The following is a 57,671-nucleotide window of genomic DNA, read 5'->3' on the forward strand; positions in this document are numbered from 1 at the left end:
ACGACGCTCTACCGCCGGTGGGGCGGGGTGGAGGGGCTGGTCGCCGACGCCCTGGACCTGGCCGGCGAGGACACCTGGACACCGCCCGACACCGGCTCGCTGGAGGGTGATCTGCGCGCGCTCGCCCACGAGGTCCTGGAGTCCTTCACCGACCCGGCCGTCGCCGCGTCCGCCTCCGCCGTCATCGCCGCCGCGTTCCGTTCGCAACAGGCCGCCGACGCGCTGCGCGCCTATTACGGCGAGCGCTTCACGCGCTGCGAGGCCATCGTCGGGCGCGCCGTGGAGCGCGGCGAACTGGCCCCGGGCCCGCACGAGCGCATCGACGCCGGCGCGCTCGTACGAGCCGTCTCGGCACCGCTGCTCTTCCGCCTGATCATCACCCGCGAACCCGTCGACGGCAGGAGCGCCGACCAGGCCGCCGCGGCAGCCCTCGCCGCCGCTCGCGCCGGGGTGTTCACCGCGGCGGCAAGCGGGTCGGAGCCGGTCCCGGGAACGGCCCCCTCCGGCGCCGCCTCACCGACAGCCTCGGCCTGAACCGTCGGCGGCGTACGGCGCGGAGCGCGAGGACGCGCCTGTCACGCCGGTCACGCACCCCGACGCGCCCCTCACGGCACAGACCGCCCGCACCACACCCCGCCGCAACCGGCAGCGCCCGGGCGGGCGGCGCGTGTGTCACCAGGCGCCGCCCATAAGGGAGTTCAGGCCTGGGCAACAGATGGCAGGCAGTGATGCCGGGCACGTCTGAGCCGTACGATGGCGCGGTGCTGGTCAAGTGGATTAGTTGCACAGTCGTGGACCGTCGGGGTTTCGAACGGGGGCAGCGGAAATGGGCGGGGCTTCTGGGGGAGCCGGGGTTCCGCGGGCAGGGCGGCGGCTGGAGCAGGTCCCGGCCCGGTGTCGCGCACCTCGTCGCCTTCTGGGAGAGCAGGGCGTTCTACGACTCCTTCATGGCCCGCTCCCACGACCGGCTGGCGGCGGCACAAACAGGTACGTACAAGGACATCCGAGTCCGCCTTTTCGAGCATGAACTCGATGTGAAGGTGGGGTTCCGGCCCGTCTTCACGGACGCCGATGTGCTGCGGATCGCGCACTGCCAGGTACGGGGCAATCGCGTGGACCACTTCATGCTGATGCAGGAGAAGGTCTGGAACCCGGCGATGGCGGGATCGCCGGGCATGCTGCGCGGGCTGCTGGGGCGCGCTCCGGGAGAGGAGTTCCTGATTCTTTCGATGTGGGAGTCGGCGGCCGAGCGGGGGAAGTACCGGCCGGAGCGGGTGGAACGGCTGGCGCTGCGCGCGCAGACGGAGGCGGACGTACGGGTCGTGACGGGGGACGTGGCCGACCTCGAACCGTCGTGGACGGTGGTGTGAAGCGGGGTTCCGGAGAGGGGGCCCGGAAGAGGGAACCCTGGGGCGCAGCCTCCGAAGCGCGAACGCCGAAGTGAGAGCCTCGAAACGCGAGCCTCGAAGCGTGAGTTTTGAAGCGTGAGCCTTGGAGCGTGAGTTTTGAAGCGTGAACGCCGAACTCGGCGTCGCCGTCGCCGCATTGCCGCGCCCAGATCCGCCCCGCCCTCCGGCCACGCGGAAGAGCTAAGCTGAAGATCATGGACGCCTTGTATCCGCGCCTTCTGGTGGAGGATTTCGAAACCTCGGTCACCTTCTGGCAAGCCGCGCTCCGCGATCTCCTGGACATCGAGCCCGTGAAGGTCATACCCCAGGCCGGCTACGCCAACTGGGACCTGGACGGCCAGGCCGTGCTCGTCCTCTTCTCGCGTGCGGCCCTCGCCAAGGCCGTCGGTACCGACAACCTGCCGGTCCGCTCCACGGCCCAGGACTCCGCCATGCTGGTGTTGCGCGTCCCGGACGTGGACGACGCCGCCGGCCGCCTCGCCGCGCACGGCGCCGCCCCCGTCACCGAGCCGCAGGACCGCCCGGACTGGGGGCCGAATCTGCGGACGGCCCATCTGCGGGCCCCTGACGGTACGTTGGTGGAACTCCAGTCCTACTGAGCAGCCCGTACGGTCAACGCGCCTCCATAGAAGGGACGTCCGGTGAGCAGTCTCAGCAAGGGGATCAGGAAGGCCGAGGTAGCGCTCAAGTGGGATTCGAGCCCCCTCGGCACCCCGGCCCACGATCTCGATCTCGTCGCCGCGACCTACACGTCGGACGCCCCGTACGGCCCCTTCGCCTACCTCGTCTATTTCGACCAGCGGTCACCGGACGGCACCATCGCCCTCAACAGGGACAGCCGGACGGGCCTGGGCCTGGGCACCGACGAGGTCATGACCCTGGAGCTGGACCGGCTGGCGCCCGACTACGTCCGCGTGGTGGTGGGGGTGACCGTCCAGCAGCGCGACGGGCGCCGGACGTTCGGCGATGTGGCACGTACGGGCGTACGCGTCCTTGAGGGGCCCGAGGTGCTGGCGGAGGACGACCTCGCCGACGTCGCGGACGCCACCGCCGCGACCGTCGCGGAGTTCACCCGGAACGACGCCGGGGTGTGGCGGTTCCGCAAGCTGCTGCGGGGCTTCGACACCGACCCGGCGGGCTTCGCCGACCTGATGGGCTCCCCGGAACCCTGACGGTTTCGATGACGGCGCGTAACAGCACTCACCGAGCCCCGGCCGGCTCCACGCATACACGTACAGCTCGTATGCACGTACGTCTCGGATGACACGTACACCTCGTATGACACGTACGGCACATACGTGTCATACGAACCGTGGCACACCTACGGCGCCTACAAAACGCACGACACATACGACGGACGGCCGACGACCGCCGCGGCGTCGGACACCAGGCGGGCCACGGTACGCGGATCGGCCAGGCAGGTCAGGTGCCCCTGCCCGGGCCAGACGACGAGCCGGCCGTCGCGGCAGGCCCGTACGAACGCGTGCGCGTCATGACGGAATGGGTCCTTCGTCCCGTACGCCAGCCAGACCGGGCCCGGATAGGCGGCGAGCGCGGCCGGCGGGTCGAAGCCGATGACGGCGCCGACGACGGCCGGCACCACCTCGCTGGTCAGGCCGCCACCGATCAGCGCCTGGGCCGCGGGCCGCGGGAGCTGCCGCCGGAAACCCCACGCGCTGACGCGGTTTCCCGTGGGCGGGTGGAGCGCCGCGGCGCGGGCCACCCCGCGGAACGCGGCGGCGAACAGCCCGCGAGGCAGCGCCGTACACCCGATGGCCACCAGCCCGGCGACCTTGTCGGGGTGACGCTTTGCGGTGGCGATCGCCACATAACCGCCCAAAGAGAGCCCGACGACCAGAGCCCGTCCGCCGAGCCGGTCGATGGCCTCGGCCACCGCGTCCACGGCCGCGGGCAGGGTGAACGATTCGCCGCGGCGCCGGCCGTGCCCGGGCAGATCGGGCGCCTCTACGGGGTGACGGGCTTCCACGGCCTCCATCACCGGTCCCCACATCGTCCCGCTCACCCGCATGCCGTGCACGAACACCACAGGCAGTCCACGCGCAGCCAGTTCCCTTGCAGCCGGCTCGCTCACAACCAATTCCCCCTCGGACAGTGCGCTCTCTCGGCTTCTCGCGGCTTCCATGACCGCTACGCTAGCGCAAAACGCAACGCTACGTTGCGTTGTTTTTCGACTAGAGTAGATCGCATGAGCGACGACAACGCACAACGCCGGGCACCGGCCGCACCCCGGAACGGCGGTGGCCCGCGCAAGAAGCAGGAGATCTTCGACGCGACGCTCGACCTGCTCAGGGAGAAGGGCTACGCCGGGCTGACCATCGAGGGCGTCGCCGAGCGGTCCGGGGTCAACAAGACGACCATCTACCGCTGGTGGCCGTCCAAGGGAGCGCTGCTGGGCGCAGCCCTCATAGGCGCACGGCAACTCGGCCTCACTCCCCCGGACACCGGCACCCTTCAAGGCGATCTGGAAGCGCTGCTGCGGACGATGCTCAAGCTGCTCACCGACGCGCCGGCCGCCGACATCGTGGTCTCCGCCCTGGGGGCGGCCACCCAGAGTCCCGAGATGGCGGAGCACGCCCGTGGCTTCTTCGCCGACCGGCTCGCGCGCGAGCGGCCGATCTTCGAACGCGCAGTCGCCCGCGGTGAGCTCCCGCCGGACACCGACCCGATGCTGCTGGTGGATCTGCTGGCCGGCGCCGCCTGGCTCCGGATCGTCTTCCGCCGCGAGCCGGCCGGCGAAGACTTCGTGACGCATGCCGTACGTACGGTCCTGAGCGGCGCGGCCGTCCCCACCCTGCCGTCGGACCCCTCACCGAAGCCCTGACCCGGCCCCGCCCGCAGGCGGCCCCCGCCCGCACCCGCACCCGCGCACACGTACACGCTCGACGAGAGGGACCGGCGTGCTGCCGGTCCCCCATGAGCGTCAAAGTCAGCTACGCGCGCGCCACCGGAGCGTGCCGTCCCTCATCGGGTGGCGCCGGGGCACCGAACGCCCGCAGACCCAGGTCGGACGCCGTCCCGGCAAGCCGGGCGAACCGCTGGTCGCCGGCTGCCAGAGCCTTCCTCGCCGTCCCGCACCAGTCCTCCCGGTCGAGAAGTGCCAGGTAGCCGTCCCGATAGGTCCGCCAACGGCCGACGGGGCCGATCGAGCCCGGGTCGCCGTGCTCCCCCAGGTTCCTCGCGAGCAGTGCGGCGATGTGGTACCGGCCGGGGGAAGGCCCCAGCCGGTCGAGGTGACGCAGGTGGGCGGCCAGTACATCCTCGGCGTGCGGATAGCTCCCAAGGGTCGTGCCCATGCCGTCGCACCAGGTGAGTACGTACAGGAGCAGGCCGGCGTGTTTCACGGTCCCGGCATCCGCGGTCGGTCCGCCGAGGGCCTGGTGCAGGGCCGCGGCCCGGGCGACCTTGCCGGCGAAGTATCCGTTGAGCACGTCCCCGTCAACGGCTTCGCGAAGCAGCCAGTCCCGGACGTCCGAACGGCCGTCGGCCAGCCGGCAGAGCACCTCGACCACGTAGACCCGCCCCCAGCCGGTTACCCGGTCCGCCAGCCGGAGGAGTGGCTCCGCACCGTCCGGCAGCCGCTCCAGCGCATGCGCCGCGAGCGGACCGAAGGTGCGGGAGAGGAGCCCGATGGTCTGGATGTACGGAACGTCCTCGACCGTGCCCACCGCGGCGAGCAGGGCCAGACCCACGACGACGTCGTCCGTTTCGGTTCCCTGCCCGACGAGCCGGCGCCCGGCCTCCCTGGCCCGCGGGCCCGCGCGCAAGGCGGCCTCGGTGATGCGTCTGTTGGGATGGATGGGTACGTGGATGCCGTGGAAACGACCGGCCAGTTGACCGGGTACGGAGCGCGGGTCGGCGAAGTGCTCATCGAGGACGGCCGCGATCTCGGCCCCGGCCTGATCACGGTCACGTGAACGGTCCGATTTCCGCCTGCTGCGGCGACGCTCCTCATCGGGGTACGGCTCGCCGTCCTGTGGCAGTGGAGCGTCGGGGGTCAGCTCGTGCAGCCGGAGAGCGTGCTCGAACAGTGTGGTCCTGGATCCGGGAAGCTCGGCCCCGGGCGCCTTGTTCATCGGCGGACGGAGGACTCGATTCTCTTGATCATGACCCAAGCTTAGCCAGTACGGCACTCATGGCGGCAAGCCCCGTCCGCAGGAACGTCACCACGCCACCACGCCGCCAGCACGACGAGAAGGAAGACGACGAAGACGAAGGGGACCGACACGATGCCGGTCCCCTTCGTGAGCCGTGGGTCAGCTACGGGCGCGGACCACGCCGGACGCCATGTCCCACGCGGTTCCGCCCGATATCAGCTACAACCGCTGGTCGAGCCGCAGCCCTCGCACAGGTAGCAGCTTCCGGCGCGCTGCATCTTCGTGCCGCAGGAGAAGCACAGCGGCGCGTCGGCGTTGATGCCGAGCTGCATCTCCACCAGTTCGGCGTTGGTGTGCGCCTGCTTGGGAGCCGGGGCGGCGGTCTCCTCGACGATCTTGATCGCCGGGGTGTCCTTCTTGGGCGTCTCGATCTGGCGCGGCGCGGACTGGGCCAGCCCCTCCACGTCGACCTCGTCGTCGGCCGGCTCGTACGAACCGGTCTCCAGGTGGCGCTGGCGCTCCTCGACGGAGTGGATGCCCAGGGCCGAGCGGGTCTCGAAGGGCAGGAAGTCCAGCGCCAGGCGGCGGAAGATGTAGTCGACGATCGACTGCGCCATCCGCACGTCCGGGTCGTCCGTCATGCCGGCCGGTTCGAAGCGCATGTTGGTGAACTTCGAGACGTACGTCTCCAGCGGCACGCCGTACTGGAGGCCCACCGAGACCGCGATCGAGAAGGCGTCCATCATGCCCGCGAGGGTCGAGCCCTGCTTGGACATCTTCAGGAAGACCTCGCCCAGACCGTCGTCGGGGTAGGAGTTGGCGGTCATGTAGCCCTCGGCGCCGCCGACCGTGAAGGAGGTGGTGATGCCGGGACGACCCTTCGGGAGGCGCTTGCGGACGGGGCGGTACTCCACGACCTTCTCGGCCGTGGCGGGCTCCTCGGCCTTGGCGGCCTCCTCCTTCTTCTTGGCGGAGAGCGGCTGGCCGACCTTGCAGTTGTCGCGGTAGATCGCCAGTGCCTTCAGGCCCAGCTTCCAGCCCTCGAAGTAGACCTCCTCGACCTCCTCGACGGTGGCCGACTCGGGCAGGTTGACGGTCTTGGAGATCGCGCCGGACAGGAACGGCTGGGCCGCCGCCATCATCCGTACGTGGCCCATGGCGGAGATCGACCGCTCGCCCATGGCGCAGTCGAAGACCTCGTAGTGGGCCGGCTTGAGACCGGGGGCGTCGATGACGTTCCCGTGCTCGGCGATGTGCGCGACGATCGCCTCGACCTGCTCGGGCTGGTAGCCGAGCCGCTTCAGGGCCTTGGGGACCGTGTTGTTCACGATCTGCATGGAGCCGCCGCCGACGAGCTTCTTGAACTTGACCAGGGCCAGGTCCGGCTCGACGCCCGTGGTGTCGCAGTCCATCATCAGGCCGATGGTGCCGGTGGGGGCCAGCACCGACGCCTGGGCGTTGCGGAAACCGTCCTTGTCGCCGAGGCGGATGACGTCCTGCCACGCCTCGGTGGCCGCGGCCCAGACGGGGGTGTCCAGGTCGTCCATGCGCTTGGCGGCGGCGTTGGCGTCGGCGTGCTGCTTCATGACGCGCTTGTGGGCGTCGGCGTTGCGGGCGTAGCCCTCGTACGGGCCGACGACCGCGGCCAGCTCCGCGGAGCGCTTGTAGGACGTACCGGTCATCAGCGAGGTGATCGCACCGGCCAGCGCACGGCCGCCGTCGGAGTCGTAGGCGTGACCGGTGGCCATCAGCAGGGCGCCGAGGTTGGCGTAGCCGATGCCGAGCTGGCGGAAGGCGCGGGTGGTCTCGCCGATCTTCTCGGTGGGGAAGTCCGCGAAGCAGATGGAGATGTCCATCGCGGTGATGACCAGCTCGACGACCTTGGCGAAGCGCTCGGCGTCGAAGGACTGGTTGCCCTGGTCGTCGTCCCGCAGGAACTTCATCAGGTTGAGCGAGGCCAGGTTGCACGAGGAGTTGTCCAGGTGCATGTACTCGCTGCACGGGTTGGACGCGGTGATGCGGCCCGACTCCGGCGAGGTGTGCCAGTGGTTGATGGTGTCGTCGTACTGGATGCCCGGGTCGGCGCAGGCCCAGGCGGCCTCGGCCATCTTGCGGAACAGGCCCTTGGCGTCGACCTCCTCGATGACCTCGCCGGTCATCCGGGCGCGCAGCCCGAACTTCGAGCCGGTCTCGACGGCCTTCATGAACTCGTCGTTCACCCGGACGGAGTTGTTGGCGTTCTGGTACTGGACGGAGGTGATGTCCTCGCCGCCCAGGTCCATGTCGAAGCCGGCGTCGCGCAGCGCGCGGACCTTCTCCTCCTCCTTGACCTTGGTCTCGATGAACGCCTCGACGTCCGGGTGGTCCACGTCCAGGACGACCATCTTGGCCGCGCGGCGGGTGGCGCCGCCCGACTTGATCGTTCCGGCGGACGCGTCGGCGCCGCGCATGAAGGAGACCGGGCCGGAGGCGTTGCCGCCGGAGGACAGGAGTTCCTTGGAGGAGCGGATGCGGGAGAGGTTCAGGCCGGCGCCGGAGCCGCCCTTGAAGATCATCCCCTCTTCCTTGTACCAGTCCAGGATCGACTCCATGGAGTCGTCCACGGAGAGGATGAAGCAGGCGCTGACCTGCTGCGGCTGCTTGGTGCCGACGTTGAACCACACCGGCGAGTTGAAGCTGAAGACCTGGTGGAGCAGCGCGTGGGCGAGCTCGTGCTCGAAGATCTCGGCGTCCGCGGGGGACGCGAAGTAGCCGTTGTCCTCGCCGGCCTTGCGGTAGGTCTTCACCACACGGTCGATGAGCTGCTTGAGGCTGGACTCGCGGTCCGGGGACCCGACCGCACCACGGAAGTACTTGCTCGTGACGATGTTGACCGCGTTCACCGACCAGAATTCGGGGAACTCGACGCCACGCTGCTCGAAGTTGATCGAGCCGTCGCGCCAGTTGGTCATGACGACGTCACGGCGCTCCCACGTCACCTCGTCGTACGGGTGCACGCCCGGGGTGGTGTGGATGCGCTCGATACGCAGACCCTTGCTCGCCTTGCTGCCCTTGGCGCGGGAGCCTCGTGCCGGGCCGCTCGTCGTCTCTGTCATTCCGCCTCCCTGTACGGGCAAACGCCCATATGTGCGCACTTCTTCCCGTGGCACGGTGTGTGTCTGTCTGATGCCGGAACGCCTGCTGTGTCCCGGCCAGTCCTGGATGTGCGCCGAACTCAGTCGGCGGCGGTGGCGGGCACGGGGACCGCTGGGTCCCCAGCGCCTCCTTCAGGCCCGCAGGTGCACGCGGGAGATCCCGGCGCGGGCGACCCCGGCGCGCGCTGCTGGCGCAGCTCGGCGACGGCCGCCTCGAAGTCGTCCAGCGAATCGAAGGCGCGGTACACCGACGCGAAGCGCAGGTACGCCACGAGGTCGAGTTCCTGGAGCGGGCCCAGTATGGCGAGCCCGACGTCATGGGTGGACAGCTCGGCACTGCCGGTGGCGCGCACCGCCTCCTCGACCCGCTGGCCGAGCTTGGCGAGGGCGTCCTCGGTGACCGGGCGGCCCTGGCACGCCTTGCGCACTCCGGCGATGACCTTGTTACGGCTGAAGGGCTCGGTGACCCCGCTCCGCTTGATCACCATGAGTGACGCCGTCTCGATGGTCGTGAAGCGACGGGAGCAGTCGGGGCACTGGCGGCGCCGGCGGATCGAGGTGCCGTCGTCGGTCGTGCGGCTGTCGACGACCCGGCTGTCGGGGTGCCTGCAGAAGGGGCAGTGCATGGCTTCACCCTCCTCACCCTCGAATACGGACGCACGCCACCGTTCCCGGCGTACGGCTGATGAGCCCCCAACGGCCTGGTCGGGCCCCTCGGAGCAGCCCCAAGCATAGGCGATCCCCGGAACCCCGAAAGACCAGCCACCACAACTTGTAGGCGGTTGACAGCATCAAACCACTAGATGTGGTGTCAGGTGGTGAGCGTCACCCACAGCGTGTCGCCGCACGGTGAGGGGGGAGGGGGCGTCCTGGAGGCCGTCCACGAGGTTACGGGAAAGGCCCCGGCGGGCGGGACGGCGGGGCGGGGATGACAGAATCGACCGTGTCGCGGCGCTCGCTCACCGGCGTTCGGACGCCTGCGGAGGCGGACAGCCGTGGCCGCACCGGGCCAAAAACCTCGTAGCGAAGAATACCGTAATGACCCGAATTGCGATTCGGCTATACACCTAACTACGTGATCAGGTCAGGTAATCCGGAAATTTTCACTCGAACGTGTGTTTGGCGCAACCTTTCGAAAGCAACTACCGTTGGCTAGCTAGGGAGCACTTTCCGAGAGGGGCCGACGTGACCACCACCGCAGACAGCGCCACCATCACCGCCCAGAGCCACTCCCCTAGCCGATTCGAGCATCCGCAGCAGGCCCAGAAACCGCCGATGGACGAGAACACCATGAATGCCGAGGGGCAGAAGCCCGCGCGCTCGCTGCCGGGCCGGCCACCAGGAATCCGCGCCGACAGCTCGGGGCTCACCGACCGGCAGCGCCGGGTCATCGAGGTCATCCGGGATTCGGTCCAGCGCCGCGGCTACCCGCCGTCCATGCGCGAGATCGGGCAGGCGGTGGGGCTGTCCAGCACCTCGTCCGTCGCCCACCAGCTCATGGCCCTGGAGCGCAAGGGCTTCCTGCGCCGCGATCCGCACCGCCCCCGGGCGTACGAGGTCCGTGGCTCGGACCAGCCCAGCAGCGCCCCGGCCGACACCGCGGGCAAGCCGGCCGCCTCCTACGTTCCGCTGGTCGGCCGGATCGCCGCGGGCGGTCCCATCCTCGCCGAGGAGTCGGTGGAGGACGTCTTTCCGCTGCCCCGGCAGTTGGTCGGGGACGGCGAGCTGTTCGTCCTGAAGGTGGTCGGCGACTCCATGATCGAGGCCGCGATCTGTGACGGCGACTGGGTGACGGTCCGCCGCCAGCCGGTGGCGGAGAACGGTGACATCGTGGCCGCCATGCTGGACGGCGAGGCGACGGTCAAGCGCTTCAAGCGCGAGGACGGCCATGTGTGGCTGCTGCCGCACAACGCGGCGTACCAGCCGATTCCCGGTGACGAGGCGACGATCCTCGGCAAGGTGGTGGCGGTTCTGCGGCGGGTCTGAGGGGTCCGGCCCTCCGCTCACAACCGGGCCCCGGAGCCACTGCGCCGGTTCCGGGGCCCGTGTCCTACCTCGTCCACGGACCGCTACGCGCTGTTACCGTCCCTCCGCCTTCGCCGCCGCGTCGATCGCGGCCAGGGAACGGCGGACCTGGTTACGGTCCGTGGTGTACCAGAACTCCGGCATCGACTTGCGCAGGAAAGATCCGTAGCGGGCCCGCTCCACCCTGGGGTCCAGGACGGCCACCACCCCGCGGTCGCCCGTGGCCCGTACGAGACGGCCCGCGCCCTGGGCCATCAGCAGGGCCGCATGGGTCGCCGCGACCGCCATGAAGCCGTTGCCGCCGGCCTCCTCCACGGCCTTCTGCCGGGCGCTCATCAGCGGGTCGTCCGGACGCGGGAAGGGCACCCGGTCCATGACCACCAACTGACAGCTCGGTCCCGGCACGTCCACGCCCTGCCACAGCGACAGCGTGCCGAACAGACACGTACGGGCATCCGCGGCGAACGTACGGATCAGCTCGCCCAGCGTCTCCTCGCCCTGGAGCAGGACCGGCATGTCCAGGCGCCCGCGCATGGCCTCGGCCGCGGCCTGGGCGCCACGCATGGAGGAGAACAGACCGAGCGTCCGGCCGCCGGCCGCCTCGATCAGCTCCGCCAGCTCATCCAGCATGTCCTCGCGGCTGCCCTCGCGGCCCGGCTGGGCCAGATGCTTGGCGACGTACAGGATGCCCTGCTTGCCGTAGTCGAAGGGTGAGCCGACGTCCAGGCCCTTCCACCGCGGCTCGTCCTCGCCCGCCGTGCCCTCGGGGGCCAGGCCCAGTGAGGCGCCGACGCCGTTGAAGTCCCCGCCCAGCTTGAGGGTGGCCGAGGTCAGGACGACGGAGCGGTCCGCGAAGAGCTTCTCGCGCAGCAGCCCGGACACCGACAGCGGCGCCACCCGCAGCGAGGCGCCGAAGCGGTCGTGGCGCTCGTACCAGACCACGTCGTACTCGGAGCCGTTCGCGATGCGCTCGGCTACCGCGTGCACGTTCTCGACCGAGGCCAGTGCCTGCTTGCGTACGGCGTCCTCGTCCTGGACGGACTTGTCGCGGGTGGAGCCGAGCGCCGAGATGACCGTACGGGCCGCGTCGCGCAGCGCCATCAGGCAGTACCCGAGGTCTTCGGGGATCTCCTCCAGGCGACCGGGCAGGGCCAGCTCCATGAGGCGCTCGAAGGAGTCCGCGGCCGTCTGGAGCTGGTCGGCGGCCTTCTCGTTGACGAGCTTGGCCGCCCGCCGGACCGCGCGGTTGACCTGCCCGGGAGTCAGCTCGCCGGTGGCCACGCCGGTGACCCGGGAGACCAGCTCATGGGCCTCGTCGACGATCAGTACCTCATGCTGCGGCAGGACCGGGGCGCCCTCGATGGCGTCGATCGCCAGGAGGGCGTGATTGGTGACGATCACGTCGGCGAGCTTGGCGCGCTCGCGGGCGGCCTCGGCGAAGCACTCCGCGCCGTACGCGCACTTCGAGGCGCCCAGGCACTCGCGGGAGGTGACCGAGACCTGTCCCCAGGCCCGGTCGGAGACGCCGGGGGTGAGGTTGTCGCGGTCGCCCGTCTCCGTCTCGTCCGCCCAGTCCCGCAGCCGCAGCAGGTCCTTGCCCAGCTTGCTGGTGGGGGTGGCCTGCTCGAAGGGGTCGAAGAGGCCCTCCTCCTCTTCCTTTGGGACACCTTCGTGGAGCCGGTGCAGACACAGGTAGTTGGACCGGCCCTTGAGCATGGCGAACTGCGGACGGCGGCGCAGCAGCGGGTGCAGCGCCTCGACCGTACGCGGAAGATCGCGCTCGACGAGCTGGCGCTGGAGCGCGAGCGTGGCGGTGGCCACCACGACCTTGTCGCCGTGGGCCAGCGCCGGGACCAGATAGCCGAGGGACTTTCCGGTGCCGGTGCCGGCCTGGACGAGCAGATGCGCCTGGTCGTCGACCGCCTCGGCGACGGCTTCGGCCATGGCGACCTGGCCGGGGCGCTCGGTGCCGCCGACGGCGGTGACGGCGGCGTGGAGCAGATCAGGGAGGGAGGGCTTCGTCATAGCGTTGCCACCCTACGCGGGACCACTGACAAACCGCCCGGTCATGGGAGAAGGACCGGATGTTCCCGGACCCGGAAACGGCTGTCACCGGGCCCGGACACCGTTGCCACAGGGCCTGAAACGGATCTCATCGGGCGGCCGGGAGCGGCTGCCGACGGGTACGGACGATGATCACAGGCCGTGGAGCGGATTGGGGACGGTGCCGTGTACGGCCGCGTGCGGACGTGCCGCGCGGTCGCGGTAACCGTCCAGATGGAGCCGGTTGCGGTTCAGGCACAGCCGCTCGATGCGCGGGGTGAGCAGGTCGAAGGTCTCGTGCCGTTCCTTCAGGTGCGGGAAGCGTTCCTGATGGCGCAGGATCTCCGCCCGTACGAGTGACCAGAACTCCCCCTCCGGTACGGACAGTTGCCCCTCGCACAGGGGGGCGAGATAACGGAAGACACCGATGAACAGGCCCGAGTGCAGGAACTGGGTGAGGAAGGCGGGCGGCTCGGTCAGCAGGACGGAGCGGACGTCCTGCGGCATGGTCTCGTGCTCCGGGAGCCGTTCGGCACTGGTGTTGACGTCGTCGACGAAGTCCTTGACGGCCAGGCGGGTGGGGACGTCGTGTTCGTCGAAGACGACGATGGCGTTCTCGCCGTGCGGGGAGAAGACCGTGCCGTACTGGTAGAGGAAGTGCAGCAGGGGCGGCAGCAGGGCGGCGAACAGGCGGCGCAGCCACGCCCGGGGGCCAGGCCGGACCGGTGCACCAGCTCGGCGGTTAAAGCGCGGCCGGACGGGTCGGTCTGGAGCAGCGCGGCCAGGGTCCGGGCGCGCTCGCCGGGATCGAGGTACCGGGTGATCGGCTCGCGCCAGATGCAGCCGAGGAGTTCCTTGTACTGGTACGGGACACCGGGCAGCCGGTCGTACAGGGGGTGTTCGACGGTGACGGACGCGGTCTCGCCCAGCAGGATGACCCGGGTCTCCTCGCGCAGATAGCGGTCGGCGTCCCGCAGGCCGAGCACCCAGGAGGTGACGGCGGGGGCGGCGATGGTGCGCTCGGTCGGCAGACCGCGCCACACAAGGGTGTTGAGGATGGACAGCGGCAGCTTGACCGTACGGGCCTGCGGACGGCTGGCGTTGAGGAAGGTGCGGATGGACTGCTGGGGCAGCCGCAGGTCGTTGTCAGTGGGCAGGGGGATGATGGATCTGTCGGCGAGCTGCGGGGCGAAGAGGGGGGCGATCGTTTCGTCCCACTGCCAGGGGTGGACGGGGAGCCAGAGGTAGTCGTCGGGGTTACGGCCCAGGGAGGAGACGGTGCGGGAGAAGGTGTCACGGGTGCCGGCGGAGAGTTCTTCGCCGTAGAGACGATCGGGGGTGGCCAGGGCGGGGACGCCCCGGTAGGTGGCGAGGTCACGGCGGGCGGCGAGCCACGGGAGGCGCTGGGGAAGGCGCGCTTCGGGGGTCCACTGCTCGGCGTCGGCGGTGGAGAAGCCGAGCCGTCCTTTGTTGGCGACCAGCCAGGGGTGGCCGGTCTGATGCCCTTCGAGGGTCGCGTAGTCCAGGTCGGCGAGTTCGGCCGCGTCGACGGCGGTGGTGTCCAGGCGGAGGTCGGCGGCGAGGGTGGCGGTCAGCTCGCGGATGAGGTGGCCGGTGGTGTCGCCGGTCAGGTTCAGCACGGTGTCGTGGGCGTGGGCGATGAAGTGGAGGGGGTCGCCGCTGGGGGTGATGGAGTCGGGGTCCACGCGCCAGTGCCCGTACGCACCGCGGCGGGCGACGAAGCGGTAGGTGATGTCGCCGGTGAGCCGGAGGCGGTACCGGGCGCAGTTCGCGGGTGCGGCGCCGACCGGCGCGCACCTCCCGGGTGGACAGTCATCAGGTGGGGGGCCGCCGGTTGCGGAGCCGTCGGGTGCGGGGCCGTCGAGCTCGGGGGTGATCACTTCTTCGTACGCGAATTCCGCCAGCATCTTGGCGAGCAGCCGGCGCGCGGCGTGCCGCCAGGCGATGTCCGGAGTGGGGGGTGAAGGGGACAAGGCGGGACTCCTCGGGTGGGACGAGGTGGGACCGGATCGGCACGGACAGGGGGTGGAGGGCCCGTGAGACGAGGGCCGAAGACGGAGGGCCGGAGTACGGAGGGCTCTGGGGTGCGGAGGGCTCTGGACTACGGAGGGAGGGGCGCGGCGAGGAGCCTGGGTGCGGGCCGGGGACCGGGCCCGCGGGTCAGAGCAGGTGCCGCAGGGCGCGGTCGCGGATCATCAGGGCCGCGCGCTTGTTGGGCAGGTCGATCTCGGCGCTGTAGCGGAAGCCGGCGCCGAGGAAGGCCGCGACGGAAGGGGTGTTGCGCAGGTCCGGCTCGGCGACGACCCGGCAGCAGTGCGGGCGGTGGTCCAGTACGAGGTCGGCGACGGCCCGCAGCAGGGTGGTGCCCAGGCCGCGCCCGCGGTCGGCCACGCCCCCGAGGAGCAGGTGCACGCCGGTGTCGTGCGGGCGGGCCGGGTAGTAACGGGCGACGGGGTCCAGATCGGCCCGGTAGATCTCCCAGTAGCTCATGGGGACACCGGCCAGGACGCCGAGGCAGGGCACGCTGCGCCCGTCGCCGTCGAGTTGGGCGCGCAGATGGGCGCCGGTGATCTCCGGGGGCCCCGCCAGCTTCCAGAAGGCGGCCACCGCGGGATCGTTCATCCAGCCGGAGATCAGGCTCAGATCACGGTCGGGACGGACCGGGACGAGCTGGAAGAGGCCGGCCGACGTGTCGGCGGGACCCCAGGCGGCGAGGTTGTCCAGGAGCGGACCGGCGCACGGCTCGTCGTCCTGGACGGGCGGCCGGCCCCCGTCGGTGAAGAGCGCGGCGCCGCATGCGGGGGGAAGTCCCAGGTCTTCGGGTGGAAGTCGCAGGTCGAGGGTGTCGTCGGTGCTGGAGCTCGGGCTCGGATCGGAGGGGGGCACGGCGACGCTCTCCTCTCATGGCCTCATGGGTCATAGGGGGTGGGTAGGAGGAGTACGGGACGGCTGGGGGTCATGGGTGCAGGGGGTTGGGGATCGTGACGTACACGGACTGGGTGTCGACCGGGCCGACGAGTTCGTCCAGGCCCTGGAGGCGGGTCAGGAGATTGGCCTTGCAGCGCAGGGTGGGTGTGGCCAGGAGGTGGCCGGGCAGCGGTGAGCGGTGTGCGGCGGGTGCGCCGGCGGCATCGGCGAGGAACCGCCGCAGGGCGGCGAGCAGCACGTCTTCGCGGGCGAGTCCTTGTGCGCCGAACGCGCCGATGAGCCCGAGGACGTTGTTGATGCCCAGGTAGTAGGCGAAGCGCTCGTCGGTGACGGTGTCGGCGACGAAGGTGTCGCTGGTGGCGCCGATGCCCGGCAGCCGCCGCTCCAGCTCCTCGCGCCGGGACGCGCGGAAGTAGTAGCCCTGGTTGTCGCGGTAGCGCCCGCCGCTCGGCCAGCCGTCGGGGTCCAGCAGGACGAGGGTGTTCTGCTGGTGGGCCTCCAGGGCGATGCCCGCGGTGCCGTCGAGCCATAGGACGGGCCGTACGACCGCTTCCAGGTAGCGCAGGAACCACTCGGCGGCCACGGCGCCCGCGGGCCGGCCGGTACGGGCGGTGAGCGCGCCGATCAGGTCGGCGAGCCGGGAGCGCAGGCCCGGGCGGCCGGGCCAGGGGCGGGGCGAGGTGAGCGCCGCGATGCACACGGCGTCGTCGTGGGCGGCGAAGGGGTTGTGGCGGATGACGGCGTCCAGGCCGCGCACCGGCCGCCCGTCCGCCGTGGTGACGGCCAGCCACGCCGGGTCGCGGACGATGTCGAAGCCCGGGTGAGCCGCCTGCCACTGCTCCGCCAGGCCCGTACGCAGCAGCCGGTGGACCTCGACGCCCCGCTCCAGCTCCTTGCGGAGGTTCTCCCGGCGCGAGTTGGTGATGCGCAGGCCCAGCGAGAGCTTGAGCATGGCGTTGGTGCCGGGCCGGCAGACGGTGCGTACGGAGGAGGTGGGGTGCCAGGGCGCGCCGTGCGGGCCGAGGTCGCGCAGCAGCCCGGCGTCGATGAGCGCGGCGACGTCCGGGCGGTGACGGAGTTCCCGGGCCTGCCAGGGGTGTACGGGCAACAGGGCGTCGCTGTCGGGGAGTTCGAGCGGTGCGCCGGTCAGCCGGGCGGCGAGCCGGTCGGCCGTGACCGTACGGCCGCGTTCGGTCCACGCCGAGTCGGTGGCCAGTACGGAGCGGTTCACGGCCATCCAGTGGAGCGGGAAGGAGCCGCGCAGTTCGGGTGAGTACCGGTGGGTCTCGGCCTCGGAGAGCCCTTCCCGGCTTTTGGGGGTGGGGTGGAGCGGATGGCCGAACAGGAGGGACTGCTCGGCTCCGAGGAAGAGGGACCGGTCGGCGCTTTCGGCGCTTTCGGCGCTTTGGACGTTGGCGATGCGTTCGGCACGGTCGGCCCGCTCGGCATCGGGGCGCTCGGCATCGGGGCGCTCGCCGGCGGCCGTACGGTCGTCGGTGGGGCGGGCGCGGCGGTCGGCGAGGAAGAGGGCGGTGCAGCGTACGGAGTTGGCGACCCGGCCGACCAGGTCACTGCCGTCCGCGTCCGGCACCCCGCCACCGCCGTCGCCGCGCACGGCCTCCCGGCGCAGCAGTGCGGCGACGGTGACGGCGTCCAGCGGGGGGGCGTCGGCCGGGGCGCCTTCCAGCCGGGGGATGCCGAAACGGTGCCAGCCGGTGGGCGACCAGTAGCGGACCGGCAGACGCAGTGCCGTGGCGCTGGCGTCCAGGGGGATGCGCAGGGTGTGGCCGGCGGGACGGGCGATGCCGCTCTCCCGGACCCAGCAGCGCAGCAGGTTCTCCGTACCGGCGGCGTCGGCGGCGGTCACCGGGTCGAAATGATCCAGCGGGTCCGGCTGATGCACCGGGTCCGCTTGCTCGGCCGGGTCCGGCTCGCTCGAAGGGCACGGCTCGTGCCGGGGGGCCGGTTCGTTGAGCACCGCCGACTCGTCCAGCACCACCGGTTCGCTCAGGGGCATGGGGTGGTCGTGCGGCACGTCCGGATCTCCGTACCGTGCGTCGTCCGCCCCGGCCTCCGCTTCCGCGCCAGGCATACCGGGCGCACCGGGTGTACCGGGCGGACCAGGCGGACCAGGCGGACCAGGCACGCTGACGCACAGCTCGTCCGCGCCGGCCACCACCGCGCCGGAGCCTTCGGCACCCGGCACCGCGGCGGCCCGTACCTCCCGGCCGCCGCTCCACTCGCCGCACTCCATGGACTGCTCACGCTCGACGCGCTCCCCGTACTCCAGCGGCCCCGCGAACTCGCCGGGCCTCGGTACGGACACCCCCTCGGGTTCGTCCCGCAGCCGGCCGCCACGGCGCTTCTGTCGCGGTACGGCGGGCTCGATCACCTGGGCCAGGGGTTCGCCGACGGGTGGTCGCTCTTCGGCTGCAGCCCCGTCGGGGCCGGTGTGTTCGTTCATCGGGGTGTGCCTCACATGCTCGGCGTGGTGGTCGGGCGGGGCGAGGCCGTGGGCCCGGTGGACGTGCGGACCGCTGCCGCCATGGCGTCGGCGAGCCGGTCCAGGACCGCCTCCGCCTGTTCGTCGGTGATGGTCAGTGGGGGCAGCAGGCGGACGACGGCGGAGTGCCGTCCGCCCAGTTCGACGATCAGTCCTCGTCGCAGGCACTCCTGTTGGATCGCCGCGGCCAGCTCCGGAGCGGCGGGCAGCGCACCGGCGTCGTCCGCCGTGGCCCGTACGTCGACGATCTCGATGCCGATCATGAGCCCACGGCCGCGCACGTCACCGACGCAGTCGTGTTCCGCGGCGAGCCCGCCGAGCCGCGCGAGCATCCGGGCGCCGAGGTCCGCGGCACGCCGGGCGAGGCCGTTCTCCCGTACGTACGCGAGCGTGGCGGCGCCCGCGGCCATGGCGAGCTGGTTGCCGCGGAAGGTTCCCGCGTGGGCGCCGGGGCGCCAGCAGTCCAGCTCCTCCCGGTAGACGACGACCGCGAGCGGCAGGCTGCCGCCGATGGCCTTGGAGAGAACCAGTACGTCGGGGACGATGCCGCTGTGTTCGATCGCCCAGAAGGCGCCGGTCCGGCCGACGCCGGTCTGCACCTCGTCCACGATGAGCGGGATGTCCCTGGTGGCGGTGATCTGCCGCATACGCCGCAGCCAGCTCTCCGGCGCGGGGATCACCCCGCCCTCCCCCTGGACCGGTTCGAGGATCATTCCGGCCGGGTGGGGCACGCCGGCCTTCTGGTCGTCCAGTAGGTTCTCGGTCCAGCGCGCCGACAGCTCGGCGCCGCGCCCGCCGCCCGTACCGAAGGGGCAGCGGTAGTCGTACGGGTAGGGCAGCCGGGTCACGGTCGTATCCGGCGCGCCTCCTGACGCGGCCAGGGCGCCCGCGGTCATCCCGTGGTAGGCGCCGGTGAACGCCAGCAGGCCGTCCCGGCCGGTCGCGGTCCGTACGAGCTTGAAGGCGGCCTCCACCGCGTCCGTGCCGGCCGGCCCGCAGAACTGGATGCGGGCACGGTCCGCGAACTCCGCGGGGAGGGTGGCGAACAGCTCTGTGGTGAAGGTGTCCTTGACGGGCGTGGCGAGGTCCAGGACGTGCAGCGGGGCGCCGGAATCCAGGACCGCGCGGATGGCTTCCAGTACGACGGGGTGGTTGTGGCCCAGGGCCAGGGAACCGGCCCCGGAGAGACAGTCGAGGTAACGGCGGCCGTCGGCACCCTCGATGGTCAGTCCGCGGGCACGTACCGGGACGATGGGGAGGGAGCGGGCGTACGTGCGGGCAGCGGATTCGCGGAGCGACTGCCGCCGCAGGATGCCCTCGTGAGCCGGGGGCGGCGCCATCGGCAGAGGCTTGGTCAGGGCCACGGCGATTCGGTCCTCCTGCTGCTGAACTGCGTCGGACTGAGGTGCTAGGTGCTAGGTGCTAGGTGCTATTGAGGCGCTACTCAGGTGCTGAGGTCGTGAGGAACTGCTGCGCTGCTGCTGTTGTTGCTGTTCGCGGTGGCGGTGCTGTTGTGGTGCTGCTGTTGCTGTGGTGGTGCCGGTGTTCTGCTGTTGCGGTACCGGCCGGGGGCCGCCGGTCCGCTGGCGCGCGGCCTCGCCGTCCCCCGTACGTACCAACGACGCCGCCGACCCGGGATCACGGTCTGACGAAAGATCGTTGCGGGACGGAACCGGGGACCCGCTCATCACCGTCACCATCAGCACCGGCATAGTGGGGTCTTGCACCTGGACCCTTAAGGTGCATGACAAGCAGCACACAAGACGCCGCGCATTCCGTTGGCACATCGGTCGCGACGTGCACAGCAGACAGAGCAGACACACCAGTCATAGCAACACAAGTCCGTACAGCACAGCTTGAACACACACAGAGCTGGAACACACAGGGGGAACTCACCCATGCGATCCATACGTCGGCCTGTCCTGGCCGCCGCCGCTCTCACCGCCGTGGTGGCGCTGACCGCGACCGGGTGCGGCCCGGAGAGCTCTCAGGCGGATGGCAAAGCCGACCAGTCCGCGGGGCAGAGCAGCTCGGGCGGGGGTGAGATCAAGATCCCCCAGGAGATCCAGGACAAGCTGAAGGAACACGGCATCGACCTGGACAAGTGGAAGAACGGCGAGTGGAAGAACTGGTCCAAGGACAAGTGGCTCCGCGAGGCCGGCGAGTTCATCAACCCGATCATCAAGGACTTCTGGAACCCGGACCGGATCGGTAAGGCCAAGCCGCCGGAGCAGCCCAGCAAGCCCGAGGACATCTCCCAGGACCAGGGCAAGACCGACCCGGAGCCGCGGCCCGTCACGGCCCTGCCGGTCAAGACGCCGCTGACCAAGACCGCGCCCGGCGTCGGCCTGCTGCTGTTCAGCACGCCGCAGGGCAACGCCCAGTGCTCGGCCACGGTGGTCAAGGACCCGGCGCACCCCGGCAAGTCCAACCTGGTGTGGACCGCGGGTCACTGCGTGCACGCCGGCAAGAACGGCGGTTGGTACCGCAACGTCATGTTCGTGCCGTCCTTCAACCGGACCGGCAAGCCCGCGAGCCAGATGAAGACCACGCCGTTCGAGGACCGGGTCCCGGCAGGCAAGTGGTGGGCGGACGACATGGCGACCTCCGACCAGTGGATCAAGGACGGCGGCGCCGTTCCGGGCGTGCCGATGGCTCCGTACGACTTCGCGCTGATGCACGTGAAGTCGGAGGACGGCAGCGGCAAGTCCCTGGAGGAGATGGCCGGCGGGGCGTACAAGGTCGAGTTCAACGCTCCGGCGATCGGCAAGATCTCGAGCCTGACCGCGCAGGGCTACCCGGCCGAGGCGCCGTTCGACGGCGCGATCCAGGAGCAGTGCACCGACAAGCCGGGCCGGCTGTCGATGGACGCCAAGAAGCCGACCATGTACCGGATCGGCTGCACCATGACCGGTGGCTCCTCCGGTGGCCCCTGGTTCATCAAGGGCAAGGACGGCCAGACCGTGCTGGTGTCCAACATGTCGATGGGCCCGCGGCCCGCTCGCTGGTCGGCCGGACCGCACCTCGGTCCCGAGGCCAAGAGCATGTTCGCCGCCATGAGCAAGAAGTGGGCGAGCAAGCAGTGATCCACGGCGGGGCGCGCTGAAGCGGGCGCCCCGCGCGTATGCCACAGGGCCCGCCTCCGGTTTCCCGGGGGCGGGCCCTGTGCTTCTGTGCTGTGTGCTGCTGTCCCTGTCGTACGGCTGACGCGGTGCCCTTACGGGGACACGGAAACGGACACGGACGCGGGAACGCAAACGGACGGCGACGGCGGATTCGACGGCAGCGGCGGCGGCAGCGAGTGCGCCGGGCCGCCGCCGCCCGCCGACCCCGTCAGCTCCTCGCCGCCGGGGTGTACGGCTCCAGCTCGGCGGCCAGTTCCTCGTGGACCCGCGCCTTGAGGACCGTGCCCTCCGCGGTGTGCTCCTCGGAGATCACCTCGCCCTCGGCGTGCGCCCGCGAGATCAGCGCGCCCTGCGTGTACGGCACCAGCGCCTCGATCTCGACCTGCGGTCGCGGCAGCTCCTCGTCGATCAGGGCGAGCAGCTCCGGGATGCCCTGGCCCGTACGGGCCGAGACGACCAGGGCGTGCTTCTCCCGCCGCAGCAGGCGCTGGAGCACCAGCGGGTCCGCGGCGTCGGCCTTGTTGACGACCACGATCTCGGGCACGTCGGTCGCGCCCACGTCACGGATCACCTCGCGTACGGCGGCGAGCTGCTCCTCCGGCGCCGGGTGCGAGCCGTCGACGACGTGCAGGATGAGGTCGGAGTCGCCGACCTCCTCCATCGTGGAGCGGAACGCCTCGACGAGGTGGTGCGGCAGATGGCGGACGAATCCGACCGTGTCCGCGAGGGTGTAGAGCCGTCCGCTGGGCGTCTCGGCACGCCGCACCGTCGGGTCCAGGGTGGCGAACAGCGCGTTCTCCACCAGCACGCCCGCGCCGGTCAGACGGTTGAGCAGCGAGGACTTGCCGGCGTTGGTGTAGCCGGCGATGGCCACCGAGGGGACCTTGTTGCGCCGGCGCTCCTGCCGCTTGACGTCGCGGCCGGTCTTCATCTCCGCGATCTCCCGGCGCAGCTTCGCCATCTTCTCGCGGATCCGCCGCCGGTCCGTCTCGATCTTGGTCTCACCGGGACCGCGCGTGGCCATGCCGCCGCCACTGCTGCTGGAGCCACCGCCGCCCATCTGCCGGGACAGCGACTGGCCCCAGCCGCGCAGCCGGGGAAGCATGTACTGCATCTGCGCCAGGGACACCTGCGCCTTGCCCTCACGGGACTTGGCGTGCTGCGCGAAGATGTCCAGGATCAGGGCGGTACGGTCGACCACCTTGACCTTGACGACGTCTTCCAGGTGGATGAGCTGGCCCGGCGAGAGCTCACCGTCGCACACGACGGTGTCCGCGCCGCTTTCCAGCACGATGTCACGCAGCTCCAGCGCCTTGCCCGAGCCGATGTACGTGGCCGGGTCCGGCTTGTCGCGGCGCTGGATGACACCGTCGAGCACCAGGGCACCCGCGGTCTCCGCCAGCGCGGCCAGCTCGGCGAGCGAGTTCTCCGCGTCCTGCACGGTCCCGGAGGTCCATACGCCGACCAGTACCACGCGCTCCAGGCGCAACTGGCGGTACTCGACCTCGGTGACGTCCTCCAGTTCGGTGGACAGGCCGGCCACGCGGCGCAGCGCCGCGCGCTCCGAGCGGTCGTACTGGTCGCCGTCACGCTCCCCGTCGATCTCGTGGCTCCAGGCGACGTCCTCTTCCATCAGGGCGTCGGCCCGCAGGTTCTCCGAGAGGCGCTGGCGGTCCTGTGGAAGGGAAGAAGAGGAGGTCATTTGATCCTTTGCGTCGTTGGTAGGCCCCGGCGGGACCGGCCGGTCCCGGGGCACTCGATGATGACAACGTACGGACCGCCCGGGAGATTCCCGGCCGCCGCGGCGTCGACGCCTTGATGGTCGCACGGTGCGCGGGGGCCGTCACACAGGTTTTCGTCCGCCTGCCTGCCACGGGCCGGGCCGCGGTTTCCGGCTTCGTCACCCGGCGGGGGCCTGCGGGCCGGTCGGCCGGGGGACCGGCTTCGTCGTCGGCCGGGTGCCGGGGGTGGCTTCCGGGTCCGTGGCGGGCTTCGTACCGTCCGGCTCGGTGTCCGGCTTCGCCGCCGGGTCGGTCTGCGGCGTGGTCTGCTGCGGCGGCCTGGTCTCCTGTGACGGCTTCACCTGCTGTGGCGGCTTGGCCTGCTGCGGTGGCTTGGCCTGCTGCGGTGGCTTGGCCTGCTGTGGCGCCTGGGGATCATCGCTCTTCCAGTCCGCGTGCCCCGGCATGGGAGGCGTCTTCGTGTCGTACAGCCAGCTCCGGAAGAACGCCGAAAGGTCCTGTCCGGAGATGCGGGAGGCGAGTGCGACGAAGTCGGCGGTGCCCGCCACACCGTCGCGGTGCCGCGTCACCCACGAGCGTTCGAGCCGGTCGAAGGCGTCCGCGCCGATCTTCTCGCGCAGTGCGTACAGCACCAGGGCGCTGCCGTCGTAGATGACCGGGCGGAAGATGCTGATCTTCTTGCCGGGGGCGGGGGCCTTGGGCGCGGCGGGCGGTCCGCCGGTGGCCCGCCAGCGGTCCGAGGACCGGTAGGCGTTGCGCATCCGCTCCACCATGGGGGCCTTGAAGTGCTCCTGGAGGAAGAGCTGCTCGTACCAGGTGGCGTGTGCCTCGTTGAGCCAGACGTCCGACCAGACGCGCGGGCTGACGCTGTTGCCGAACCACTGGTGTGCCAGCTCGTGCACCATCACGGACTCGACGTACCAGGTGGGGTAGCGGGGGTCGGAGAAGAGGCGGTGTTCGAACAGCGAGAGGGTCTGGGTCTCCAGCTCGAAACCCGTTTGCGCCTTGGCGATGAGTACCCCGTACGTCTCGAAGGGGTAGCGGCCGACCTTGCCGCGCATCCACTTCAGGTGGCCAGGCGTCTTCGTGAGCCACCGGGCCATCTTCTCGCGGTCGGCGGCCGGGACGACGTCGCGCACCGGCAGGCCGTCGGGCCCGGTGCGGTGCAGCACCGCGGAGCGCCCGATGGAGACCTGGGCCAGTTCGGTGGCCATGGGGTGGGCGCCGCGGTACGTCCAGGTGGTGGCCGGGCCGGGGACGGCACGCCGGGCCGGCAGGCCGTTGGCGACGACCGTCAGGCCGGGCGGCGCGGTGACGTGGAAGGTGAAGAGCGCCTTGTCCGCCGGGTGGTCGTTGCAGGGGAAGACGCGGTGCGCGGCGTCCGCCTGGTTGGCCATCACCAGTCCGTCTTCCGTACGGACCCAGCCGTCGTCCCCGCCGCCGCGCGGGTCGCTGGTGTGCCGCACGACGATGCGCAGCGGCGAGCCGGGCCGCACCGGGCGCCGGGGGGTGAGAACCAGGTCCTCGCCGCGGGTTTCGTACTTGGCGGGCCGGCCGTTGACCTGCACCGAGCGGACGGTGCCGTGGGTGAAGTCGAGGTTGACGCGGTCCAGGTTTCCGGTGGCCCGGGCTTTGATCTTGGTCACGGCCTCCATCGGCCGGTCGTTGTGGCCGGAGTAGTTCAGGTCGATGTCGTAGGAGGTGACGTCGTACCCCGGGTTGCCCAGCGCCGGGAAGAGCGGGTCACCGATGCCCGCGGGGCCCGGCGGTGGCGGCCCGGCCGCCACGAGCGTGGCGACGGCCAGCAGCCCGAGGCCCGCGGTGCGCCGGGAGGCGGGCACCCTGCGGCGTACGGCGGACAGACCGCGTACCACGGACAGACGGCGTGCCACGGACAGACGGCGTACGGCGGCCCGATCGGGTACGGCGGACAGATCACGTACGGCTTGCAGGCGGAGGACGGCGGCCAGCGGGCGGAGGACGGCGCGCGCGACGGGGCGCGCGATGACGGGACGGCGCGAGGAAGGCGTCATGGCTTACCGCTACCAGCGCGGCCCCCTCTCCCACCGGGGATGCGGCGATACGGCACCCGAACGGAGGGCTCCGGATCGCGATCCGCCCCCTGTACGCGCCGGGCACGGCCCGCCCCTCATACGCACCGGGGCGCACTCCCTCCGCTCCCCCGCCAGCCGCGCCCCCAACTTCACAGGGCCTAAGGCTGGCCTAAGGCTGGCCTAAGGCCGGGCCGCCACGGTCGGCCTCGTACGGCCCGCCCGCAGCACGTCGAAGACCCCGGGGACCTGCCGCATCGCGCGCATGAGGGACGGCAGCGCGGCGGCGTCCGGGAGGTGGAGGGTGTAGGTGTGCCGTACCCGCTGCTCGTAGGGCGGCTCGACGGCCGCCGAGACCACGGCGGCCCCTTCGGCCGCGATGACCTCCGTGAGATCGGCGAGGAGCTGGGGCCTGCTGAACGCCTCGGCGAGGAGGGTCACCCGGCAGCCCTGTACGGCGTCCGCCGCGCCCCGCCAGCGCGCCCCGACCGGCTGCCGGCCGGCCGCGGCCATCCGGGCGACGACCGGGCACAGCGCGCGGTGCACGGTGACCGTACCGCCCCGTACGGCGAATCCGGTCACGGAGTCCGGCGGTACGGGGGTGCAGCAGCCCGCGAGCCGTACGGTCGCCGCGGGGACGTCGGTGACGGCCAGGACGGACGCGGGGGCGGCGAGGGGGGCGCCGGACCGGTCGGCGGGAGCGGAGCCGGCGGCGGGCACGGTCTGCCGCTCGGTCTGCCCCTCGTCCGTACGGGGAGCGGGGCCGCCCGGTCCGCCGGCCGCCCGCTGCCCGCTGTCCCCGGGCTCGGCCGGGGCGTGCCCTGGGCGAGGGGGCGCCGCACGGCCCGGCCCGGGTCGGACGCCCTGCCGTCGTGGGACCGTCCCCCGGTCCGCCGGCCCGGGTGGTTCCACCGGCCCGGACGTTTCGGCGGGTCCGGCCGTCCCGGATGATCCGGGCAGAGCGGAAGGTTCGGGTGACCCGGACGGTTCAGGTGACCCGGACGGTTCAGGTGACCCGGACGGCTCCAGCGACCCGGACGGTTCCAGCGGGCCGCGTGGCCCGGACGGGATGGACGGGTCGGACGGGGTGGACGGGGCGGACGGGATGGACGGGTCGGACAGGGTGGACGGCTCGGACGGCCCGGACGGCGGTGTCCGGCGGCCGGCCCCCGGCCCCGGGCGGTCACCTCCCTGGTGCGCCTGGTGAGCCGCCAGCCAGCGGGAGATGGCGAGCCTGGCGGCAGGCGTACGGGCATGGCCCAGCCACTCCGGGGACGGCCCGGCGGCGGAGTCGGTGGCCATCAGCACATGCACGCTGTCGCCGTCGTGCAGCACCGTGGAGAGCGTGGCCAGGCGGCCGTTGACGCGGGCGCCGATGCAGCGGTGGGCCTCGTCGCCGTACCGCACATACGCCGCGTCCACACAGCTCGCCCCGGCGGGCAGCCCGACGGTGTCCGTTCCGGCCGCCCCGCCCGGCCCGTCGTCCACGCTGAAGACCGTGATCTCGCGGTCCTGGGCCAGGTCGGCGCGGAGCGAGGTCCAGAAGGTGTCCGGGTCCGGGGTGGCGCGCTGCCAGTCCAGCAGGCGCGAGAGCCAGCCCGGCCGGGTGGGGTCGGCGCGCTCACCGTCCGGTGCACGCTCACCGTCCGGTGCGCGCTCGCCGTCCGGTGTGTCCGCGCCGTCCGTAGGGGCGTACGGATTGCCCAGCGCGACGACCCCGGCTTCGGCGACCCGGTGCATCTGGTGCGTACGGATCAGCGTCTCGGCGATCTCCCCGTGCTCGCCGGTGACCGCGGTGTGCAGGGACTGGTAGAGGTTGAACTTGGGCGTGGCGATGAAGTCCTTGAACTCCGAGACCACCGGCGTGAAGCAGGTGTGCAGCTCGCCGAGGACCGCGTAGCAGTCGGCGTCCTCCGTGACGAGCACCAGCAGCCGCCCCAGGTCCGCGCCGGTCACCTTGCCGCGCCCCAGGCGCACCCGGTGGACGGAGACCAAGTGCCGCGGCCGGATGAGCACTTCGGCGTCGATGTCGGCCTCGTGCAGGACGGCGCGCACCCGCTCGGCGATGGCGGCGAGCGGGTCGGGGCGCCCGGCGTGCTCCAGTACGAGCAGCCGCGTGGCCTCGTACTCCTGGGGGTGCAGGATCGCGAAGACCAGGTCCTCCAGTTCGGACTTCAGGGCCTGGACGCCCAGCCGCTCCGCCAGCGGGATGAGCACGTCGCGGGTCACCTTGGCGATCCGGGCCTGTTTTTCGGGGCGCATCACGCCGAGGGTGCGCATGTTGTGCAGCCGGTCGGCGAGCTTGATGGACATCACGCGTACGTCATTGCCGGTGGCGACCAGCATTTTGCGGAAGGTCTCCGGTTCCGCGGCGGCACCGTAGTCGACCTTCTCCAGCTTGGTCACGCCGTCGACCAGGTAGCAGACCTCCGCGCCGAACTCCGCGCGCACCTGGTCCAGCGTCACTTCCGTGTCCTCGACGGTGTCGTGGAGCAGGGAGGCGGTCAACGTCGTGGTCTCGGCGCCCAGTTGGGCCAGGATGAGCGTAACGGCCAGCGGGTGGGTGATGTACGGCTCGCCGCTCTTACGGGTCTGGCCGCGGTGGGAGGACTCGGCCAGGGCGTACGCCTTGCTGAGGATGTCCAGGTCGGCGTCGGGGTGGTGGGTGCGGTGGACCTTGGCGACGTGCTCCAGGGCGTCCGGCAGTCCGGTGCGCGGGGCGGGGCCGAGCAGCGCGGCCCGTCCGATGCGGCGCAGCCCGCGCAGCTCCAGACGGGGGCGGGCCCGCTTGCGGCTCGGGGCTCCCGGGCCGGACTCGGGGGGCGCATCGGGGTTATCAGGGTCTGTGGCCTCTGCGCTCATGGGCACCTCCGGCGGCGTCGACCGGCGGCCGGGCGTTCTTCAGTCCGTCGCCCGGGCCGGTGCTTGATGCTACCGAGCCCATCACGCACCGCTGTCCGGCTCTCGCCCAGCGTGAACCGGATCACCCATTCGAGGGAAGCTCAGGGCGCGTCTCACACGTCGTCCGGAGTGGCGGTGAGCGCCCTGGAGTGCCCTGGTGTGGCCCGGAACGGTCAGGAGCCGTCCGGTGGAGTCGTCCGGTGGAGTTCTCCGGCCGGCGTTCCTCTGCGGACGCGCGCGCCGCCACGTACGTACGCGGCCGTGGTCCGTACGTCCGGCGCTGTACGTCCGGCGTCGTACGTGGTGCCGTGCGGCCGTCCCCGCGCCCGGGTCACGCGCGAGGACGGCTGCCCGGCACCGGGTTCAGCCCAGGGCCGTGACCAGCCAGGCGGGGTCGACGGTGCCCTCGGCGACGATGACGGCGGGGCCGGTCATCTCGACGGTCCCGTCGGGCAGCTCGGTGATCGCCAGGCTGCCGCCCAGGACGTCGACGGTGTACGTGACGGGGCTGCCGGTCACCGAAGGGTCCGCGCCGTCGCGGCGGGCGGCGGCCACGGCCACGGCGCAGGCGCCCGTCCCGCAGGACCGGGTCTCCCCGGCTCCGCGCTCGTGCACCCGCATCGCCACGTGGCGCGGGCCGCGGTCGGCCACGAACTCGATGTTCACGCCGTCCGGGTAGACCGGGGCGGGGGCGAAGGCCGGGGCGTCCTTCAGGTCTCCGGCGTGGGCCAGGTCCTCGACGAAGGCCACGGCGTGCGGGTTGCCCATGTTGACGTTACGGGCCGGCCAGTGGCGGCCGTCCACGGTGACCGTGACCGTCTCCTCGGGGAGCACCGCCTTGCCCATGGACACCGTCACCTCGCCGCTCCCGGCGACGCGCACGGTGCGCACGCCGGAGCGGGTGGCGATCGCCACCTCGCCCGGCTCGACCAGCCCGGCGTGCAGGAGGTAGCGCGCGAAGACGCGGACACCGTTGCCGCACATCTCCGCGATCGAGCCGTCGCCGTTGCGGTAGTCCATGAACCACTCGGCCTCGTCGGCCATGGGGCGCGCTTCGGGGTGCGCCGCGGCCCGTACGACGCGCAGCAGGCCGTCGCCGCCGATACCGGCCCGGCGGTCACAGATCCGCGCGACCGCCGCCGCGGGCAGCTCCCGGCGGCCTTCGGGGTCCGGGAGGATGACGAAGTCGTTCTCGGTGCCGTGCCCCTTGGCGAAGGCGACGCTGTGCTCGGTGCTCATCCCCGCATCGTACGGGGGCGCCGCGGCCCTCAGCGCAGCCGGGCCACGCGCCAGATGGCCAGCGCGGCCGGGACCGCCACCACGGCGACGTAGGCCAGCACCACGCGCCATTCCGGGCGGCGGCCGGAGCCGCGGGCGGGCAGGCCGGGCCAGGGGTAGCCGACCCGGCGGGCGGCCATCATGCCCCAGCCGGCGGCGCAGCAGGACAGCAGCAGTCCGAGCATGGCGATCATCGCGCCGCCGTCGCCGCCGAACTCGAAGGCGAGGGGGAAGGCGAACATCAGCGACCCGACGGCGGCCAGCCCCACGATGGGGGCGAGCTGCCACAGGCGCAGCCGGCGGGGCGGGCGCAGTTCACGGAAGGACTCGCCGCCCTTGGGGACGTCCGGGTCCTGGGCGTCGGGGCCGTCCGAGCCGTCCAGGGCGTCCCGGTCACCGGGCTCGCCGAGCCCGTCCGCGCCGTTGACGCCCTCCGTCCCGCCCGTGCCGTCCAGCCCGTCGAGGTCCGCGAGGGCAGCCGGTTCCTCCAGCGTGCCCGGTTCGTCCCGGGGGCCCGGAGGGCCGGGGCTGTCCGGTGCCGTGGGCGGGGCGTCGCCGCGGGCCCCGTCCGGTTTTTGTGGTCTGTTGCGAGGGCCGGCCTCCATCGCCACGCGCCCTCCCCATTCACGACTTCACGCATCGATCGAAGGTCGATGATGACACGCTCCCAGGGGCCCGGATGACGGGCGGGGCGTCCCGATGCCATGACGTGATCAGGCTGTGACCGGTCGTTCGAGCAACGCCAGGGCCAGACCGGTGAGTTCCTCGCGCCGGTCGGCGGCACCGCTGAGCCAGTGGACCCGTGGGTCCCGGCGGAACCAGGAGTCCTGACGGCGCGCGAAGCGCTTGGTGGCGCGTACGGTTTCCTCGCGCGCCTCCTGCTCCGTGCACTCGCCCGCCAACTGCGCCAGCACCTGCTGGTACCCGAGCGCGCGGGAGGCCGTGCGCCCCTCGCGCAGTCCCGCGCCCTCCAGGCGCCGTACCTCCTCGACGAGTCCTTCGTCCCACATCCGGTCCACCCGCGCGGCTATCCGCCCGTCCAGCTCGGGGCGCTCGACGTCGACCCCGATCTGGAGTGTGTCGTAGAACGCCTCGTGACCCGGGAGGTTGGCGGTGAAGGGGCGGCCGGTGATCTCGATGACCTCCAGGGCCCGTACGATGCGGCGGCCGTTGCCGGGCAGGATGGCGCGGGCGGCCTCGGGGTCGGCGGCGGCCAGCCGGGCGTGCAGCGCGCCGCTGCCCAGCTCCGCCAGCTCCTCCTCCAGCCGGGCCCGTACCTCCGGGTCGGTGCCGGGGAAGTCCAGGGCGTCGATGGCGGCGCGTACGTACAGGCCGGAGCCGCCCACCAGGACCGGGGTGCGGCCGGCGGCGAGCAGCCGGTCGATCTCGGCGCGGGCCAGCCGCTGGTACTCGGCGACGCTGGCCGCCTCGGTGACGTCCCAGACGTCCAGCAGGTGGTGCGGCACATTCCGGCGCTCGGCCACCGTCAGCTTGGCGGTACCGATGTCCATGCCCCGGTAGAGCTGCATGGAGTCGGCGTTGACGACCTCGCCGCCCAGGTGCCGGGCGAGCGCGACGCCCAGATCGGACTTTCCGGCCGCGGTGGGGCCGACGACGGCGATGACCCGGGGTACGGGAACTGCGGTGTTCACCTCGTCAGTCTCGCAAACCTCGGGGCTTCATCTCGAATGAGCGACGTAACGGTCGGCCTTCGGGTTCGTTGCCTGTTGCGAGGTTCCGACAGCCGGTTCACGGGCCGGTGCCCGCGGGCGGCGCAATGGGACGCTCCGCGCAGCGCGGGATTTCGCCCACACGAGTAAGGTCTGGAGTAGATATGGGCGTGTTTTCACGGTTTCGCCGCCGTAAGGACGAGGCGTCGACAGAAGAGGCGGCTGCCGCGGCGGTGACGGCGGAGTCTCAGGCCCAGGGGGCCGGCGAAGAGGCCGCGGATTCCACTTCGGGGGACGACGGCGCCGAGGAGGCCGAGGGGGAGGCCACGGGCGCGCGGACGGACGAGGGCGACACCGCGGCGGCCGAGGGCGTCGAGATCCCCAAGCAGCAGTCCGCCGAGGCGGCAGCCGACAGTGAGGCGGGCGAGGGCGCCCGCCAGTGACGGGGTGAGCGGACGGGCGGCGCGGTGGTCACGGCGGCGCGGGCCCCGTCCCGGAATCCGTACGGGAAACGGCCGGGGAGCACACGCTCCGCGGCCGTTTCCGTGTCCACGAACGCCGGCTCGCCGGCCTGACGGTCTGACGGCCCGGTGACTGGGTGGCCGGCGGCCGGACGGCTTGACGGCCGGCGGCTGAACGGCTGGTGAGTCGGTGGCGCGCCGTCCCGGTGGTTCGGAGGGCCGGAGGGCCGGTGGGCCGGAGGCTCTACGACCAGGCCGCGACGAAGTAGCCCACCCCGTACGGCGCTTCCTCGCGCAGCAGTTCACCGCTCAGGCCCGCTCCCCGGGCGGCCCCGGCCAGTACGTGCCAGCAGGCCCGGCCGGACGCCTTGAGCGCGGCGGCCAGCTCCTCGTCCAGTGCGCTCAGCGCCGCCACGTCGGCGGTTCCCAGCGCGCGGGCCGCCTCGGCGTCGAACGCCTCGGCCCGCTCGTCGAAGTAGCCCGGCGCCTTGACCGAACGGCAGGCGCTGCCGTCCCCCATGACCAGCAGCGCCACCCGCCCGGCCGACGCGGCGATCTCCTGCCCGGCCTGGAGGCAGCGGTCCCGCTCCAGGGTCTCTGCGACCCCCAGCCCCTCCACGGGGGCGTCGGCCCAGTCCGTACGGCCCAGCAGCCAGGCGCCGACGGCCAGCGACGGCGGCAGCGACCGGCCGGCGGACGGGTCGGAGGGGGCCGGGGCGGCGGAGGGGACCGACGGGCCCAGCCGGACCTCCAGGTCCACGCCGAAGCCGCGGAAGGATCCGACGGCCCCCTGCGGGTACGGGCCCCGGCCGTCCTGCCCGGCCGGGCCGAGCACGACGAGCCGGTCGGGCCGGGCCGCGGCGAGCACACCGACGGCGTCCAGGCACGCGGCCCGCAGACCGTCCAGTTCGGGCGCGGCACCCGAGGCGACCTCGGGCACCAGAAGGGGCGGGCAGGGGCAGACTGCGGCGGCTACGAGCATGTCTGGCAGCGTAGCCGCCCGCCCCGCGCCCGGCCGCGCCCGACTGCCGGCTCGTACGGACCGGCCCGCCGCCCGTGACGACCGGAACAGCGCACAACGGCCCGGAACAGCGTTACAGAAACGCCCGATGAGACCGCAGAAACGCGGTAACGGCGTTACAGAGGGCAGCAGGGCAGCACGGCAGGTCAGCGCGGCAGGCACCTCCGTAACAGCGTTACGGAGGTGCCTCACCCAGGCGTATCCCTGGAGCCGGAGCCCTTACGCGTCGCAGCCGCAGCCCGGCGCGGCAGCCGCGAGCGGCGCCGGGGCCGGCGCGCCGATCTTCGGCAGGCCCAGCATCACGCCGGCCGGCTTCTGCACCGGGGCGGCGTTGCGCTTCTCCCAGGCGTCGCCCGCCCGCGTACGGCGTACGGCCTTGGCGGGCCCCTCGGCGAGCAGGTGGTGGGGGGGCGTAGGTGACCTCGACGGTCACCACGTCACCCGGCCGGACCGGCTCCTGCGGGCGGGTGAAGTGCACGAGGCGGTTGTCGGGCGCACGCCCGGACAGACGGTGGGTGGCGTCGTCCTTGCGACCCTCGCCTTCGGCGACCAGCACCTCCAGGGTGCGGCCGACCTGCTTCTTGTTCTCCTCCCAGGAGATCTCCTCCTGGAGGGCGACCAGCCGCTCGTAGCGCTCCTGGACGACGGCCTTGGGGATCTGGCCGTCCATCTCGGCGGCCGGGGTCCCGGGCCGCTTGGAGTACTGGAAGGTGAACGCCTGCGCGAAGCGGGACTCCCGGACGACGTGCAGGGTCTGCTCGAAGTCCTCGTCCGTCTCACCGGGGAAGCCGACGATGATGTCGGTGGAGATGGCGGCGTCCGGCATGGCGGCGCGCACCTTCTCGATGATGCCGAGGTAACGCTCCTGCCGGTAGGAGCGGCGCATGGCCTTCAGGACCGTGTCGGAACCGGACTGGAGCGGCATGTGCAACTGCGGCATGACGTTGGGGGTCTCGGCCATCGCCGCGATGACGTCGTCGGTGAAGTCGCGCGGGTGCGGCGAGGTGAAGCGGACCCGCTCCAGGCCCTCGATCTTCCCGCAGGCCCGCAGCAGCTTGCTGAAAGCCTCGCGGTCGCCGATGTCCGAGCCGTAGGCGTTGACGTTCTGGCCGAGCAGGGTGATCTCGCTGACGCCCTCGGCGACCAGGGCCTCCACCTCGGCGAGGATGTCGCCGGGCCGGCGGTCCTTCTCCTTGCCGCGCAGCGCCGGGACGATGCAGAAGGTGCAGGTGTTGTTGCAGCCCACCGAGATGGAGACCCAGGCCGCATACGCGCTCTCGCGGCGGGTGGGCAGCGTCGAGGGGAACGCCTCCAGCGATTCGGCGATCTCGACCTGCGCCTCCTCCTGGATACGGGCCCGCTCCAGAAGCACCGGCAGCTTGCCGATGTTGTGGGTGCCGAAGACCACGTCGACCCAGGGGGCCTTCTTGACGATGGTGTCGCGGTCCTTCTGGGCCAGGCAGCCGCCCACGGCGATCTGCATGCCCGGCCGCTGCGCCTTCTTGGGCGCGAGCTGGCCGAGGTTGCCGTACAGGCGGTTGTCCGCGTTCTCCCGTACCGCGCACGTGTTGAAGACGACGACGTCGGCACCGTCGGCGTCCTTGGGCGCGCGTACGTATCCGGCGTCCTCCAGGAGGCCCGAGAGCCGCTCGGAGTCGTGGACGTTCATCTGGCACCCGTAGGTGCGAATCTCGTAGCTTCTGGTTGCGCCCACTTCGTCCACTGCTCCGGTCCGGTCCCTGCTCGTCATCCCTCCAGGGTAAGGGGGGCCGGGGGAAGCCCGTGCAGGCGCGGTACGGCGCAGCCGGTCCGGTACGCCGCGCCGCAGCCGTCCCGGCCGGGCGGCGGGCACGGCAGCCGGGAGCCGTGCCCGGGTCGTGATGCGGCGGGCCCTCCCCTTCCCGGGGCCGGGCTGGCAGGATCTCCGCCATGCTCACAGCACTCCCCCGCATCGGCAGGCGCCGGGCGCTGCAGGCGGTCGCGGGCCTGGCCGGGCTCGGCCTGCTGCTGTGGTGGCTGCTGCCGCTGGGCGGCCCGCCCTCCCCCAGCGGCCGGGTGACACTGGCCACCGGCGTCCCGACCGGGGTGTACGCCCGGTACGGCGAGCTGCTGCGGCAGGACCTGCGCGAGGACCTGCCGGACCTGGACGTACGGCTGACCCGCAGCGAAGGCTCGGTCGACAACCTGCGGCAGCTCACCTCGGGCCGGGCGCAGTTCGCGATCGCGACGGCCGACGCGGTGGCCGAGTACCGGCGCAAAGGAGAGCGCGGCGCGCAGCGGCTGCGGGCCTGCGCGCGGCTGTACGACGACTACATCCAGCTCGTGGTGCCCGAGGACTCGCCGGTCCACTCGGCCAAGGGCCTGGCGCGGCTGCGGGTGGGGGTGGGCGCGGACGGCTCCGGCGTCCAGCTCATCACCCGGCGGCTGATGGAGGCTGCCGGGCTGGACTTCAAGCGGGACATCACGGCGGTACGGGTCGGGATCGACCGGATGCCGGGGATGCTGGAGCGCAAGGAGCTGGACGCCTTCGTGTGGTCCGGCGGGCTGCCGACCAGCGCGGTACAGCAGCTCGCGCGCCGGACGCCCGTACGGCTCGTCCAGCTCGCGGACCTGATCCAGCCGCTGCACAAACAGGGGGAGCGCAGCCGGTACTTCCGGGCGGCCGTCATGCCGGCCGACGCCTATCCGCAGGTCCAGCACGGTCAGGCGGTCAAGACCATCGCGGTCGCGAACCTTCTGGTGACCATGGATGGGGAGGACGCCGGGCTGACGGAGGGCATCACCCGTACGGTGATCAAGAGCCGGGACTGGATCGGGCGGGAGGTGCACGCGGCGCAGAAGGTGGATCTGCGGACGGCGGTCTTCACCGATCCGCTGCCGTTGCACGAGGGTGCGCGCCGCTATTACCAGTCGGAGAAGCCCTGATCCGGGCCGGTACGGGCCGATGCCGGTACCGGCCCGGGAACAACCGGGTCAGGCCACTCCAGGCCAGGTACTCCCAGACACGGACGCATTGCCCAGAGTCCGGACACAGTCACATATAGACGTCACATACCGACGTACGCACTCAGACGCGCGGCGCCCGCGTCGAGCGGCGGGCGGGCCGCCCGCCCCCGCTGCGTCCGCCGGCGCCCGTACCACGGCCACCGCCGCCGCCCGTACCGCCGCGACCGCCACCGCTCACCGCGCCACGACCGCCGCCGGTGCCGTTGCCGCCGCCCGTGGCGGCGGCGCCCCCACGACCCCGCCGCGACCGGCGACGCCCGCCGCCGGAGGAGGCGGCGGACGAGGACGCCGACGCGCCCTGCCCCTGCGGCGTCGGCGCCGTGAGGACCACCGGCACGCCGGACGGGGCCTGGGCACCGGTGATCCTTATGAGTTCGCCGTCGCCGGGGCGCACCCGCGCCGTCCCCGGCGTGATCTTCGCCCGGGCCATCAGCCGGTTCATGTCCCGGCGCTGCTCGGGGGTGACGAGGGTGACGACCGTGCCGGACTCGCCGGCCCGCGCGGTCCGCCCGCCGCGGTGCAGATAGTCCTTGGCCTCGGTCGGCGGGTCGACGTTCACCACCAGGTCGAGCCCGTCGATGTGGATGCCGCGGGCCGCGACGTTGGTGGCGATCAGCGCGGTCGCGTGGCCCGTACGGAACTGCTCCAGGGTGCGGGTGCGCTGCGGCTGGGACTTGCCGCCGTGCAGCGCCGCGGCCCGTACGCCCTGGGCCAGCAGGTGCTTGGTGAGCCGGTCGGCGCCGCGCTTGGTGTCCACGAACATGATCACGCGGCCGTCGCGGGCGGCGATCTCGGTGGCGGTGGCCCGCTTGTCGGTGGCCTCCACGTACAGGACGTGGTGGTCCATGGTGGTGACGGTCGCGGCCGAGGGGTCCACGGAGTGGGTCACCGGGTCGGTCAGGAAGCGGCGCACCAGCTTGTCGACATTACGGTCCAGCGTCGCGGAGAACAGCATCCGCTGGCCGTTCGGGTCGACCTTCTCCATCAGGCGGGTGACCTGCGGCAGGAAGCCCATGTCGGTCATCTGGTCGGCCTCGTCCAGGACGGTGATCGCGACCTGGTCGAGCGCGCAGGCGCGGCGGTCCAGCAGGTCGGCGAGCCGGCCGGGGGTGGCGACCAGGATCTCGGCGCCCTTGCGCAGCGCCTCGACCTGGCGGGTGATGGAGGTGCCGCCGACGACGGTGGCGGTGCGCAGGTCCAGCGCGCGGGCGTACGGCGTGAGCGCGTCGGTGACCTGGGTGGCCAGTTCGCGGGTGGGGACCAGCACCATCGCCAGCGGGCACTTGCTCTGCGCGCGGCGCCCCGCCGTACGGCTGAGCATCGCCAGCCCGAAGGCCAGTGTCTTGCCGGAGCCGGTCCGGCCGCGGCCCAGCACGTCGCGGCCCGCGAGCGTGGCGGGCAGGGTGGCGGCCTGGATGGGGAACGGCTCGGTGACGCCCTGCTCCCGCAGCGCGGTCAGGAGGGCCGGTGCCAGCGGCAGCTCGTCGAAGGTGGTGGCGGGCCCGGTCCGGGGGGACGGCTGCCGTGCGGACTGCTGTGGGACGGCGCTCGGTCGCGATGCGGTCGCTCGTGTCACTGAAGACCCTTCTGCGGAGGGAGAGGCGGGGTGGTGCCGGGGCGGGGTGCGGTGCGGCGCGCGGGTGCCGCCGGGGCACCGGTGCCGTACGCCGTACGGATCTTCCCGGAGATCCAGGGGTCTTCCTGGAGGCCGTACGGATACGGACGGGGCCCGCACCGGACGGCCGGTGCGGGCCCGCTCCGCGCGAGAGCCTGGTGGACACGCGGTCCAAGGGAACCATGCGGTCCAAGGGAACCATGTGGCCCGAGGGGACCGTGCGGTCCCAGGGAACCACGCGGCCCGGTCGGACCGGACGGCCCGATCAGAGCGCGCGGCTCATCAGAGCGCGAGGTCGGATCAGATCGCGCGGATGTTCTCCGCCTGCGGACCCTTGGGGCCCTGCGTGACGTCGAACTCGACCTTCTGGCCTTCGAGCAGCTCACGGAAGCCCTGGGCCTGGATGTTGGAGTAGTGGGCGAAGACGTCGGAGCCGCCGCCGTCCTGCTCGATGAAGCCGAAGCCCTTTTCCGCGTTGAACCACTTCACGGTGCCGGTAGCCATGTTTTTCTCCTTCATGGGGCAATACGGAGACCGCACCGTGCGGCCTCCACGTCGCCGAGATGATCGCCCCACACCGGAGGTCTGACGTCCGGAAAAACACGGAACGCCCGGGGCTACCAGCCTCCGGGCGCACACAACGTTCATGGGTACCACAACTGCAACTCCTCCAACGTAACACACGACCTCACGGCGCGGTACGGGGGACGGTCACGGTCACCCGCAGCCCGTGGGGGCGGTGCGGCGCGAAGGACAGGCGGGCCCCGCCGGGGGCGAGCAGCGCCCTGGAGATCGACAGGCCCAGGCCCGAGCCGGAGACGTTCTGGTGGCGTCCGCTGCGCCAGAAGCGGTCGCCCACGCGCGTCAGCTCCTCGTCGGTCAGGCCGGGGCCGTGGTCGGTGACGGTGACGGTGACGGTGTCCCCGTCGGCGGCGGCGACGACCGTGACCCGCTCTCCGCGCGGGGTGAACTTCAGGGCGTTGTCTACGACGGCGTCCAGGGCGCTGGAGAGGGCGACCGGGTCGGCCCAGCCGGTGACGGCGCCGTGACCCTCGTACGCCAGGCGCACCCCCTTGTCGTCGGCCAGCGGACGCCAGGCGTCGACGCGCTCGGCGGCCAGCGCCGCGACATCGGTGAGCTCCAGGTCGCCGGCGGCGTGTTCGGCCAGCGCCAGATCCAGGAGGTCGTCCAGGACACGTGCCAGCCGCTTGCCCTCCGTACGGACCGAGGCGACCTCCTCGTTGCCCTCGGGGAGTTCCAGGGCGAGCAGTTCGATACGCAGCAGCAGGGCGGCCAGCGGGTTGCGGAGCTGGTGGGAGGCGTCGGCCACGAAGGCGCGCTGCTGTTCCAGGACGTCCTCGACGTGGTCGGCCATCTCGTTGAAGGAGCGGGCCAGACGGCGCAGTTCGGGCGGCCCGGAGGCGGCGGCGACCCGGGACTTCATGCGGCCGGTGGCGATGTCGTGGCTGGCGGCGTCCAGGACGCGTACGGGACGCAGCACCCATCCGGTGAGGCGGAAGGCGGCGGCGACGGCGACGAGCACGGCGGCGCACTCGCCCGCGCCGATCAGCAGCCAGCCATGGAGGATGCGGGCACGCATCTGTCCGGTGGGTGAGTCGGTGACCACGACGGCGACCACGTCACCGTCCCGGATGACGGGCGAGGCCACCGCGATCCGGCCGTCCTGGGAACCGTCGCCCCAGGGCCACACCTGGCGGGGGTCGTGGCTGCGGCGGCCGGCGAGGGCTTCCTTGAACGCCTGCTCGCCCTCGCCCGCCTTGGGGACGCCCCAGCCCGTGGGGGCCGCGGCCATGGGGGTGCGGTCGCGGAAGAAGACGCCGGCGCGGATGCCGTACAGGTCGTGGTAGCGCCGGAGTTCGGCGCTGAGGGTGGCGTGCCGCTCGTCCTCGTCGGGCGTCTTGTCGTCGGCGTCGGGGCGCGCGGTGACGTACTGCGCCAGGGAGGCGAAGCGCGCCGCGTCGTCGATCCGGTCGACGACGACCCGCTGCTGCTCGACGCCGGCGGTGATCACGGCGAGCGGGATGCCGAGCGCGAGCAGCACGGCGGCCATCAGAGCGAGCAGGAGCGGGAGGAGTCGGGCGCGCACGGGTTTGCGAAAGCCTTCAGGAGGCCGGGGCGGCGGGCGGCGGCCCGCCCGGCGCCACGGACGCCGGTCCGCCCGGCAGGGCGAGCCGGTAGCCGACGCCGCGCACCGTCTCTATGAGAGCGGGCATCCTCAGCTTGGCGCGCAGCGAGGCGACGTGGACCTCCAGTGTGCGTCCCGTACCCTCCCAACTGGTCCGCCACACCTCGCTGATGATCTGTTCCCGGCGGAAGACGACGCCCGGGCGCTGGGCGAGGAGGGCGAGCAGGTCGAACTCCTTGCGGGTGAGGGGGACGGCGGTGCCCTCCACGCAGACCCGGCGGGTGGCCGTCTCGACGGTGACGGCGCCCAGGCGCAGGGTCTCCTCGGTGGTCTCGTCCTCGGTGGTCTCGCCGGGACCGGCCGTCGTACGGCGGCTGACGGCGTGGATGCGGGCGAGCAACTCCCCGGTGTCGTACGGCTTGACGACGTAGTCGTCGGCCCCGAGGTTGAGGCCGTGGATGCGCGAGCGTACGTCCGCGCGGGCGGTGACCATGATGACGGGGGTGGTGCTGATCTTGCGGATGCGTCCGCAGACCTCGAAGCCGTCCTGGTCGGGCAGGCCCAGGTCGAGCAGGACGACACCGAAGGGCGCCGCGTGGTCGGGGAGCAGGGCGGTCAGGGCCTCTTCGCCGTTGCGGGCGTGGGTGACGTCGAAGCCGTGCCGGGCCAGCACCGCGGACAGGGCCGCGGCGACATGGTCGTCGTCCTCCACGAGCAGCAGTCTCATCGGCCCTCCTCCTTGGGTGTGCTGGATGCGCCCGGGTACGTACGGGGGTACGGGCGCCCGGGCGTGCGGTGGCCCGTGCGGCGGCGGCCGTGCGCGCGAGCGGCCACAGGGCATCTACCGCGATCGGGGGCACGCGCGTCAAGAGCCGGCCGGCGGATAGCGGCTTCCGTTATCCAGCCGGTACCCCGGCCGCACCCCCCGCGCCCTGTTCACGCAGAGTGTCCGTTTGCGGCCGGATCGTTATGCTCAAGTTCCCCTCAGATCTGATGACGTTGATCGCAGGGCGTCACTAGGGTCCTCCCAACCGAGGAGGACGGAGCTACCCGCCGATGAGCGAAGTATCGGTGACCAAGAAGGCCGGGGGTCCCGCGCCGGCAGGCGACCCGCTGGTCGTGCTGGACAACGTCAACAAGCACTTCGGCGCGCTGCACGTGCTCCAGGACATCGACCTGACGATCCGGCGCGGCGAGGTCGTCGTGGTGATCGGCCCTTCCGGGTCCGGCAAGTCGACGCTGTGCCGAACGATCAACCGCCTGGAGACCGTGGACTCCGGACGCATCACCATCGACGGCAAGCCCCTGCCACAGGAGGGCCGCGAACTGGCGCGGCTCCGTGCCGACGTCGGCATGGTCTTCCAGTCCTTCAACCTCTTCGCGCACAAGACCGTGCTCGAAAACGTGATGCTGGGGCAGCTCAAGGTCCGTAGGACGGAGCGGCGGGCGGCCGAGGTCAAGGCCCGCAAGCTGCTGGACCGGGTGGGTGTCGGCGCGCAGGCGGGCAAGTACCCCGCGCAGCTCTCCGGCGGCCAGCAGCAGCGCGTGGCGATCGCCCGCGCGCTGGCCATGGGCCCCAAGGTGATGCTCTTCGACGAGCCGACCTCCGCGCTGGACCCCGAGATGATCAACGAGGTGCTGGAGGTCATGCAGCAGCTCGCCCAGGACGGCATGACGATGGTCGTGGTCACCCACGAGATGGGGTTCGCGCGCTCCGCGGCCAACCGCGTCGTCTTCATGGCGGACGGCCGGATCGTCGAGGAGGCCGAGCCGGACCAGTTCTTCAACAACCCGCGCAGCGACCGGGCCAAGGACTTCTTGTCCAAGATCCTCCACCACTGAGCCCGCGGTGGGCCACCATGATTGCCAACACTTGCTGAATCGAGGGAAGTTCGACATGAGGATGCGTAAGACGGCCGCGGCGGGCGCGGTGGCGATCGCGCTGGCGGCGACGGCGACGGCGTGCGGCGGCGAGTCGGGTACGCCGGGCGACAAGTCCGCGGGAGCCAAGGTCTTCACGGGTACGTACCCGGTCGCCAGCGGCGTCAAGCTGGACTCTCCCACGCTCAAGAGGGCGCAGGAGCGCAAGAAGCTGGTCATCGGCGCCAAGGCGGACCAGCCGTTCCTCGGCTTCCAGAACACCGACGGCAAGCGCACCGGCTTCGACATCGAGATCGCGAAGATGATCGCCGCCGACCTGGGCTTCGCGGAGAACCAGATCGAGTTCCAGACGGTCGACTCCAACGTCCGTGAGACCTCGATCTCCAAGGGCCAGGTCGACTTCTTCGTCGGTACGTACACCATCAACGAGGAGCGCAAGAAGCAGGTCGGCTTCGCGGGCCCGTACTACACCGCCGGCGCGGACCTCCTGGTGCGCAAGGACGAGACGACCATCACCGGCCCGACGTCCCTCAAGGGCAAGAAGGTCTGCTCCATCGTCGGCTCCACGCCGCTCCAGGAGATCAAGAAGCCGAAGTACGGCGCGGTCACCACCGAGCTGGCCAAGTACTCGCAGTGCGTCACGCAGTTGATCGACAAGCAGGTGGACGCGGTCACCACCGACGACGCGATCCTCAAGGGGTACGCGGCGGAGCGCCCGAAGAAGCTCAAGGTCCTGGACAAGCCGTTCACCAAGGAGCCCTACGGCGTCGGCCTGAACAAGGACGACAAGGCGCTGCGCCTGGCGATCACCGAGGCGATCGAGAAGCACATCAAGAACGGTGACTACAAGAAGGCGTACGAGGGCACGCTCGGCAAGTCCGGCTCGGCGTACGTCGCGCCGCAGACGCCGCTGCCGCGCGACTGACGGCGCTGTGCGCCCGGGTGCCGTCGTGGCGGTCCGGGCGCCGAGACGGCCCGGTGCCGCGCTTCCGGGGGCGGTGTCCTTAACCGCCGCGCTCCCGGGGACGGTGCCCCTGCCCGCCGCGCTTCCGGGGCGGTGTCCCTGACCGCCGCGCTTCCGGGGCGGTGTCCCTGACTGTCACGCTTCCGGGGGCCGCGCTCCGGAGGCCGTACGCCACGGTGCCACGCTCCCGCCCCGCCCGAACGCCGCCGGCCGCGCGCCGGGGTGCGCCCCGTACGCCCGCCGTGGCGGGAGTGCGGGGCGCACTGCCTGCCGACCGTCCGCCGCTGATCCGCCGCTGACCTGACCGCTACCGCGGAGAACCCATGAACGTACTCCTCGATCATCTCCCCGAGTTCCGCGAAGGGTTCCTGGGAACCCTGTCGATCACCGCGGCCAGCGCGGCACTCGCCCTCGTCCTGGGCGTCCTCATCGCCGGCTTCCGGGTCTCGCCCGTCCCCCCGCTGCGCGCCTTCGGGACGGCCTGGGTGACGCTGCTGCGCAACACGCCGCTGACCCTGCTGTTCCTGGTCGCCTTCTTCGTGGTCCCGCAGATCCTCTTCCCCGGTACGAGCTCGTTCGTGCTGGCCACCCTGGCGCTGGGCCTGTACACGTCCTCCTTCATCTGCGAGACCGTGCGCTCGGGCATCAACACCGTGGCGCTGGGCCAGGCGGAGGCGGCGCGCAGCCTGGGCATGACGTTCTTCCAGACCCTGCGCCTGGTCATCCTGCCGCAGGCCACCCGGAGCGTGATCCCGCCGATGAGCAGCATCTTCATCGCACTCACCAAGAACTCGGCCATTGCGGGCGCGTTCAGCAACGACGAGCTGTTCAAAGTCTCCAAAGGGCTCAGCGACGAGGGCTTCCCGATCGCCTGGATCTTCCTGTGGATCGCCCTCGCCTACTTGATCATCACCTTCGCCATCAGCGGCCTGTTCCGGCTGCTGGAGCGTCGCCTGGAGGTGGCCCGATGACCAGCAGTGTTCTCTACGACGCGCCCGGCCCCAAGGCCCGGACCCGCAACATCATCTACTCCGTCATCGGCGGGCTGGCGCTGATCGCGCTGCTCGTCTTCGTCGTGCTGCGGCTACAGGCCAAGGGTCAGTTCGAGCCGGAGATGTGGAACATCTTCAACTACGCGGGTGTGCAGAACAGCATCCGCGACGGCCTGCTGACCACGCTCCAGGTCTTCGCGGTGGCCGCGGTGCTCTCCCTGGTGCTCGGCGTGCTGCTGGCCGTCGCCCGGCTCTCGGACCACAAGCCGGTGCGCTGGCTGGCCACCGCCTTCATCGAGGTCTTCCGCGCCGTCCCCCTGCTGATCACCATCTACGCCCTGTGGGTGCTCTTCCTGTCCTACAAGACCGAGCTGGGCCTCACCGGCGACGCCACACAGTTCTGGGCGCTGGTGATCGGCCTGACCGTCTACAACGGCTCGGTGCAGGCCGAGGTGCTGCGGGCGGGCATCCTCTCGGTCCCCAAGGGGCAGTCCGAGGCGGCGTACGCGCTGGGCATGCGCAAGACGCAGGTCATGACGACGGTGCTGGTGCCGCAGGCCGTACGGGCCATGCTGCCCACGATCATCAGCCAGTTGGTGGTGACCCTCAAGGACACCTCGCTCGGCTATGTCATCACCTATCAGGAGCTGCTGTACGCGATCCAGCAGATGGCGGCCACCATCGTCGTCAACGACAACAATCCGTACGTGCCGATGATCATCGTCGGCGGTGCGATCTACGTGGCGGTCTGTCTGCTGCTGACCACTCTGGCCAACTGGATCGAGCGGCGCGGGCGGCGGGCCAAGACCGGTATCGCGGTGGCGACCGCCGGGGAGCCGGTCGCGGCGACGGACGCGCTGGACGCGATCGACGGCGCCACCACGGAGGAGCCGGTCCGCACGGCCAAGTGACGGCACGGGGGGCCGGCAGCCGTCGGATGTGACGGCGCAGGAGCCCGGCTGCCGTCGGACGCGGGTAGGGAAGCCGGCTGCCGTCGGACGCGGCAGGGAAGCCGGCTGCTCCTCGGACGCGGTGGCGTGCGGCATCGTGTGCGACGGCGTGAACCGTCGCTTGAGACGGCGTGAACCGTCGGGTGACCGTCGGGTGACCGTCGGGTGGAGGCAGTGGCGCGGGCGCCACTGCCTCTGTCACTTGACGCGGACGCCCGCAGTGGGTTGCATACGCTGTGTGATCGCGCACCGGGCTCCAACTGCCAGTTTCCGCACATCCCGTAAGCAGCACCGGGGTCGGGGAGCCGTGCTGTGGATCCGGTGATCGTGGTCGGGGCCGGGCCGGTCGGCCTCGCGCTGGCCCTCGCGCTCGCCCGGCACGAGGTGCGCTGCGTGGTCCTGGACGAGGCGCCGGCCGGATCCGGTGACGTACGCCCCGCCCGTACGGCCGTACTGAGCCCCGAGACGGCCGGATTCCTGGACCGGCTGGGCTGCCGGGACACCCTGGAGGCGGCCGGGACGCGCTGGGCGGCCTGGCGTACGGTCCACCGCCGCCGGCTCGTGGAGCGGGTGGAGTTCGACGGCGAGCAGCCCTCCCCCCTCCATGTGCCGCAGCACGCCTTGGTCCACGCGCTGCGGGCCGCGCTGGCCCGGGAGTACCTGGTGCGCGTCGTCCCCGGCAGCCGGCTGGACGCCCTGGAGCAGGACGAGCACGGCGTCCGCGCCCATACGCGCGGCGCCGACGCCCGCTGGTGGCAGGGCAGTTACCTGGTCGGCTGCGACGGTCCGCGGTCCACGGTCCGCAAGCTGCTGGAGATCCGCTTCCCGGGCCGTACGGCCGTCGAACGGCATGCCGTCGCCGCGCTGCGCACGGAACTGCCGTGGCCGGGCGAGGCGTTGGCGCACCGGGCGGCGCCGCGGTACGGCGGGGGCGGGGCGGGCCGTATGGACGGCGGTGGTCGTATCGGCGCTGGTCGAATGGGCGGTGCGGGTGGTGAGGTCAGTGCCCGGCCGCTCCCGGACGGGGTGTGGCGGCTGGACTGGCTGCTGCCGCCGGGACGGGACCTGGTCACGCCGGATGCGCTGGTCGCCCGGATCCACGAGACCCTGGGGGGCTGGGCGGCGGAAGCCGGGGCGGGCGGTGCGGCGTGGGCCGTGAGCGACGCGGGAGAAGCGGCGGGCGCGGCGGCGGGACCGGCGCACGCACGGGCCGTACGGGACGGGCGCGACGAACGGAATGAGAGAGGTCAGCGGGGCGTAGGGGACGAGCGAAACGTACGGGACGGTCGGGCCGTACGGGACGGGCGAGGTGAGCCGGAAGGGCGGGGTGAGCCGGACGTCCCGGCGTACGAACTCCTGGACACCGGCGTGCACACCGTCCACCACCGCCTGGCACGGCGCTGGCGGCGCGGCCGGGCGTTCCTGGCCGGGGACGCCGCGCATCTGCTCGGCGCACTGGGCACACAAGGGCTGGAAGAAGGGCTGCGGGACGCCGAGAACCTGGCCTGGAAACTGGGTCTGGCCTGGCACCACGGCGCCTCGGAAGTGCTGCTGGACAGTTACCAGACCGAGCGGCGGAGCGCCGTGGCGACCCGGCTGCGCGCCGCCGACCAGGCGCTCGCTCTGCTGCGCGGCGGCGAGAGGGGGCGCTGGCGGGCCGTACTGCCGGGCGTCGCCCGCGGGCACACGGCCCTGCTGACGGACGGGCATCTGGGGCGCGGCTCACTGGGCGCGCCCCCCACGTACACCCGTACGCCGCTCGCGCCGGACGCCGACGCGCTCCCCGGCGAAATCCCGTTGGAGACCGTACCCGGCGCGCCGGTCCTGGACGTGCCGGTGACGGCGCCGGACGGGACGGTGGTCGGGCTGCGCGAGCGTCTGGGGCGCGGGCTGCTGGTGGTGCTGGTCGCCCCCGGGACGGGCGTGTGGGAGCGACGGCACTGGCTGTCGGCGGGGCTGATGCCGCTGCTGTCCGACGCGGTCAGCGCCCTGCCGATGGCGGCGGAGGTGCTGGTGGCGGAGGAGTACCCGGGCGCCGCGGCACACACGGTCCTGGTCGTACGGCCCGACGGGTACCTGGTGGCGGCACTGGCGGGGGTGCGGCCCGACGAGCTGACCGCGTGCGCCGAGGCGGTACGGGGCGGCTCGGCTGAGCGGACGGTGACCTCAGGGCGGGTGGCGGGTGAAGCGGACGGTGCACGGCGGACGCACGCCCCGGCGGCAGACACCCCGGGGAACAGCCCGCTCTCAAAAGAAGATTCGGACGACAAGCCGACGGACGGCCCGGGAGCTGCGGAAACGGAGATTTCCGAGGACCGGTCCGGCCATCCGGCGGTTGACCCTGCGTGAACCACCGTGCTTGACTCCGCAACGTGACGGTCAACGGCTCGCATCTGTGGCGGAGGGTCCATCTGGACCTGGTCCGCTACGCGGGCTGCGTATGTCCTCCGTCCTGCTGATCCGCTTCTTTCTTCCCTCGCGCGGCCCCGGGCGTCCTCGATCGTTCCCGGCTGCCGCGTCTCTTCGCGATCATTCAGGACGGTTTCCGTGCCCGACGTACGTACTTCGGCGCGCCCACGCGCCACCGGGGCCGACAACGGCCCCAGCTCCTGCGATCTCCTGGACTTCGTCCGCCGTACCGCCGCGGACGCACCGCTGATCGCCGCGCTGCCCCTGGACCCCGAAGGCCGCACCTGGATCCGGCTGGACGGCCCCGGCGGCAGCGAGGCATGGCTGATCGGCTGGCCGCCCGGCACGGGCACCGGCTGGCACGACCACGGCGGCTCGCGCGGCGCGTTCGCGACGGCGGCCGGCGAACTGACCGAACAGTCGCTCGCGGCCCAACTGCCCACCGAGGGCTGGAAAACCCTCGAACTGGCCGACGGCGTGGACCGTGAACGCACACTGCGCGACGGCCGGGGCCGCGCCTTCGGTCCGCACCACGTCCACCAGGTCCTCAACCTCTCCCCCGACACCCACGCCGTTTCTGTACACGCCTACCACCCGCCGCTGCCACTGATGCGGCGCTACAGCCGCAGCGGGCCGGTCCTGCGCCTGGAAGAAGTGGAACTCCCACAGGAATGGCAATGAACGATCACGACCACGATCACGACCACCCGAACACATCGATGCATATCCGCACAGACAGGCCCACGGCCGCCCCCTCCGAGGCCAGCGCCATCGACACGCTGCTGGAGCGCGCTCGCCGCGAGCTGGACCGGGTGGGGCCGCGGGAAGCCGCCGCTCTCCAGGAGAGCGGCGGGCTGCTGGTGGACATCCGGTACGCGGCGCTGCGCGAGCGGGACGGCACCATCCCCGGCGCCCTGATCGTCGAACGCAACGAACTGGAATGGCGCCTGGACCCCACCAGCGAGCACCGTGCCCCCGAGGCCACCGGTCACGATCTGCCGGTCGTGGTGGTATGCGACGAGGGGTACGCCTCCAGTCTGGCAGCCGTCTCACTACGTCGCCTGGGCCTCCACCAGGCCACCGACCTGACCGGCGGCTTCCAGGCATGGCGCGCAGCAGGCCTCCCCACCCACAACTGACCCACCCGACCACCCGCCGACACCAGCGGGATGTCTCACGAAGCGACGTATCGAGCGGCTGCGGTGGGTTGGTTGGTGGGTGGGCGGGTTTGGCGGTGACTTAGTCGTACTCGATCCGCCGCCGGGTAATGCTGGTCCTTATGCCGGAGGCGCAGGTGATGGCTGAGAGGCCGGCGTGGGCCTTCAGACCACAGGCATCGGCGAAGCATCCATGATCGTCCCCAACCTCGGCGAGCACCCGGGCGCCGAGCTGGACGCCGAGGCCAGGGGAACTGAGTACTCCCTCAGCGTCCAGATGCTGAGGGAACGCCTCTTCCACCGCCTGGGCGAGGTCGTCGGCGGCGGCACAGGCCACCTCCGGCTGGATGAGCAGGACGAGTACCTGCCGTCCGATCGCGCCCTCGGCCAGCAGCGGCCGGTGGGCCCACTTCGCGGTGAAGACCTCACGCAACCGGTCGGCCTCGACGGCGATACCGCGCCACCGGTCACACCCCGGCGGAGCCCGCCCGGCACTCACCGCCTGCCGGTCACGGCCTCCCCTGTTACTGCCCGGTTCGGCGCTCGTCACCCGCCGGTCACGGCCTCTCCCGCTGCTGCTGGGCGGGTATGGCGTCTTCTCCGGTGCCGGCCGCGCAGGCTGGCGGTTACTGCTTGGCGGTGGCCACCGTCACGGGCCGGGGTATCAGGGCCATTCGGCCCGATAGGGCTGTCGCCGCCAGGGCCAGTAGTCCGGCCGCGCCGATCACCATGGCGTACACCGGCGGCAGTACGGCGGGAGCCGCTGTGCCCGTCATGCCTGTGCTGAACGCGGTCAGTACGGCCAGGGACATTCCGCTGCCCAGCACCACCGCCAGCAGCACCACGCTCAGCGCCTCCAGCCGCAGCATGCGCAGCACCTGGCGGCGCGTGGCCCCGGTCAGCCGGAGCATCGCGAACTCCCGTGCGCGCTCGGAGGTCGATATCGCCAGGGTGTTGACGGCGGCGATGGCGGTGAAGGCCACGATCAGGCCCATGGCGAGGTAGTTGACCCCGGCCTGTGCGTGCTGCCGGCCGTCCTGCCGTACCTCCGCCTCGCCGGGCGCCAGTAGCCGTACGCCGGGGAAGGCCCGTATCGCGGTCTCCAGCCGGGAGCGGTCGGCGCCGCCCGTGACGAGCACGGTCGAGGCGAGCGGGTTGTCGACATGTTGGGCGAGCAGGTCGTGTGGCAGGGTCAGGTCGCCGAAGCCGAGCCCCTTGGCGTACACGGCCACCACACGGACCGTGGTGGGGGTGCCGTCGCCGAGCGTCAGCTTCAGTTCGCCGCCGGGGCGCAGGCCGAGGCTGTCGGCGGCGGTCCGGCTGACGGCGACGCGGTTGCCGCCGAAGCTCGCGAGCGAGCCCTGGACCACCTGCGGGTCCCACGTGCGGGCCAGACCGCGCTCGGTGACGCCTTGGGCCGTGAGCTTCTCCAGATCGGCCGTCCGTACCGTAGTGCGCACGATCTCGGTGACGGCGGTGACGCCGGGGGTCCGGCGTACGGCCTCGGCCGCGGCGGCGGGGACTCCGGGCCCCTCGGCGGCCAGGACCCAGTCGGCGCGGGTGCCCTCCCGGGCCTGGTCCTGTGCGGCCTCGGCCAGGGTCGGCTGGGCGAACAGCACCGTACAGGCCATGCCGACCAGGAGGGTGAGGGGTGTGACGGCACCGGCCACCCGCCCGGAGTTGCCCCGCAGGTTGGCGATGGCGAGCCGGCCGCCGGGGCGGGCCGGCCGCAGTGGACCGGCCAACAGGGCCGCCGTGGCCCGTACGAGCAGCGGCCCGAGCAGGGCGACCGCGCACGCCAGGACGATGACGGCCAGATAGGTCACCGGCGTCGAGGCCGCCTCGGTGTTCAGCGCGCCGACAACCACGGTCAGGCCGGCGCCGGCGGCCAGGAACAGGATTCCGGCCACGACACGGGCCGGGGCGAGCCGGGGGCGTTCGACCGCGGCTTCGTCCAGTGCCTCGGCGGGGCGGATACGGGAGATCCGGCGGGCGGACACCCGGGCGGCGGCCCAGGCGCCGAGGAGGGTGGCGGCGAGGGCAGCGAGCACCGGGAAGACGCTGACGGCGGGCCGGAGCGTGGCGGGGATGACGCCCATGCCGGCGAAACGGCCGAGCAGCCACGTCCCGAGCGGCAGTCCGGCGAGTGCGCCGAGGGTGCCCGCGACGCCGCCGAGGAGCAGGGCCTCGCGGCTGATGAGCCGGCGGATCTGCCGGGGTGTGGCGGCGATCGCCCGGAGCAGGGCGAGCTCGCGGTGGCGCTGCTGGAGGGAGAGGGCGAAGGTTCCGACGACGACCAGGACGGCGATGGACAGGGCCGTGCCGCCGATGGCGCCGCCCATGCTGACGAGTTGCGTACGGGCCTTGGCGGCGTCGGGGAATTCGGCGGTGCCGCGGTCCTCGCCGGCGTGCACCCTGGCGGTGCTGCCGGTCAGCGCGCGCTCCACCTCCCGTCGCAGCGTTTCCGTGCCGGTGCCCGGCCCGGGGCGGATGCCGATGGCGCTGATCAGGCCGGGGCGGGCGGAGAGCCGCGCGGCCTCGGCGGTGGAGAAGAAGAGGCTGGTCTGGTGGCCGAGGCCGGCGCCGGAGGGCGCGGCGACACCGGTGACGCGGTAGGTGCGCGGGGCCTGGGTGGCCTGGACGGTCACCCGGTCACCGGGCCGGAGCCGGGTGCGGTCCGCCAGTTCACGGTCGATGACGAGGTCACCTGCCGCGGTGGGCGCATGCCCTTGGACGAGGCGGAAAGGCGTGAGCGCGGCCGACCGCCAGGCATGGCCGTACGACGCCCTGCCGCCCTCCTGCCCGTTCCCCGCCGGGCCGCCGGCATCCGGACCGCTGCTCATGATCCGGGCCGGGAAGGTCACCTCCGGCACCGCCTCGGCGACGCCGCGCACCGCCGCGATCTTCTCCACGACGTCCTCGGGCAGCCATGCGCGCTCGGCGAGCGGTTTGGCCTTGTGCTTCACCTTGGCCGTGCCGTCGTCCTTGTAGCGGACCGTGGTCCGGTGGGCGTTCTGGTCGGCGGTGACGATCAACGGCGATGCCGCGTACCGCTCGGTGACGATGGCGCCCCGCAGCCCGGTTTCCAGCAGGACACCGCAGGCGGTGACGAGCGCGGCGGCGCACAGGAGGGCGACGAAGGCGCCGATGAATCCGCCTTTGCGGCCCCGTAGGCTCAGCATCGCGTAACGCAGCATCATGCGTACACCGTGTCGCACATGCCCCATCCGCGGCACTCCGGCCGACCCGCGTCTTCCTGGTGGGGTTAACCCCCGCCCCCACCGCTGCCGCGCCCCACGTTCCACGTCTCCCCCGCTCCCCGACTCCATCGACCCATCGGCGCACCGGTCTCGTGGGTCATATCTCGGGGAAGTGGTGCTCCAGGAGCTCCGGGTCCTCTCCCTCTTCCTCCAGTGCCTGCCGCACCACCCGCAGCGCCAGTCCCGGCGCGTACCCCTTGCGCGCCAGCATCCCGGCGAGCCGGCGCAGCCGCTTCTCCCGGTCCAGCCCTCGCGTCGAACGCATTTTGCGGGCGACCAGCTCGCGGGCGGTGCGTTCCTCCTGTTCGGAGTCGAGCTGCTCGACGGCCGTCTCCACGATCGAGGCGTCCACGCCCTTGGTCCGCAGCTCGCTGGCGAGCGCGCGGCGCGCCAGGCCCCGGCCGTGGTGGCGGGACTCGACCCAGGCGTCGGCGAACGCCGCGTCGTCGATCAGCCCGACCTCCTCGAAGCGGGAGAGCACCTCTTCGGCGGTCTCCTCGGGGATGCCCCGCTTGCGCAGGGCGTCCCCGAGCTGTTTGCGCGTACGCGGTGACCCGGTGAGCAGGCGCAGACAGATCGCCCGCGCCTGCTCCTCGGGCGTACGCGGTGGTTCCGCCTCGGCCCTCGACGAGCCGGAACCACCGCCGTCCGCACGGTCCTGGCGCCGGGCAGGGTGGTGCACGCCGGCCCCGGCGCCACCGCCGGTGCCGGGATCGCTGCCGGGCCACTCCGTTCGCCGCGTCATGACGGATCAGCCCTTGGCCGCGGCGGCCTTGGCGCCCTTCGTCCCCTTGGCCGCCGAAGCCGGGGCCGCCTTGGCGGGCTCGCTCGCCGCCGCGCCCGCCGCGTCCGGGCCGGGCTCGGCCGCCGGGTCCGCCGGGCGCACGCCGATGCCCAGCTTCTCCTTGATCTTCTTCTCGATCTCGTTGCCGAGGTCGGGATTGTCCTTGAGGAAGTTCCGGGCGTTCTCCTTGCCCTGCCCGAGCTGGTCGCCCTCGTACGTGTACCAGGCGCCGGACTTGCGGACGAAGCCGTGCTCCACACCCATGTCGATCAGACCGCCCTCGCGGCTGATGCCCTGGCCGTAGAGGATGTCGAACTCGGCCTGCTTGAAGGGCGGGGCGACCTTGTTCTTGACGATCTTGACACGGGTACGGTTGCCGACCGCTTCCGTGCCGTCCTTGAGGGTCTCGATGCGGCGGATGTCCAGTCGCACCGAGGCGTAGAACTTCAGCGCCCGGCCACCGGTCGTGGTCTCCGGCGAGCCGAACATCACGCCGATCTTCTCGCGGAGCTGGTTGATGAAGATCGCGGTGGTCTTGGACTGGTTGAGCGCGCTGGTGATCTTCCGCAGCGCCTGGCTCATCAGACGGGCCTGGAGACCGACGTGCGAATCGCCCATCTCACCCTCGATCTCGGCCTTCGGCACCAGGGCGGCGACGGAGTCGATGACGATCAGGTCGAGTGCACCGGAGCGGACCAGCATGTCCGTGATCTCCAGGGCCTGCTCACCGTTGTCGGGCTGGGACAGGATCAGTGCGTCCGTGTCCACGCCGAGCTTCTTGGCGTACTCCGGGTCGAGGGCGTGCTCCGCGTCGATGAAGGCGACGGCGCCGCCGGCCTTCTGCGCGTTGGCGACCGCGTGCAGCGTGAGGGTCGTCTTACCGGAGGATTCCGGACCGTAGACCTCCACCACACGGCCACGCGGGAGACCGCCGACGCCGAGCGCGACGTCCAGAGCGGTCGACCCGGTGGGGATGACCTCGATGGGTTCGTCGGGCCGCTCCCCCATGCGCATCACGGCGCCCTTGCCGAATTGCCGTTCGATCTGTGCGAGCGCGGCGTCCAGCGCCTTGTCGCGGTCAGTGCCTGCCATGGGTTCCACCCGATTTGCTTGAGTCGATCGCTTCACGTCCACGACGCTAACGCCTGCCACTGACAATGCGCCCGGACCCGGTCCCGACCTGTGGATAACTCACCGGGCGCCCCCCGCTCCCACCTCGGCCACGGACCGCCCCACGAGCCGTCACACCGGCCAGAACTCCCATAAGAATAGATGTTCGATTTTGCTGTCAAGCGCATCACATACTCCGCCGGCGCCGGTCATCCGGCTCGGAAGCAGGCGCTCGCCGACCTGCCGTCACGGCCGGAGTGGGCGTGTGACGCAGATATCACCGGGTGCGCCGGGGAAGTGATCGCCACGGCGCAAGAAGAGGTGGCCAGGGCAGTGGGGCGGCAGGAAACCGGGCGCCGTCATCATTGCTACGGTCACCGGATGTCGGAATGGCCGACGGGCGGTGTACGCGCTCGGATACGGGAGATGGCGACACGGGACCCGGGGCGGGAGCGTTTCGGGGCGGACACGCACCGGTACGGGCTGGCGCCCGCGCTGCCGGAGGCACAGATCAGGGCGTTCGAGGCCGCGCACGGCATCGTCCTGCCGGCGCAGTACCGTTCCTTCGTCGCGCGGGTGGGCGACGGTCCCGCCGGTCCCGGTCATGGGCTGATGCCGCTGACCGCTCCCCGCCCGGAGGCCGGCGACGAGTGGGCCGTGGATGACGAGTGGAACCAGGACCGGCTGCCGGGACGGCTCGCCGCACCGTTTCCTCTCGCCGCGCCTCTGCCCGGCAGGATCGACGCCCGGACCGACGAGCTGACCCGGGGCACGCTCATGCTGGCCGAAGAGGGGTGCGGCACTTTCATCCGGCTGATCCTGAATGGCCCGCACGCTGGTGAAATCTGGCGGATCGATCCGGTCTGGAGTGGCTTCGTCCCGGCGAGCCCCGGTTTTCGCGCCTGGTACACCGAGTGGCTCCAGCGCCCGTGAATACGCCCCGACACCGGCGCACGCGCCGCGCCTGACCATCGCATCGGTCCACCGCGTCGGACCGCCGGCTCCGGCCGCCGGGCCCGACGGCCGCCCGGGGCGATGCGTTCCTTGGCCCGCCTCGGGTCAGGTCCTGGCCCAGCTCGGCATCTCGGCCCTCGAATCGACCCACGCCAGAACCTGCCCGATGACCGCGTCGAGCTCGTCCTTGGACCTGGGACGGTGATCCGCCGCCCAGACCACCCCGGTCAGGTCGTCGATCCCCATGAGATGACACCTGCCGCTCCTGTAGACGGCCGTGGTCACCCATCGGCTTCCCGCTTCGATGGTCACCCTCGCATCGGCGGTGGGCTTGCGTCCCGGACGATCAGGAGGTCCATCAGCAGGGCGGAGCCGCAGCACCACCCTGATACCGCGCGCCAGGCACCCGGCCTCGTTCTCCGCGAACCACGCCTGAAGCCACTGTGGCAACTCATCCATATCGTCCCCCCTCGCTCGCCACTCGCCACTCGGCAAACAGCACCAGGATGCCCCGGGAAGCGGCGGCCGGGGCCGGACCGGAATCGTCGTGAAGCCGCTGAGGAAAGAAGTAACCCGAACCCATTCGGCGTCCCCGGCTGTTCGACGTCCGCGCACCGGCCGGCCGCCTCCACCGGTCGCCTGTCTCCACCGGCCGTCTCCACCGCCCGTCTCCACCGGCCGCCTCCGCCGGTCCGGCGTTCCCGGCGGGCCCGGTTTCAGTGGACGGAGAATCCGCCGTCGACGAAGATCGACTGGCCGGTGACGTAGGCGGCGGCGCGGCTCGCCAGGAAGACCGCCGCGCCCGCGAAGTCCTCGGTCACACCGTTGCGGCCGGTCAGCGTGCGCGCGGCCAGCGCCGCCACCCTTTCGGGGTCGGCGGACAACCGGGTGTTGAGCGGCGTCATCACGAACCCCGGCACCAGCGTGTTGCAGGTGACGCCGTACGGCGACCACGCCTCGGCCTGGGAGCGGGCCAGCGACTCCAGCGCCCCCTTGGAGACTCCGTAGGCGCCGCTCTGGACGAACGCCCGATGGGCCTGCTGGGAAGTGATGTGGATGATCCGCCCGAAACCGCGTTCCGCCATGCCGGGCCCGAACCGCTGCCCCAGCAGAAAGGGCGCTTCCAGGTTGACCGCCATCGTGGTGTCCCAGACGTCCTCGCCCAGCTCACTCATCGGGGGCCGCAGATTGACCCCGGCGCAGTTGACGAGGATGTCGGGCTCCCCGAACGTGCCGGCCGCCTCCTCCGCCGCCGTACGCACGGCCTCACGCGTTCCCAGGTCGGCGCTCACCCAGGCCGCCCGGCAGCCGTCCGCCGTCAGTTCACCGACCGTCGCCTCCAGTTCGGCCTGCCTGCGCGCGACGATCACCACACTCGCCCCGGCGCGCGCCAGGGCTCCGGCTACGGCCCGGCCTATGCCGGAACTGCCACCGGTCACCACGGCGGTCCGGCCGTCCAGGGAGAACAGCTCGGAGAGGTACGCCTGTGAAGCCGAATTCGTCGGATTCGTCGAGTTCGCGGACACGCTGGAGGTCATGATCGAACTCTAGGCGGCACCGTCGCCCGTGTCACCGGACCGGCTCACCCGCGGCCGTTGCCTCCCTCACCACCGTCTCTTCCCTTACCCCCGTCGCTTCCCTTGCTCCCGTCCCTTCCCTCGCTCCCGTCACCGGCAGCGTCCGTCTCCTCCTGCGTCCGCTCGTCCAGCGGTGCGGAGGGCGAGCGTTCCCCCAGCGAGCGCCGTACGCGCGCGAGCGCCCGGGCCCCGCGCCTGGGCCGGCCGCGCCCATGCACCCGCGGGTCGTCCGTGACCTCGTACCGCTTGACGTACGCGCCCAGGAACGCCTGCAGCGTCGCGGTCGCCGGGATCGCGATCAGCGCGCCGACCGCGCCCATCAGCGCCGTGCCCGCGATGACCGAGCCGAAGGCGACGGCCGGGTGGATGTCCACGGTCTTGGCGGTGATGCGCGGCTGGAGCAGGTAGTTTTCGAACTGCTGATAGATCACCACGAAGCCGAAGACCCACAGCGCGTACCAGGGATTGACGGTGAAGGCGATCAGGATCGGCAGCGCGCCCGCCAGGTACGTACCGATGGTCGGGATGAACTGCGAGACCAGGCCGACCCACATGCCGAGCGCCGGCGCGTACGGGACGCCGAGGATCTCCAGCAGGATGTAGTGCGCGATGCCGGAGATGAGAGCCATCAGACCGCGTGAGTACAGATACCCGCCGGTTTTGGCGACCGCGATCTCCCAGGCGCGCAGCACCTCCGCCTGGCGGGACGGCGGCAGTACGGAGCACAGCGCGCGCCGCAGCCGGGGCCCGTCGGCAGCGAAGTAGAACGAGAACAGCGCCACCGTCAGCAGGTTGAACAGGCTGCCCAGAACGGTTGCCGAGACGGCCAGGACGTTGTTGGCGCTGTCCTGCACGTATTTCTGCAGCCAGTCCGACTTGAGCAGGTTGTTCTGGATCTCGACCCGCGACAGATGGGTGTGGAAGGTGGCGTTCATCCAACTGATCACGGAGTCCAGGTACTGCGGGAACTCCTCGACCATCCTGGCGATCTGTCCGGCCAGCATGGACCCCAGGAGCGCGAAGAAGCCCGCGGTCCCGATCAGGATGCCGAAGAACACCACGCCGGTGGCCAGTCCGCGCCGCATGCCGCGCGCCGCCATCCAGTCGACGGCCGGCTCGACGGCCAGCGCCAGGAAGAACGCGATCAGGATGTTCAGCAGCAGGGAGATGAGCTGGTGGAAGGCCCAGCTCCCCAGTTGGAAGCAGGCCACGAGCGCGAGCGCCAGCACCATGGCGCGGGGCAGCCAGCGCGGCATCCGCGCGGAACGCGGGTCGTCGGGGCGGTTGTCGCCGGAACGGCCGTCATCGGAACGGCTGTCGTCAGGGCTGCTGTCGTCAGGGCGGTTGTCGTCGGGACCGGTGATCTTCGGAGTCGCGGGCACGGGCCAAGTGTCGCGCACAGGTACGACAGTCCCCGCCCTGCCCCGCGCGTCAGCGCTTCTCGTACGGGATGTCCATCGCCGAGCAGACCGCGCGCCACACGTCCTTCGCGCTCCACCCCGCCTCCAGCGCCTGATGGACGGTACGCCCGCCGAGCTCGGACATCACGTGATCACGCGCGAAGGAATCGGCGTAGGCCGCGCCGAAATGATCCGCCATCTTCTCCCAGAAGATCGTCAACCGCATGCGTCCCGCTCCGTATCGGCTCGACCGGCTCCGCCGGCTCCGTCAGCTCCGACCTGTAGGTCTGTCCTGTCAGTCTGACCTGTAAGTTTCCCTTACGCCTGGTCCGCCCGCCGCATCAGGAGCGGCGGACCGCCGAGAACCCGAGTGGGAGGAACGGTTCCGTGCGCACCCATGTCCAGGGCGACGCGCCCCCGGCCGGCACACAGCCCCACGCTCACGCCATACCCACACCGATACCGGTACGGATACCGATGCCGATACCTCTGTGGTAGCCGTGCCGCCGGTCGTGCTGTCAGTCGTGCTGCCGGGCACCGGGCTGCTGGTGCTCCTGGGCCTGTGGGCGGTGCGGACCGTACGCGGGCGGGAGGAGCGGGCCCGGCTCGTCGAGGATCTGCGCCGCAGCCGCGAACAGGTGGCCCGGCTCTCCCATGAGGCCGGCCTCGCCGCGGAGCGGGAACGGCGGGCCAGGGAAGTCCACGCCGCTTTGGCGCAGGGTCTGACCGATGTCATAGGGCTGGTGGAGGCCGCTCGGTCCAGGGCTGACCGCTCCCCGGCCACGGCCCGTACCCATCTGTCGCTGGCCGGGCGGACGGCCGAAGCCTCTCTGGAGAAGGCCCGCGGTCTCGCGCCACCGGATTAGGAGCCGGGACGGAACGCGAAGAACCTCGGCCACGGCCCTGCCCGCCCCGCGGTGTGCACGGGGCGGACAGGGCCGGCCAGGTCACCGCCGGCCCGGTCAGGCCGTCAGTGGACCGTCCGGTCAGCCCATGTTGTTCTCGGCGTCGATGAACTGCTGGATACGGCGCTGGAGCG

47 protein-coding genes and 2 pseudogenes (2 of these 49 cut by a window edge) are annotated in these 57,671 nt (G+C 71.8%); 19 read left to right on the forward strand and 30 right to left on the reverse strand.

Translation table 11 applies throughout. From position 1 onward, the window contains the following. The 4 genes from KGS77_RS08225 to KGS77_RS08240 all read left to right on the forward strand — a co-directional run. Window positions 1–534, forward strand: partial view of a TetR/AcrR family transcriptional regulator gene (locus KGS77_RS08225; protein ID WP_242579893.1) — the 3' portion only. The gene continues 171 nt to the left of window position 1, outside the view; 534 of the gene's 705 nt are visible here — the last part of the coding sequence; its start codon lies off the left edge, out of view; its stop codon occupies window positions 532–534. A 227-nt stretch (window positions 535–761) separates the two neighbouring features. Further along, entirely contained in the window at window positions 762–1,370 is a 609-nt protein-coding gene (locus KGS77_RS08230) for a YdbC family protein (RefSeq protein WP_242579895.1), read from the forward strand. A gap of 233 nt (window positions 1,371–1,603) precedes the next feature. Next, window positions 1,604–2,008, forward strand: a complete 405-nt coding sequence (locus tag KGS77_RS08235) for a VOC family protein (protein ID WP_242579897.1) — start codon at window positions 1,604–1,606, stop codon at window positions 2,006–2,008. Window positions 2,009–2,050: 42 nt separating this feature from the next. Then, on the forward strand, window positions 2,051–2,581 hold the full coding sequence (locus KGS77_RS08240) for a TerD family protein (RefSeq protein WP_242579900.1): 531 nt from the start codon (window positions 2,051–2,053) through the stop codon (window positions 2,579–2,581). Window positions 2,582–2,739: 158 nt separating this feature from the next. Here KGS77_RS08240 and KGS77_RS08245 read toward each other — a convergent pair whose 3' ends face one another. Next, window positions 2,740–3,501 (reverse strand): alpha/beta hydrolase, encoded by a 762-nt coding sequence (locus tag KGS77_RS08245; protein ID WP_242579903.1) that lies wholly within the window; start codon window positions 3,499–3,501, stop codon window positions 2,740–2,742. 114 nt (window positions 3,502–3,615) lie between these two features. Here KGS77_RS08245 and KGS77_RS08250 point away from each other — a divergent pair, with 114 nt between their 5' ends. Next, on the forward strand, window positions 3,616–4,251 hold the full coding sequence (locus KGS77_RS08250) for a TetR/AcrR family transcriptional regulator (RefSeq protein WP_242579905.1): 636 nt from the start codon (window positions 3,616–3,618) through the stop codon (window positions 4,249–4,251). Window positions 4,252–4,360: 109 nt separating this feature from the next. Here the strand turns inward: KGS77_RS08250 and KGS77_RS08255 are convergent, their stop codons facing one another. The 3 genes from KGS77_RS08255 to nrdR form a co-directional block, all read right to left on the reverse strand. Continuing rightward, window positions 4,361–5,503, reverse strand: coding sequence for a hypothetical protein (locus KGS77_RS08255; RefSeq protein WP_242579907.1), 1,143 nt, complete (start codon window positions 5,501–5,503; stop codon window positions 4,361–4,363). Between the two features lie 236 nt (window positions 5,504–5,739). After that, on the reverse strand, window positions 5,740–8,619 hold the full coding sequence (locus KGS77_RS08260) for a vitamin B12-dependent ribonucleotide reductase (protein ID WP_242579909.1): 2,880 nt from the start codon (window positions 8,617–8,619) through the stop codon (window positions 5,740–5,742). A gap of 119 nt (window positions 8,620–8,738) precedes the next feature. After that, the gene (nrdR, locus tag KGS77_RS08265; RefSeq protein ID WP_242579912.1) at window positions 8,739–9,284 is read right to left on the reverse strand and encodes a transcriptional regulator NrdR; all 546 of its coding nucleotides are present in this window, start codon (window positions 9,282–9,284) and stop codon (window positions 8,739–8,741) included. 559 nt (window positions 9,285–9,843) lie between these two features. Between nrdR and lexA the strand changes: the two genes are divergently transcribed. Further along, window positions 9,844–10,644 (forward strand): transcriptional repressor LexA, encoded by an 801-nt coding sequence (lexA, locus tag KGS77_RS08270; protein WP_242579914.1) that lies wholly within the window; start codon window positions 9,844–9,846, stop codon window positions 10,642–10,644. A 93-nt stretch (window positions 10,645–10,737) separates the two neighbouring features. Here the strand turns inward: lexA and KGS77_RS08275 are convergent, their stop codons facing one another. The 5 genes and pseudogenes from KGS77_RS08275 to KGS77_RS08295 form a co-directional block, all read right to left on the reverse strand. Continuing rightward, window positions 10,738–12,708: an ATP-dependent DNA helicase gene (locus KGS77_RS08275; protein ID WP_242579916.1), complete on the reverse strand. Its 1,971-nt coding sequence runs from the start codon at window positions 12,706–12,708 to the stop codon at window positions 10,738–10,740. Between the two features lie 171 nt (window positions 12,709–12,879). Next, window positions 12,880–14,720 (reverse strand): annotated as a pseudogene (locus KGS77_RS08280) (IucA/IucC family protein). Between the two features lie 187 nt (window positions 14,721–14,907). After that, a complete protein-coding gene (locus KGS77_RS08285; RefSeq protein WP_242579918.1) occupies window positions 14,908–15,633 on the reverse strand; it encodes a GNAT family N-acetyltransferase in 726 nt (241 codons plus the stop codon). A gap of 70 nt (window positions 15,634–15,703) precedes the next feature. Beyond that, window positions 15,704–18,139: an IucA/IucC family protein gene (locus KGS77_RS08290; RefSeq protein ID WP_242579925.1), complete on the reverse strand. Its 2,436-nt coding sequence runs from the start codon at window positions 18,137–18,139 to the stop codon at window positions 15,704–15,706. An 11-nt stretch (window positions 18,140–18,150) separates the two neighbouring features. After that, the gene (locus KGS77_RS08295) at window positions 18,151–19,542 is read right to left on the reverse strand and encodes a diaminobutyrate--2-oxoglutarate transaminase family protein (protein ID WP_242579926.1); all 1,392 of its coding nucleotides are present in this window, start codon (window positions 19,540–19,542) and stop codon (window positions 18,151–18,153) included. Between the two features lie 534 nt (window positions 19,543–20,076). Here KGS77_RS08295 and KGS77_RS08300 point away from each other — a divergent pair. Then, window positions 20,077–21,264, forward strand: coding sequence for a hypothetical protein (locus KGS77_RS08300; protein ID WP_242579927.1), 1,188 nt, complete (start codon window positions 20,077–20,079; stop codon window positions 21,262–21,264). Window positions 21,265–21,511: 247 nt separating this feature from the next. Here the strand turns inward: KGS77_RS08300 and hflX are convergent, their stop codons facing one another. The 6 genes from hflX to miaA all read right to left on the reverse strand — a co-directional run bounded on the left by hflX (window position 21,512) and on the right by miaA (window position 30,927). Beyond that, window positions 21,512–23,005 (reverse strand): GTPase HflX, encoded by a 1,494-nt coding sequence (gene hflX / locus KGS77_RS08305; protein WP_242579929.1) that lies wholly within the window; start codon window positions 23,003–23,005, stop codon window positions 21,512–21,514. Between the two features lie 198 nt (window positions 23,006–23,203). Next, complete coding sequence (locus KGS77_RS08310) at window positions 23,204–25,078, reverse strand: M1 family metallopeptidase (RefSeq protein ID WP_242579932.1); 1,875 nt, start codon at window positions 25,076–25,078, stop codon at window positions 23,204–23,206. Between the two features lie 201 nt (window positions 25,079–25,279). After that, complete coding sequence (locus KGS77_RS08315) at window positions 25,280–27,958, reverse strand: HD domain-containing protein (RefSeq protein ID WP_242579934.1); 2,679 nt, start codon at window positions 27,956–27,958, stop codon at window positions 25,280–25,282. A gap of 402 nt (window positions 27,959–28,360) precedes the next feature. Then, window positions 28,361–29,236: a diaminopimelate epimerase gene (gene dapF / locus KGS77_RS08320; RefSeq protein WP_242579935.1), complete on the reverse strand. Its 876-nt coding sequence runs from the start codon at window positions 29,234–29,236 to the stop codon at window positions 28,361–28,363. A gap of 29 nt (window positions 29,237–29,265) precedes the next feature. Further along, window positions 29,266–29,880, reverse strand: coding sequence for a hypothetical protein (locus tag KGS77_RS08325; RefSeq protein ID WP_242579936.1), 615 nt, complete (start codon window positions 29,878–29,880; stop codon window positions 29,266–29,268). A gap of 108 nt (window positions 29,881–29,988) precedes the next feature. Further along, entirely contained in the window at window positions 29,989–30,927 is a 939-nt protein-coding gene (gene miaA, locus KGS77_RS08330; RefSeq protein WP_242579937.1) for a tRNA (adenosine(37)-N6)-dimethylallyltransferase MiaA, read from the reverse strand. Between the two features lie 182 nt (window positions 30,928–31,109). Between miaA and KGS77_RS08335 the strand changes: the two genes are divergently transcribed. Next, a complete protein-coding gene (locus KGS77_RS08335; protein ID WP_242579940.1) occupies window positions 31,110–31,388 on the forward strand; it encodes a hypothetical protein in 279 nt (92 codons plus the stop codon). 262 nt (window positions 31,389–31,650) lie between these two features. On the opposite strand, the gene KGS77_RS08340 is transcribed toward KGS77_RS08335, so the two are convergent. Together KGS77_RS08340 and miaB are read right to left on the reverse strand one after the other, a co-directional pair. Then, window positions 31,651–32,388, reverse strand: a complete 738-nt coding sequence (locus KGS77_RS08340) for a class III extradiol dioxygenase subunit B-like domain-containing protein (protein ID WP_242579943.1) — start codon at window positions 32,386–32,388, stop codon at window positions 31,651–31,653. Between the two features lie 258 nt (window positions 32,389–32,646). Continuing rightward, window positions 32,647–34,177 (reverse strand): annotated as a pseudogene (miaB, locus tag KGS77_RS08345) (tRNA (N6-isopentenyl adenosine(37)-C2)-methylthiotransferase MiaB). Window positions 34,178–34,356: 179 nt separating this feature from the next. On the opposite strand from miaB, the gene KGS77_RS08350 reads away from it, so the two are divergent. Next, the gene (locus tag KGS77_RS08350) at window positions 34,357–35,352 is read left to right on the forward strand and encodes a TAXI family TRAP transporter solute-binding subunit (protein ID WP_242579945.1); all 996 of its coding nucleotides are present in this window, start codon (window positions 34,357–34,359) and stop codon (window positions 35,350–35,352) included. 142 nt (window positions 35,353–35,494) lie between these two features. On the opposite strand, the gene KGS77_RS08355 is transcribed toward KGS77_RS08350, so the two are convergent. The 4 genes from KGS77_RS08355 to KGS77_RS08370 all read right to left on the reverse strand — a co-directional run bounded on the left by KGS77_RS08355 (window position 35,495) and on the right by KGS77_RS08370 (window position 39,921). Then, entirely contained in the window at window positions 35,495–36,913 is a 1,419-nt protein-coding gene (locus KGS77_RS08355) for a DEAD/DEAH box helicase (RefSeq protein ID WP_242587353.1), read from the reverse strand. Window positions 36,914–37,348: 435 nt separating this feature from the next. After that, a complete protein-coding gene (locus KGS77_RS08360) occupies window positions 37,349–37,552 on the reverse strand; it encodes a cold-shock protein (protein WP_242579946.1) in 204 nt (67 codons plus the stop codon). Window positions 37,553–37,736: 184 nt separating this feature from the next. Then, window positions 37,737–39,155, reverse strand: coding sequence for a HAMP domain-containing sensor histidine kinase (locus KGS77_RS08365; protein ID WP_242579947.1), 1,419 nt, complete (start codon window positions 39,153–39,155; stop codon window positions 37,737–37,739). A gap of 16 nt (window positions 39,156–39,171) precedes the next feature. Continuing rightward, complete coding sequence (locus KGS77_RS08370; protein WP_242579949.1) at window positions 39,172–39,921, reverse strand: response regulator transcription factor; 750 nt, start codon at window positions 39,919–39,921, stop codon at window positions 39,172–39,174. A gap of 329 nt (window positions 39,922–40,250) precedes the next feature. Here KGS77_RS08370 and KGS77_RS08375 point away from each other — a divergent pair, with 329 nt between their 5' ends. From KGS77_RS08375 to KGS77_RS08405, 8 genes are all read left to right on the forward strand, one after another. Continuing rightward, a complete protein-coding gene (locus KGS77_RS08375; protein ID WP_277994205.1) occupies window positions 40,251–41,036 on the forward strand; it encodes an amino acid ABC transporter ATP-binding protein in 786 nt (261 codons plus the stop codon). 55 nt (window positions 41,037–41,091) lie between these two features. Then, window positions 41,092–42,000 carry a glutamate ABC transporter substrate-binding protein gene (locus KGS77_RS08380; RefSeq protein WP_242579951.1) on the forward strand — a complete coding sequence of 303 codons (909 nt, stop codon included), beginning with the start codon at window positions 41,092–41,094 and terminating at the stop codon, window positions 41,998–42,000. Between the two features lie 362 nt (window positions 42,001–42,362). Beyond that, entirely contained in the window at window positions 42,363–43,010 is a 648-nt protein-coding gene (locus KGS77_RS08385) for an amino acid ABC transporter permease (protein WP_242579953.1), read from the forward strand. Further along, entirely contained in the window at window positions 43,007–43,942 is a 936-nt protein-coding gene (locus KGS77_RS08390; protein WP_242579955.1) for an amino acid ABC transporter permease, read from the forward strand. The genes KGS77_RS08385 and KGS77_RS08390 overlap by 4 nt, the downstream gene beginning before the upstream one ends. 351 nt (window positions 43,943–44,293) lie before the next feature. Then, window positions 44,294–46,330 (forward strand): FAD-dependent monooxygenase, encoded by a 2,037-nt coding sequence (locus KGS77_RS08395; protein ID WP_242579958.1) that lies wholly within the window; start codon window positions 44,294–44,296, stop codon window positions 46,328–46,330. Between the two features lie 23 nt (window positions 46,331–46,353). After that, on the forward strand, window positions 46,354–46,440 hold the full coding sequence (locus KGS77_RS34925; protein ID WP_347404580.1) for a putative leader peptide: 87 nt from the start codon (window positions 46,354–46,356) through the stop codon (window positions 46,438–46,440). 88 nt (window positions 46,441–46,528) lie between these two features. After that, window positions 46,529–47,071: a cysteine dioxygenase gene (locus KGS77_RS08400; RefSeq protein WP_242579960.1), complete on the forward strand. Its 543-nt coding sequence runs from the start codon at window positions 46,529–46,531 to the stop codon at window positions 47,069–47,071. Window positions 47,072–47,109: 38 nt separating this feature from the next. Then, window positions 47,110–47,529, forward strand: a complete 420-nt coding sequence (locus KGS77_RS08405) for a rhodanese-like domain-containing protein (protein WP_242587355.1) — start codon at window positions 47,110–47,112, stop codon at window positions 47,527–47,529. Between the two features lie 100 nt (window positions 47,530–47,629). Here KGS77_RS08405 and KGS77_RS08410 read toward each other — a convergent pair whose 3' ends face one another. The 4 genes from KGS77_RS08410 to recA form a co-directional block, all read right to left on the reverse strand. Then, window positions 47,630–48,046, reverse strand: coding sequence for a transposase (locus tag KGS77_RS08410; RefSeq protein ID WP_242579962.1), 417 nt, complete (start codon window positions 48,044–48,046; stop codon window positions 47,630–47,632). Between the two features lie 127 nt (window positions 48,047–48,173). Beyond that, window positions 48,174–50,747, reverse strand: a complete 2,574-nt coding sequence (locus tag KGS77_RS08415) for an FtsX-like permease family protein (RefSeq protein ID WP_242579964.1) — start codon at window positions 50,745–50,747, stop codon at window positions 48,174–48,176. A 157-nt stretch (window positions 50,748–50,904) separates the two neighbouring features. After that, window positions 50,905–51,552, reverse strand: a complete 648-nt coding sequence (gene recX / locus KGS77_RS08420) for a recombination regulator RecX (RefSeq protein WP_242579967.1) — start codon at window positions 51,550–51,552, stop codon at window positions 50,905–50,907. Between the two features lie 6 nt (window positions 51,553–51,558). Beyond that, on the reverse strand, window positions 51,559–52,683 hold the full coding sequence (gene recA, locus KGS77_RS08425; RefSeq protein ID WP_242579970.1) for a recombinase RecA: 1,125 nt from the start codon (window positions 52,681–52,683) through the stop codon (window positions 51,559–51,561). Window positions 52,684–53,127: 444 nt separating this feature from the next. On the opposite strand from recA, the gene KGS77_RS08430 reads away from it, so the two are divergent. Continuing rightward, window positions 53,128–53,634, forward strand: coding sequence for an SMI1/KNR4 family protein (locus KGS77_RS08430; protein WP_242579971.1), 507 nt, complete (start codon window positions 53,128–53,130; stop codon window positions 53,632–53,634). A gap of 126 nt (window positions 53,635–53,760) precedes the next feature. On the opposite strand, the gene KGS77_RS08435 is transcribed toward KGS77_RS08430, so the two are convergent. From KGS77_RS08435 to KGS77_RS08450, 4 genes are all read right to left on the reverse strand, one after another. Next, on the reverse strand, window positions 53,761–53,901 hold the full coding sequence (locus KGS77_RS08435; RefSeq protein ID WP_242579972.1) for a hypothetical protein: 141 nt from the start codon (window positions 53,899–53,901) through the stop codon (window positions 53,761–53,763). 470 nt (window positions 53,902–54,371) lie between these two features. Continuing rightward, complete coding sequence (locus KGS77_RS08440) at window positions 54,372–55,193, reverse strand: SDR family oxidoreductase (RefSeq protein ID WP_242579973.1); 822 nt, start codon at window positions 55,191–55,193, stop codon at window positions 54,372–54,374. A 44-nt stretch (window positions 55,194–55,237) separates the two neighbouring features. Further along, the gene (locus KGS77_RS08445) at window positions 55,238–56,614 is read right to left on the reverse strand and encodes an AI-2E family transporter (RefSeq protein ID WP_242579974.1); all 1,377 of its coding nucleotides are present in this window, start codon (window positions 56,612–56,614) and stop codon (window positions 55,238–55,240) included. A 49-nt stretch (window positions 56,615–56,663) separates the two neighbouring features. Continuing rightward, window positions 56,664–56,858 carry a DUF3046 domain-containing protein gene (locus KGS77_RS08450; protein WP_242579975.1) on the reverse strand — a complete coding sequence of 65 codons (195 nt, stop codon included), beginning with the start codon at window positions 56,856–56,858 and terminating at the stop codon, window positions 56,664–56,666. 298 nt (window positions 56,859–57,156) lie between these two features. Between KGS77_RS08450 and KGS77_RS08455 the strand changes: the two genes are divergently transcribed. Then, window positions 57,157–57,498 carry a histidine kinase gene (locus KGS77_RS08455; protein ID WP_242579976.1) on the forward strand — a complete coding sequence of 114 codons (342 nt, stop codon included), beginning with the start codon at window positions 57,157–57,159 and terminating at the stop codon, window positions 57,496–57,498. A 120-nt stretch (window positions 57,499–57,618) separates the two neighbouring features. On the opposite strand, the gene KGS77_RS08460 is transcribed toward KGS77_RS08455, so the two are convergent. Beyond that, window positions 57,619–57,671, reverse strand: partial view of a hypothetical protein gene (locus tag KGS77_RS08460; protein WP_242579978.1) — the final stretch only. Its footprint extends 244 nt past the window's final position; 53 of the gene's 297 nt are visible here — the last part of the coding sequence; its start codon lies off the right edge, out of view — the gene reads right to left on this strand; it ends in the stop codon at window positions 57,619–57,621.

Origin of the sequence: Streptomyces sp. MST-110588 (assembly GCF_022695595.1) — a bacterium.
In the GTDB taxonomy this organism is placed as follows: Bacteria; Actinomycetota; Actinomycetes; order Streptomycetales; family Streptomycetaceae; genus Streptomyces.

Bases quoted from the DNA above. Each gene is read 5' to 3' on its own strand.
- KGS77_RS08235 (WP_242579897.1), top strand. From the start codon at position 1,604: ATGGACGCCTTGTATCCGCGCCTTCTGGTGGAGGATTTCGAAACCTCG.
- KGS77_RS08430 (WP_242579971.1), top strand. From the start codon at position 53,128: ATGGCGACACGGGACCCGGGGCGGGAGCGTTTCGGGGCGGACACGCAC.
- KGS77_RS08260 (WP_242579909.1), bottom strand. From the start codon at position 8,619: ATGACAGAGACGACGAGCGGCCCGGCACGAGGCTCCCGCGCCAAGGGC.
- KGS77_RS08385 (WP_242579953.1), top strand. From the start codon at position 42,363: ATGAACGTACTCCTCGATCATCTCCCCGAGTTCCGCGAAGGGTTCCTG.
- KGS77_RS08275 (WP_242579916.1), bottom strand. From the start codon at position 12,708: ATGACGAAGCCCTCCCTCCCTGATCTGCTCCACGCCGCCGTCACCGCC.
- KGS77_RS08435 (WP_242579972.1), bottom strand. From the start codon at position 53,901: ATGGGGATCGACGACCTGACCGGGGTGGTCTGGGCGGCGGATCACCGT.
- KGS77_RS08350 (WP_242579945.1), top strand. From the start codon at position 34,357: ATGCTCACAGCACTCCCCCGCATCGGCAGGCGCCGGGCGCTGCAGGCG.
- KGS77_RS08340 (WP_242579943.1), bottom strand. From the start codon at position 32,388: ATGCTCGTAGCCGCCGCAGTCTGCCCCTGCCCGCCCCTTCTGGTGCCC.
- recX (WP_242579967.1), bottom strand. From the start codon at position 51,552: ATGACGCGGCGAACGGAGTGGCCCGGCAGCGATCCCGGCACCGGCGGT.
- KGS77_RS08415 (WP_242579964.1), bottom strand. From the start codon at position 50,747: ATGATGCTGCGTTACGCGATGCTGAGCCTACGGGGCCGCAAAGGCGGA.
- KGS77_RS08360 (WP_242579946.1), bottom strand. From the start codon at position 37,552: ATGGCTACCGGCACCGTGAAGTGGTTCAACGCGGAAAAGGGCTTCGGC.
- KGS77_RS08325 (WP_242579936.1), bottom strand. From the start codon at position 29,880: ATGGAGGCCGGCCCTCGCAACAGACCACAAAAACCGGACGGGGCCCGC.
- KGS77_RS08300 (WP_242579927.1), top strand. From the start codon at position 20,077: ATGCGATCCATACGTCGGCCTGTCCTGGCCGCCGCCGCTCTCACCGCC.
- KGS77_RS08315 (WP_242579934.1), bottom strand. From the start codon at position 27,958: ATGAGCGCAGAGGCCACAGACCCTGATAACCCCGATGCGCCCCCCGAG.
- KGS77_RS08380 (WP_242579951.1), top strand. From the start codon at position 41,092: ATGAGGATGCGTAAGACGGCCGCGGCGGGCGCGGTGGCGATCGCGCTG.
- hflX (WP_242579929.1), bottom strand. From the start codon at position 23,005: ATGACCTCCTCTTCTTCCCTTCCACAGGACCGCCAGCGCCTCTCGGAG.
- KGS77_RS08450 (WP_242579975.1), bottom strand. From the start codon at position 56,858: ATGCGGTTGACGATCTTCTGGGAGAAGATGGCGGATCATTTCGGCGCG.
- KGS77_RS08375 (WP_277994205.1), top strand. From the start codon at position 40,251: ATGAGCGAAGTATCGGTGACCAAGAAGGCCGGGGGTCCCGCGCCGGCA.
- KGS77_RS08290 (WP_242579925.1), bottom strand. From the start codon at position 18,139: ATGAACGAACACACCGGCCCCGACGGGGCTGCAGCCGAAGAGCGACCA.
- KGS77_RS08405 (WP_242587355.1), top strand. From the start codon at position 47,110: ATGCATATCCGCACAGACAGGCCCACGGCCGCCCCCTCCGAGGCCAGC.
- KGS77_RS08255 (WP_242579907.1), bottom strand. From the start codon at position 5,503: ATGAACAAGGCGCCCGGGGCCGAGCTTCCCGGATCCAGGACCACACTG.
- dapF (WP_242579935.1), bottom strand. From the start codon at position 29,236: ATGAGCACCGAGCACAGCGTCGCCTTCGCCAAGGGGCACGGCACCGAG.
- nrdR (WP_242579912.1), bottom strand. From the start codon at position 9,284: ATGCACTGCCCCTTCTGCAGGCACCCCGACAGCCGGGTCGTCGACAGC.
- KGS77_RS08370 (WP_242579949.1), bottom strand. From the start codon at position 39,921: ATGAGACTGCTGCTCGTGGAGGACGACGACCATGTCGCCGCGGCCCTG.
- KGS77_RS08335 (WP_242579940.1), top strand. From the start codon at position 31,110: ATGGGCGTGTTTTCACGGTTTCGCCGCCGTAAGGACGAGGCGTCGACA.
- KGS77_RS08310 (WP_242579932.1), bottom strand. From the start codon at position 25,078: ATGACGCCTTCCTCGCGCCGTCCCGTCATCGCGCGCCCCGTCGCGCGC.
- KGS77_RS08440 (WP_242579973.1), bottom strand. From the start codon at position 55,193: ATGACCTCCAGCGTGTCCGCGAACTCGACGAATCCGACGAATTCGGCT.
- KGS77_RS08390 (WP_242579955.1), top strand. From the start codon at position 43,007: ATGACCAGCAGTGTTCTCTACGACGCGCCCGGCCCCAAGGCCCGGACC.
- recA (WP_242579970.1), bottom strand. From the start codon at position 52,683: ATGGCAGGCACTGACCGCGACAAGGCGCTGGACGCCGCGCTCGCACAG.
- KGS77_RS08250 (WP_242579905.1), top strand. From the start codon at position 3,616: ATGAGCGACGACAACGCACAACGCCGGGCACCGGCCGCACCCCGGAAC.